The organism is Arthrobacter gandavensis (assembly GCF_039528575.1).
Taxonomy (GTDB): Bacteria; Actinomycetota; Actinomycetes; order Actinomycetales; family Micrococcaceae; genus Arthrobacter_B; species Arthrobacter_B citreus_B.
In genome coordinates this window covers 388,153-445,175 of sequence record NZ_BAAALV010000001.1, presented here as the reverse complement: position 1 = coordinate 445,175, position 57,023 = coordinate 388,153, and the positions used below count along the sequence as shown (strand labels likewise).

Sequence of the window (57,023 nt, the reverse complement as noted above, 5' to 3'; positions counted from 1 at the left end):
GCCATTGAATACGTCCGACCGCGGCCCACCAGTGAGAATCCCCGCGCTGAGCAGAGGTCCTGGCCCGCAGCCGTTGCGTTCACTACCAGGTGTTCGGCACCGGCAGCCTCCGCCGCCGCAGCTCCTGCACTGAGCAGCGCGGTGCCGAAGCCGCGGCGCCGGCTGGACGTGCCCACGGCCAGGGAGAAGATCCCGGCCACCTTGGACAGGCCGGCGACGCCGGTGGGATAGAAGGCGTAGGCCCGTCCGGTCATGCGCGCGGAATCCCGGGCAGCAATGTGCCAGGCCTGCCGGGGCTGCGAGTGCCCCACCCTCAGTTCCTCGGCGTCGGCCCCGGAAACCTCCCGCGGCTGCACCTCAACCGAGGCGCCCTCTGCGGACCAGGCCTGGGGAGCACGCACGGGTGCGGTCATCCAGCAGGTCTGTGGCCCCCGGCGGAAACCGAACGTCTCCAGCGGTGCGTTGTCCACTGAACCGCCCAGCCAGGCGGTGACCGAGGAGGCTCCCAGCCGGGACCCTTCGGCCAGCCCGGGCCGGATTCCCGCCGGCGATATTTCCTCCGGGAACATGAGCATCAGCTGGCGGCGCGCCGGGAGCCAGACCCACCGGGACTCATGGGTGCCGAAGGAACGGCCGCCGGTCGCTGACGCGAGGGCCGAGAACCAGGTGTGCTGCAGGCGCTGGCAGGAGGCAATGGTGGGCATCGTTTTCAGGACAGGCCCCGGCGTTCCAGCAGGGGAGCGAGGTCCGCATCCCGCCCGCGCAGGTTGCGGAAGGACTGCAGCGGATCCTGGGAGTAGCCCTTCGAAAGCAGCTTGCTTCGGAACGCATCACCGTTGGCGCGGGCCAGGCCGCCGTTCTCGGTGAACCACTGCACCGTGTCCGCGTCGAGCACCTCGCTCCAGATGTAGGAGTAGTAGCCGGCGGAGTAGCCTCCGGGGAAGATGTGCTTGAAGTAGCCGGTGCGGTACCGCGGCGGAACCAGTGCCGGATCGATCCCCGCGTCCAGGAGTGCCTTGTGTTCAAAGGCCTCCGGATCCGAAACAGGGTCCTGTCCGGGGGGAAGCACGTGCCAGGCCCAGTCCAGCAGCGTGGCACCAAGGTATTCGGTGGTCCGGAAACCTTCACCCCACAAGGATGCATCCCGGACCTTCTGCAGCAGGCCTGCGGGAAGCGGTTCTCCGGTCTGGTAGTGCCGGGCGAAGTTGGCGGCAACCTCATCCGTGAGCATCCACATTTCGTTCACCTGGGACGGGTACTCCACGAAGTCGCGCGGAACCGCCGTTCCGGCAAACAGGGGGAACCCGACGTCGGAAAACAGGCCGTGGAGGGCATGGCCGAATTCGTGGAAAGCCGTAACCACCTCGTCAAAGGTCAGCAGGGCGGGTTCACCGTTTGCCGGCTTGGAGATGTTCAGGTTGTTGACCACTACCGGCTGGTGGCCCAGCAGCCGGGACTGGGACACCAGTTCGTTCATCCAGGCGCCGCCGCTCTTGGTGTCCCGGGTGAAGTAGTCGCCCAGGAACAGGCCCAGACCCGTGCCGTCCTCGTCCTTGACCTCCCAGACCCGGACGTCGGGGTGGTAGCCGGTGAGGTCCGGCCGCTCGGTGAAGGTGATGCCGTAGAGCCGGTTGGCGGCGTAGAAGACGCCGTCGTGCAGAACGCTTTCAAGCTCGAACCAGGGGCGCAGCGCCTCCAGGTCCACGGCGTAATCCTCACGCCGAACCTGCTCGGAGTAGTACGCCCAGTCCCAGGGCTGGAAGTCCTCAATCCCGTCACGCGCCGCAGCGGCCTGCAGCTTCTCGGCCTCGGCAGCTGCGTTCCGGACAGCGGGCGGAACAAGCCTGCCGAGCATTTCCTCCACGGCTGCGGTGGTGGGCGCCGTCTGGTCCTCTACAGCATAGGCAGCGTGGTTTTCGTACCCGAGAAGGGCCGCCCGTTCAGCGCGCAGGGCCGCGATTTCCGCTGCAATGGACAGCGTGGAGTTCTCGTTGTCCCGGAACCCGCGGTGAACGGAGGCCTCAAAGAGCCGTCTCCGGACGTCCCTGTTCTTCAGCTTCGCCAGGGCCGGCTGCGGAGTGGGAAGGATCAGAGTCAGAAGGTAGTTCGCACTGGAACCGGCTGCCTTCGCGGCAGCGGCAGCCGCAGCGATGTCCTCCGGCGCCAGGCCTTGGAGTTCCGCTTCATCGTCCAGCTCCAGTGCTGAATCGTTCGTGTCCGCGAGCAGCCTTTGGGAGTAGGTGGTGCCCAGCTCGGACAACCGGCTGTTCAGCTCCCGCATCCGTGCCTTCCCGGCGTCGTCGAGGGCCGCCCCTGCACGCACGAACCGCCGCCGGTATTCCGCCAGGAGCCGGGCAGATTCATCGTCCAAGCCCTTCCCGGGCACGGCGTTCACACGCTCGAACAGCGCGGGGTCCTGGTAAATGCTGTCCTGGTGCGCCGACAGCAGGGGACTTACTTCCTGCTCAAGGGCCTGGACGTCCTCCGTCGCATGGGACATCACAGCGTTGGAGAACACGGACACCGTCCGGGCCAGAACCTGGCCGGAACGCTCCAGGGCAGCAATCGTATTCTCGAAATCCGCAGGCTCCGGGGTGGAAGTGATGGCACGGATCTCCTCCTGCTGTTCCTCCATCCCGGACGTGAAAGCCGGGAGAAGATCGGCGGTGGTGATGGCCGCGAAATCCGGCAGGCCATACGGCAGGGTGCTTGGTGAAAGTAGGGCATTGCTCATGGAAATAAACACTTTCACAGCGTGGCCTGCTCAACCAGCCGACGGGCCGCGTATGCTCATCCTCGGCCGCATTGGGCCGTGCAGGGCACAAGGACAACACATTCGGGGGAATGATGAACGGACACCGCCCACTTGCTTCCCATACCGGGAAGCTGCTGGCAGTGCTGGGGCTGGCATCAGTAGTGGCACTTGGCGCCTGCACGGCCGTACAGGAGGAAGGGCAGGCACCCGACGCACCGCCGTCGTCCTCTCCATCCGCGGAACCAACCCCCGAACCCTCCATGACCCCGGGTGCCGGGCCCGAATGCCCCGGGCTTCGCTGCACCTCAGTGATGCTGGCGGGGGATCTGCTGGTGCATCCCCAGCTCTGGGACCAGGCCCGCGCAGACGCCGGGACCACCGGAAACCAGCCGCTGGACTTCGAACCGCTGCTGGAGGGAATGCGGCCCTACATCTCCGGATCGGACCTTGCCGTCTGCCACATGGAAACCCCGGTAGCCGAAGCCGGGGGTCCGTACGCCGGCTACCCGATGTTCAACGTGCCGCCGCAGATACTCACCGCTGCCGCGGCCGTCGGCTACCAGGGGTGCACCACGGCGAGCAACCACACCGTCGACGCCGGCACCGAGGGCCTGAACCGCACCCTCGCCGTGCTGGATTCACTGGGGCTGGAGCATACGGGTTCCTACACGACCGAGGCGGAGTCCGAAATTCCGCTCATTATGGATACATCGGGTGCCCGGATCGGCATCATCGAGGCGACGTACGGCCTGAACGGCCTCGAGGCCGACTATCCGTGGCAGGTGGACATGCTCGACGCCGCGGACATGATTGCCAGGGCGCAGGCTGCCCGCGGACAGGGTGCGGACATTGTGATCGGCGCTGTCCACGCCGGCGACGAGTATGCCTCGATGCCCAACTCCCAACAGATCGAAACCGCCCACGCCCTGGCGGACAGCGGCCAGTTCGACCTGATCTACGGGCACCACACGCACTCCGTACTGCCGATCGAGAACTACAACGGCACCTGGATTGTCTACGGCCTGGGCAACGCGGTCACGGAGCTCTCACCCTGGTACGCGGTCAACAACGAAGGCTTGATAGTCCGGGCCCAGTTTGTCCAGGAGAACGACGGCGCGAAGTGGCGGGTGAGCGATCTCGCCTGGGCGCCGTCGGTCATTGTGCGCGATCCCTACCGGTGGTGCTCTGTTGCCGCGGACCTGCCGCAGGGGGCGTGTGCGTCGCAGGCGCAGCAGGCGGAGGTGCGGCAGCGGACGATCCCCGTGGTGGAGTCCATGGGGGCGGGGCAGGACGGGGCGCATGAGTGGCTGGTGTCGGAGGACGTTGCCGTGCGTTGAGTCTTGGGCCCGCTTGGCCTTCGCCGGGTTCGTAGCGCTTCGCCTCATTGCCCGCGCCCGTCAGGTCTTGTGCGAAGGGGGTGGACGCGGCGGCTGGCCGGACGGTAAAACGGCGAGCAAAGCCTAAGTCCGCCGGTGGTCCGGCATGCTGCAGGGAGTTCGTCATGGCAAAGGTTCTGATTCATGCGACAGTAACGCTGGACGGGTACATGGCCGATCCGGACGGCGGAGTGGACTGGATGTTCGACGTTGACGCGACCGACGAGGACACCGTGCTGGTGAACCGGGTCGTCGGTGAGATTGGCGCCGTCGTCGGTGGGGCTAACCGGGCCCGGACCGTCGAGGACGGCGAGGAGCCTTACGGCGGCCTGCCGGGAGTGCCGGTCTACCTGATGACGCACTCCGTGGCGGAGCCCGTGGTGAAGGACGGGGTGACCTACACGTTCGTCGTGGATGAGATTGGCAGTGCCCTGGAAATGGCGAAGGCTGACGCGGGGGAGAAGGCAGTCAGCCTGCTCGGCGGACGGATCTCACGGCAGTGCCTGCAGCTCGGGGTGGTGGACGAGATCCAGCTGCACGTGGTGCCCATTCTGCTCGGAGCGGGGATCACCCTGTTCGGCGGGCTGAACCAGCGGGTGAACCTGGAACTTATTGAGGACGCGGCGTACGGCAGCGGCGTGCATCTGCGGTACCGGGTGGTTCGTTAGCCGCCGGGTGCCGGTCTGTCTGGGCCCCGCCGGGCGGACCGGAACGGCGGCAACGAAACTCTTCGCTCGCAGAGCTCGCTTCGAGTATTAAAGCCGCCTAACCCGGCCCGTCCGGCGGTCTTGTAGCGTCACCTTCATCGGGACGTGTCCACGGTTCCCACGGGTCGTTGCGGATGGGGATGATGGGGCCACATCCGTCACACCGGTAACGTCGGCTGGGAATCTCAGACCTGGGGGGAGGTCGGATGGGTCGCCAGGCACGGAAACCTTCGGGGAGATGCTGCACTTTCGAGGGGGTATCCCAGAACGCTCGGGGAGGTAACGTCGCTTTGAGCGCCTCATAAGGACATCAGCTGAACGAGAGTTGACGGCGCAAGGCGCTAAAGGACCGGAACTCACCGAGGGTTGACGGCGCAGGGCGCTAAAGGACGGGGGCTCCCCGAAGGTTCCCGTCGGGCTCGAGCCCTGCCCGCGCTTCCGGCGTCGCCCAGGCGCGCAGCAGGCCCGGAATCTACCGGGGACGGTTCGCAGCGTGGGAACGGGCAAGCTCGGAAAGGCGGGCAAGCTCGGCAAGGTCCGCATCCGCAACAGGTACCGGCTCGTAGGAACCATAGCGCCGGGTGACGGCCTGCTCGATCAGGAAGTCCGCAATCGCAGGGTTTTTGGGAAGCAGCGAACCGTGCAGGTAGCTGGCTATCACGTTCTTGTACCGGGCGCCCTCGGTGTCGTCCTTGGAATTGTTGCCCTCGCCCTTGCGGACCCGTGCCAGCGGCTTCGCATCCGGACCCAGGAAGGTCTGGCCGCTGTGGTTCTCGTAGCCGTGGATCTCGCCGAATTCTTCGCTCACGGACAGCACGTTGCCGATCAGCCGGTCCGCGCCGCCGTGGGTTTCGATGTCCAGCACGCCGATGCCCGGGATAAGGACGCCGTCGTGCGTTTTGAAAAACCGGCCAAAGAGCTGGTAGAGGCCGCAGATCACCAGCATTGGCAGGCCGTCGTCCGCCATGGCCCGCAGAGAAGGCGCCAGGGCCTGCAGGTCCTGCTGGATCACCACCTGGCCGCTGTCCTGGCCGCCGCCGCCAACAATCAGGTCGGCATCGGCAGGGAACTCGTCGCCCGGGTTGTACTCGGTGACTACCGGGTTGTATCCCTGCCACTTCAGGCGCTGCTTCAGGACCAGGACGTTGCCCCAGTCACCGTAGATGTTCATGTCCCGCGGATAGAGCTGAACAATGTGGATGTCGCGGCTCATGAGACCACCTCAACCTTCGTGATCTTGGAGAGTTCGCGCCGCACGGCCAGCATGGCGGTATAGGTGCAGAAGATGCGCATGGGCTGTGTGCCGGCACCGGCGATGAACTTCGCCAAAGCATCGGGGATGTCCGGAATGACCTCGCGCACGGGAACATCGTCGTACCGCAGGCGCAGCGCCATGTCGTAGGCGCGGACCCCGGTAACCATGTCCACGCCTCCGGAAAGCGTTTCGAAGTCCACATCCCAGAGCCAGGACATGTCCCGGCCGTCAGCGTAGTTGTCGTTGATCGCGATCATGGTCGCGTAGCCGTGAGCAGCGAAGGACTTCAGGCCCAGGCGGAAGCCGGAGGGGTTCTTCACCAGCACCAGTTCCAGGGGTGCGCCGTTCACGGTGAGGGACTCGCCGCGGCCAAAGGCCGGCTCAACGTTGGACAGCGACTCGAACAGCGCGGTCCGGTCCGCCTTGGCGCCCAGGATCTGCCGGGCGAAAGTCAGCGCGGCTGCCGCGTTGAAGATGTTGTAGACACCGCGAAGCTTCAGCCCGGTGGTGGTGGGGGTGCCGTCAACCAGGAAGTCGGCCTCGGTTTCGGCAACCCGGGTAAGCACGACGTCGGCGGGCTGGGCGGCTGCGATCGCTTCGGAGCGCGAGCCGCGCATCTCGTCGTCGTTCGGGAAGGTGCTGCGCAGCGAGGCATCAAGGCCGAAGTAGGCGACCTTCGGGCCGGCCAGGGAGTCAGCGATGGACGCCACCCGCGGATCCTCGCGGTTGAGGACCACGGTTTCAGTGGTCGCCTTCGCGATCTGTTCCAGCAGCCGGGTGGTCTTGTCGATTTCGCCGAAGCGGTCCAGCTGGTCGCGCAGCACGTTCAGCAGCAGGGCATAGCGCGGCTGGATGAGCTTCACGAAGTGCACGGCGTGGGCTTCGTCCAGCTCCAGGACGGCGATGTCCGCGTCCAGGCGGCCGCGCAGGTTCACTTCGCCAAGCAGAGCAGCGGCCACGCCGCGGGTGAAGTTGCTCCCGGTCCGGTTGGTGAAAACCTTCAGGCCCTGGCCCTCCAGCAGCTCTACAACCATCTTGGTGGTGGTGGTCTTGCCGTTGGTACCGGAGACGACGGCGACGCCGAGGGGCAGGGTGGAGAGTGTGCGGCGGATGAAATTCGGGTCGATTTTCTCCACCACGAGGCCGGGAAGGGCGGAGCCTCCGCCGCGCAGCCGGGAGGCGCCGCGGACCAGTTTGCCGACCAAAATGGAGAAAGAACTCATGGATACCGAATATATCCCACCGTCACGGACCGGGCCGGGAAGCTGCAAGCAACCTAGAATGATCCAATGACCGAAATCACGCCGCGGGACGCCGCGGCACCCCTGGTGGGAGTGCTGGCACTTCAGGGCGGGGTCCGCGAACACGTACACGCGCTGGAAGCGGCGGGTGCACGCACAACGCTGGTCCGCCGCGCATCTGAACTCGATGCCCTGGACGGGCTGGTGCTGCCAGGCGGGGAATCCACCACGATCGACAAGCTGATGCGCCTCTACGGAATCGCCGAACCGCTGCGGGCAAAAATCGCTGCAGGCTTCCCGGTCTACGGCTCCTGCGCCGGCATGATCCTGCTGGCGGAACGAATCACCGACCCGGCACTGGATGCCGCGGGTGTTCCGCAGCAGACCCTGGGCGGGCTGGACATAGTGGTGCGCCGCAACGCATTCGGCCGGCAGCGTGAGTCCTTTGAAATCAGTCTTCCGTTTGCCGGGGTTCAATCCCTGCCGAGCCAGGACCCGGCGAAGGAAGCCGAAAATGTGCACGCAGTTTTTATCCGGGCACCGTGGGTGGAGAAGGTAGGCTCCTCCGTGCAGGTTCTTGCGCAGGTCCCGGCCGGAGACGGCGGATCGGGTGCTGGAAATGGTGCAGAAGATTCAGTCGCTAGAATTGTCGCAGTGCGTTCGGGAAAACTGCTGGCCACCTCGTTCCATCCTGAAGTAACGGGGGAGCGCCGCATCCACGAACTATTTATCCAGATGATCAGAGGAGACGCGTAAGCATGTCGGGCCACTCGAAATGGGCAACTACCAAGCACAAAAAGGCCGTTATTGATGCCAAGCGTGCCAAGTCCTTTGCCAAGCTGATCAAGAACATTGAAGTAGCAGCGCGTGCCGGCGGTGCGGACATGGCTGGCAACCCCGGCCTTGAACTCGCTGTACAGAAGGCAAAAAAGACTTCTGTACCCATCGACAACATCAACCGCGCCATCAAGCGCGGCGCCGGCCTGACCGGCGAAGTGGTTGACTACACCGAAATCATGTACGAGGCCCGCGGACCCCAGGGATCCGCCGTGCTGATCGAGTGCCTCACGGACAACAAGAACCGTGCCGCATCCGAAGTCCGCCTCGCCATCACCCGCAACGGGGGCTCCGTGGCGGACCCCGGGTCCGTTTCCTACATGTTCAACCGCAAGGGCGTTGTCTCCCTGCCCAAGAAGGACCTGACCGAAGACGACCTGCTGATGGTCGTGCTCGACGCCGGTGCTGACGAGGTCAAGGAGTCCGGCGACAACTTCGAGATCCACTGCGACCCCTCGGACCTGCGTGCCGTGGTGGCAGCCCTGGAAGAGGCCGGCATCGAGTACGAGACCGACGAAGTCGAGTTCATTTCCTCCATGCTGGTGGATCTGGAAGCCGACGCCGCCCGGAAGTTCATGAAGCTCGTGGACGCCCTGGAAGAACTGGACGACGTCCAGAACGTCTACTCCAACGCCGATATCTCCGCGGACGTTTTCGCGCAGCTCGAAGAAGACTGAGCACCGCGTGCCTCTCCGGGTTCTGGGTGTTGACCCGGGACTGACCCGCTGCGGACTGGGCGTAGTCGACGTCGAGGGCAACCGCCGCGCCACCATGGTGGCCGTGGGGGTTGCCGGCACGGAAGCCGGCACTGCCCTCGACGCCCGGCTGCTGGCCATTTCAGAGGCGATTGAGCTCTGGCTTGATACGCATACTCCGGATGTCCTTGCCGTGGAGCGGGTCTTCAGCCAGCTCAACGTCAGCACAGTCATGGGCACGGCCCAGGCTTCCGGCGTCGTTATTGCCGCCGCCGCCCGCCGGGGGATTCCGGTTGCGCTGCACACCCCCACGGAGGTCAAGGCCGCCGTTACCGGTTCAGGATCAGCCAACAAAGAAGCAGTGGGCCGGATGGTCACCAAGATCCTGCGGCTCACCGAAATGCCGCGCCCGGCCGACGCCGCCGATGCCCTCGCACTGGCCATCGCCCACGCCTGGCGACGCGGAGCGGTGGGACCCGGACAGGCAGCGACTCAGGGATCGGCGTCCTCCGGCGGTGGACCGGCGTCCTCCGGCCTCACTCCGGCACAGCGGCTGTGGGCCGAAGCGGAAGCCAAGGCGAAACGCGCACACCGCTAAAGTTCCGGCAATCCCGGGCCGGGACAGTAGGCTGTTCGTAGATATGTTCTATTTCGTTCCCGGATCAAAGCACGGAGTTTCCCTATGATCGCCTCCCTACGCGGCGTCGTAACCTACGTCGGCACCGCCTCCGCCGTCATTGACGTCAACGGCATCGGCATGGCCGTCCAGGCAACTCCGCAGACCCTCATGTCCCTGCGGACCGGCTCCGAAGCGCTGCTGCACACAGCCCTCATTGTCCGTGAGGATTCGATGACCCTGTTCGGCTTCGCCGAGCCGGGGGAGCGTGAAGTTTTTGAGACGCTGCTGGGCGTCAGCGGCGTTGGTCCCCGGATAGCGCTGGCGGTCCTGGCCGTCCACACGCCCGAAGCAGTGCGGATTGCCGCGTCCACGGGTGATGACAAGGCCTTTAGCAAGGTTCCCGGAATCGGCCCCAAGGGCGCCCGGCGGATTGTCCTGGAACTGGCGGACAAACTGGTTCCGCTCGGTACCGAGGAAGCGCCGGCCGGCGTGCCCGCCTGGAATGACCAGGTCCTGTCCGCAATGACCGGCCTGGGCTGGTCCGAAAAGGACGCCGCGGCTGCGGTTGAAGCGACGGCCGCCGAACACCCCGAAGCGGCGGCTGCGGGCAACGTGGCTGAAATCCTCCGGCTGACCCTGCGCCGCCTGGGCCAGGACGGCGCCCGCGCCCGGTCCCCGCAGCGGGCAGGCTAGCGTGGCAGCCTCCGAAGCACTCACGGCCGCGGCTCCCGATCCGGACGACAAGGCCATTGAAGCGGCCCTGCGGCCGAAGAACCTCGATGATTTCGTTGGCCAGAAGCGGGTCCGCGAACAGCTGTCCCTCGTCCTTGAAGCTTCCCGCCTGCGCGGCCGCAGCGCAGACCACGTGCTGCTCTCCGGCCCTCCCGGCTTGGGCAAGACCACGCTGTCCATGATCATCGCCGCCGAAATGAACGCCCCGCTGCGCATCAGCTCCGGCCCGGCGATCCAGCACGCCGGAGACCTGGCAGCCATCCTCTCCTCCCTCACGGAGGGCGAAGTGCTCTTCCTGGACGAAATTCACCGGATGTCCCGGCCCGCCGAGGAAATGCTCTACATGGCCATGGAGGACTTCCGGGTGGACATTGTGGTGGGCAAGGGCGCCGGCGCCACGGCCATTCCGCTGGACCTTCCGCCCTTCACCCTGGTGGGGGCGACTACCCGCGCCGGCCTGCTGCCGGGTCCGCTTCGCGACCGGTTCGGTTTCACCGGGCACCTTGAGTTCTACTCCACCGCTGAGCTCGAACTGGTGCTGCGCCGCTCCGCGATGCTGATGGATATGAAGGTCAATTCCGCCGGATTCGCCGAGGTTGCCGGCCGCTCCCGCGGGACCCCGCGTATCGCCAACCGCCTGCTGCGGCGGGTCCGGGACTGGGCGCTCGTCCACGGAATCGACCAGATCGATGCCCGCTCCGCAGGAGCCGCGCTGGATATGTACGAAGTGGACGAGCGTGGCCTGGACCGGTTGGACCGGGCCGTGCTGCACGCCCTGGTGACCAAGTTCGGCGGCGGGCCGGTGGGCCTGTCCACCCTGGCCATCGCCGTCGGCGAAGAGCCGGAGACCGTGGAGACTGTTGCCGAACCCTATCTGGTCCGTGAGGGGCTGCTGGGCCGTACGCCCCGCGGCCGCATTGCCACCCGGGCAGCCTGGGAGCACCTGGGACTGCGCATGCCCGACGCCGCCGCACAGCTTATCCCGGAGGCACTGTTCACCGGTGAAGCGGCACCCGTGCCGGGGGAGCCTGAACAGGACTGAAGCGGGCCCGGCCCCGGGATGCAATCGCGGGCAGATGATTGCACAATGAAAAGCGGGGGAAACTTAAGCGCCCGGCGGCGCGTTTTCCCCTTAGACTGTTTTGACGTCCGCTACGCCGGTGCGCTGATTCCGGCATACCGATACACACCGCAACAGAAACGGAACCCTTCGTGTTCTTGAATGTCTTGGCCCAGACGACCACCGATACAGGCGCTCAGGGCGGTTTTACGTTCTCCAGCCTCCTGCTGCCGATCCTGCTTGGCCTGTTCATCTTTATGATGTTCCGCAAGCAGAAGAAGACCCAGAAGACCGTCCAGGAGCAGCGCACCCAGATGGTTCCGGGAACTGAGGTCATGACCCAGTTCGGTCTCTTCGGCACCATTGTTTCCGTGGACCAGGAAGAGAACAAGGCTGTCCTGGAACTCTCTCCGGGCAACACCGCCACCATCCACCTGCAGGCCCTGACCAAGGTTGTCACCGCCCAGCCCGAGGAAACCGAAACCGAGGACGCCGTTGTCCCGGATGACGCTTCTTCCCTCACCGGCGAAATTGAGCAGGACCGCCGGGACGCGGCTGCCGAGGCACCGCAGGATGAGACTCCGGACGAAACGCTTAAGCGCCTCGACCGCGAGAACAAGAAAGACAACTAGACTCTCCGAGGACCTGCAGGCAGCACAGTTGATGCAGGTCCGCCGGATCCATCTGTCTCCGGCGATCACGCCCTAAAGGAAAACCCCTATGCCTCGAACCGGCTCCGGCCCGGCAGCAAAAAAGACGCTCATTTGGCTGGGCGTCCTTTTTGCTGCCCTGGCCCTTTTGCTCGGCGGCGGCTCCATGTGGAGCAACGCCAGCTGGACTCCCAAGCTTGCCCTTGACCTCGAGGGCGGCACCCAGATGATCCTTGCCCCAAAGGTGCAGGGCGGTGACTCCCAGATCAGCCAGGAACAGCTGGACCAGGCTGTGGAGATCATCCGCCAGCGCGTGGACGGCAGCGGTGTCTCCGAAGCGGAGATCACCACGCAGTCCGGCCGGAACGTCGTTGTGTCGCTTCCGGGCACGCCTACCGCGGAGACCCGGGCACTGATCCAGGCCTCCGCAGCCATGGAGTTCCGCTCCGTCATCATGGGTGGGCCGGGACAGGCACCCGCCGCGGAGACGCCGACGCCGGACGAGGCGCTGCCGCAGCCCACCGCGGAACCTGAAAACGGTTCGGACATGAACTGGGTTACTCCGGAGCTGTACAAGGAATTCGAATCCACGAACTGCCTGGATCCTGCGGCGCTTGAGGCATCCATTGAACCGGCACCGGCAGATGAGCCGATGGTGGCCTGCGAGCCGGGAACTGCCGGCAAGTACATCCTGGGTCCAGTGGAAGTCCCCGGTTCAATGCTGGAAGATGCCAGCTTCGGCATGGCCCAGGGCGGCCAGGGCCAGTCCCTGAACGAATGGGCCGTGAACCTGGACTTCAACGGCGAGGGAACCGAGAAGTTCCGTGCCGTCTCAGAGCGGCTGCTCGGCTTCGGTGACGGATCCCCGCAGAACCAGTTCGCGATTGTGCTGGACGGACAGGTCATTTCCGCTCCGTCCATGAACGTGCTGATCACTGACGGCAACGCACAAATCACCGGGCAGTTCACGCAGGAAACCGCCAAGGCGCTTTCTGAGCAGCTGAAGTACGGCGCCCTGCCGATCAGCTTCGACATCCAGAGCGAGCAGCAGGTCTCCGCCACCCTGGGTGCAGACCAGCTCCGCATGGGCCTGATCGCCGGCGTGATCGGCTTGATCCTGGTGGCGGTGTACTCGCTCTTCCAGTACCGGGCACTTGGCTTCGTGACCATCACGTCGCTGATCGTCGCCGGTGTGCTGACCTATCTGGCCATCGCGATCCTCGGCTGGTCGCACAACTACCGGCTCTCACTGGCAGGTGTTGCGGGCCTGATCGTGGCCATCGGCCTCACCGCGGACTCCTTCATTGTCTACTTCGAACGAATACGCGATGAGCTGCGCGACGGCAGGGGACTGGTCTCCGCCGTCGACAACGGCTGGAAGCGTGCCAAGCGCACGGTCCTGGCGTCGAAGGCAGTAAACCTGCTCGCCGCCGTCGTGCTTTACTTCGTTGCTGTTGGCAACGTCCGCGGCTTCGCCTTCACCCTGGGCCTGACCGCTATCGCCGACCTCATCGTCGTCTTTATGTTCACCCACCCGGTGATGGTCCTGCTGGCCAAGACCAAGTTCTTCGGCAAGGGCCACAAATGGTCCGGCCTGGATGCCACCCGCCTGGGTGCCGTTCCCGTTTACCGCGGCGCCGGACGCCTGCGCGAACCGGCAGCGGTTACCGCTGACGACGACGCCGCCCAGTCGCCGGCGCAGGCCGGCAAGCCCGCAGGGGCTTCGAAAGCGAAGAACAAGGGCGCGGCCCGCGAAGCCGAGCGGCGCATGACGATCGCCGAGCGCCGGGCAGCCGCTGAACGCAGCGGCAAGGATAAACCCGCCAAGCCGGACGAGGCCGCGGATAAACAGGATTCAATGGCAGGCTCCGGCCGCGACGCGGAGAAGGAGGGCAACTGATGGGTAAGCTTCCCGCGTTCGCCAGGTTTGGCAATGAGCTTTACACCGGCCAGCGGTCCTACAACTTTGTGGGCCGCTACCGGCTCTGGTTCCTCATCGCAGCAGCTGCAATCCTGCTTTCCATCCTCATCCCGGTAGCCAAGGGCGGATTCAACCTCGGCATCGATTTCCGCGGCGGCTCCGAATTCACCGTTTCCGGGGTGGAGGACACGCAGGTTTCCGTTGGAGAAGAAGCCGTCAGCGAAGTTGTCTCCGGTTCCGACCCGCGCGTGACCAACATTTCCCCGGGCACCATGCGGATCCAGACCGAAGAGCTCAGCGACGATCAGACCCTGGATGTGAAGACTGCCCTGGCTGAGGGATATGGAGTCAACGAGGACCAGGTGACTTCCACCTTCATTGGTCCGACGTGGGGCAATGACGTCAGCCGGCAGGCCCTGATCGGCCTTGTGGTGTTCGTTGCCCTGGCTGCCGTCCTCATGGCGCTGTACTTCCGGACCTGGAAGATGTCCCTCGCAGCGGTGAGCGGCCTGCTTGCCGTCATGATCGTCACGGCCGGCCTGTACTCTCTCAGCGGTTTCGAGGTGACGCCGTCGGCGATCATCGGTTTCCTGACCGTCCTGAGCTATTCGCTCTATGACACGGTGGTGGTCTTCGACAAGATCCGGGAAAACACAGCGAACCTGGAGAAACAGACCAAGCGAACTTTCGCCGAACAGGTGAACCTCGCCGTCAACCAGACGCTGGTCCGCTCGATCAACACCTCCGTGGTGGCCGTGCTGCCCGTCGCTTCGGTGCTGTTCATCGGCGCCTACCTGCTGGGTGCCGGCACCCTGAAGGACCTGTCGCTGGCCCTGTTCATCGGCATCATCCTTGGCACCCTTGGCACCCTGTTCGTCGCTGCCCCGCTTTACGCCTGGCTGCGCCGGCGTGAGCCGGAAATCGTCAAGCACACCAAGCGCGTCACCGAACGGCGTGAGCACGAGGCACCGGCGGCCCCGGCCGCCGCTGCCGCGACGTAACACCCAGACGGCTTTCCCGCCACCGGTTCCGTTACTCCCCCAGGGGGAAGAACGGAACCGGTGGTGTAAGAGGGGCAGTGCGGGGGCATAGACTGGGCAGATATCTGGAAAGAAAGGGCAGCAGTTGGCCGAGAGCGCGACGCCTGCCGAAAGTGCAGGAAAAGACCGGGAAGAGAACTCTGTCCCGGAAACGGTGAACTCCCCGGACAAGGGTTCGGGCAGTAAGACACCTGCCGCAGTCCAGGTGAAGCCTGGCCCCGGGCAGGCAATCACTCCTGCGCCCAAGCCCGCGGCCAAACCCGCTCCGGTACGCCGGCACGGCACACGTGCCCGGCTGGCCCGCCTGGCCGGCCGCGGAACGTCGTATTCGCCAATGCTCGAGCCCCTGCTGCGCACGGTCCGTGCCAATAACCCGCGCGAAGACCTGGAGCTGATCCAGCGCGCCTACCTGGTTGCCGAACGCTGCCATGAAGGCCAGAAGCGCAAGAGCGGTGATCCGTACATCACGCATCCGGTGGCAGTCGCAACCATCCTTGCCGAGCTCGGAATGACCGGGACCACCCTTGCGGCCGCCCTGCTGCATGACACGGTGGAAGACACCGCCTACTCCCTGGACGAGCTCCGCAGCGAATTTGGCCCCGAAGTGGCAATGCTGGTGGACGGCGTCACCAAGCTGGACAAGGTGACCTTCGGCGACGCGGCGCAGTCGGAAACCGTGCGCAAGATGGTCGTGGCCATGGCCAAGGACATCCGCGTGCTGGTCATCAAGCTGGCGGACCGTCTGCACAATGCCCGCACCTGGCGCTTCGTTTCTCCTGAATCCTCTGCACGGAAGGCCCGGGAAACGCTGGAAATCTTCGCCCCGCTGGCTCACCGGCTGGGCATGAACACCATCAAGTGGGAACTCGAGGACCTGTCCTTCGCGGCTCTGCACCCGAAGGTCTATGACGAGATTGTCCGCATGGTGGGGGACCGGACCCCGGAGCGGGAAAAGTACCTTTCCACCGTCCGCAGCCAGATCGCCGAAGACCTGCACAGCGTCAAGATCAAGGCCACCATCACCGGCCGCCCCAAGCACTACTACTCGATCTACCAGAAGATGATCGTGCGGGGCAAAGACTTCGACGACATCCATGACCTCATGGGCGTGCGCGTCCTCGTTGATTCGGTCCGTGACTGCTATGCCACCCTCGGTGCACTGCACGCACGCTGGAACCCCCTGCCCGGGCGGTTCAAGGACTACATCGCCATGCCGAAGTTCAACATGTACCAGTCACTGCACACCACGGTGATCGGTCCCGGCGGCAAACCGGTGGAAATCCAGATCCGCACCCACGACATGCACCGACGCGCCGAGTACGGCGTGGCCGCGCACTGGAAGTACAAGGACAGCGCCAAGAACGGCTCGGCTGCTCCGGACAATTCAGATATGGGCTGGCTGCGGTCCCTGGTGGACTGGCAGCAGGAGACCTCGGACCCGGATGAGTTCCTGGATTCGCTGCGGTTCGAGATCAACGCCCGCGAAGTGTTCGTGTTCACGCCCAAGGGCGAGGTCATGGCGCTCCCGGCCGGTTCAACTCCGGTGGACTTTGCCTACGCCGTCCATACGGAAGTGGGCCACCGGACCATCGGTGCGCGCGTCAACGGCAAACTGGTTCCGCTCAACAGCGAACTCCAGCACGGCGACTGGGTGGAGATCTTCACCTCCAAGGCCGAGGGTGCCGGACCAAGCCAGGACTGGCAGGGCTTCGTCAAGAGTCCCCGTGCGCGGAACAAGATCCGCCAGTGGTTCACCAAGGAACGCCGTGAAGAGGCGATTGAAAAGGGCAAGGACCTGCTCACCCGCGGCATGCGGAAGCAGAACCTGCCGCTGCAGCGCCTGATGACCCACGACGCGCTGATCGCCGTAGCCCAGGAACTCCACCACCAGGACATCTCCGCACTGTATGCCGCCGTCGGTGACGGCCATACCTCCGCGCAGAACGTGATTGAGCACCTGGTCTCGCTGATGGGCGGACACCAGGGCGCCGAGGAGGACCTCGCCGAGACGCCCGTTTCCTCGGCCAACGCCAAGCGGCCCAAGTTCTCCGACTCCGGCGTCACCGTGCGCGGTGTAGGGGACGTCTGGGTGAAGCTGGCCCGCTGCTGTACTCCCGTGCCGCCGGACCCGATCATTGGTTTCGTGACCCGCGGGTCAGGCGTTTCGGTGCACCGCACTGACTGCCGCAACGTCCAGGAGCTGCGCGACCAGCCGGACCGCATCGTCGCCGTTGACTGGGCACCCACCCAGTCCTCCGTGTTCCTGGTGGAAATCCAGGTAGAGGCGCTGGACCGCAAGTCCCTGCTCTCGGACGTCACCCGGGTCCTGTCGGAGAACCACGTAAACATCCTCTCCGCCAGCGTGAACACCTCCAGCGACCGCGTGGCGATGTCCAAGTTCGTGTTCGAGATGGGCGACCCCAAGTACCTCAGCCACATCCTCAGTGCTGTCCGCCGGATCGACGGCGTGTACGACGTCTACCGGACCACGGGGGACCAGCGCCGGGTCTAGCTCCCGGCTGACACCGGGAGAGGGGCCGATTAGCCGTCCAATGCCGCTGACACCTCTTCCACGGCCGCCAGGGCGCGCCGGGTTCCGGGGATCCGGTAGCCGCTGCGCAGCAGGGTCTTCAGGTACGACGGCGGGCAGTTCAGCTCCGGGACCCTGGCCATCGCCAGCAGGACAGGCACTGACTCCTGGGGCGGGAAGTGCAGTGCGACGTCGTAGGCGGTCCGCAGCGGCTGCGTCACCGCCACGGTGCCCAGCAGCATCCGGTCGGCGGGGCCAAGCGCCACCTCATGCAGCACCGCTCCGCTGAAGGGCGGCAGCGCGGTGCTCCTGCGCCGGGAGTCGGCGAGCAGCGAGAGCCTTGCCGGCGGTTCGGCGCAGCCGAATATCCAGGCTGCACTCATCCAGCCGAAGGCATAGCGCCCGCGTACCTGTTCCGGCAGGCTGTGCTGCGCCGCCAGCGCCCTGGCCAGCGACGACACCCGGACATCCCACCGCAGGAACGTGGAGCCGTACACCGGCTTCACCAGGCCGTCGCGGCACATTCCCTGCAGTTCGGGAAGCGAGAACACCTCACCGGCGTGAAAAACCGCACCGCCCGTGGACGTGACCTGGGGGATTTCACCGGGGTCCGGGCAGGGTAGAGGCATTCCCCCAGACTTCCTGCCCGCGAGTTAAAACGAAAGGCCCGGACGCCGCCTGTGGAAAAGCGGGATCCGGGCCTGTCCGGTCTTGCGGGGCGTGGCTAGGAGAAGTCCTGGGCTGAACGGCGCAGGGTTTCCAGCCACTGCTCGCGGGCCTCAAGGGCTTCGCGGGCGTTGGCGATCTTCTTGGCGTTGCCGTCCTTCTCGGCTGCGGCGAGTTCCTCGCGCAGGGTGGCGATGGCGGCTTCGAGCTGCGTCAGCGCGCTGTTGGTGCGGGCCTTCGTCTCGGGGTTGCTGCGCTGCCAGTGCTCGTCTTCAGCGGCCTTGACGGCTTCTTCGACCTTGCGGATGCCGGCTTCCATACGGCCCATGTCTGCGCGGGGAACCTTGCCGGCTTCCTCCCAGCGGTCACGGATGGACTGCAGGGCCTTGCGGGCCGCGTTCAGGTCAGTGACGGGAAGGATTTCCTGCGCTTCCTTCAGCAGGGCTTCCTTGACCACCAGGTTGGCGGCGAACTCCTCGTCGATAACCTCATTGGCGGCCTGCCGGGCTGCGAAGAACTTGTCCTGGGCGGCACGGAAACGTGCCCACAGGGCGTCGTCGTCCTTCCGGCTGGCACGCTTGGAAGCCTTCCACTCATCCATCAGGCGGCGGTATTCAGCAGCGGTGTTGCCCCAGTCAGTAGAGCTGGAGAGGGCTTCTGCCCGGGCAATGAGCTCTTCCTTTGCGCGCTTGGCCTCGGCGTTCTCGTTGTCCAGCTGGGAGAAGTATGCACGGCGGTGCCGGTCAAAGACGGTGCGGGCCGAACGGAAGCGCTTCCACAGTGCGTCCTCGTTGCTGCGCCCCAGCCGGGGTCCGTTCTTCTGCGCGGCCTTCCACGCTTCGAACAGCTCATTCATCCGGTTGCTGCTGGTCTTCCACTGGATGCTGGCCGGGTCCTTGGCAGCGATCTCTTCCGCTTCGGCAACGATCGCTTCGCGGGCGGCAAGCTCACGGGCACGGACGGCTTCGGCCTCGGCTCGTTCAGCGGCTTCGGCCGCCTTGATGCCGGCCTGCAGGTCCGCGATCCGGGCGTCCAGCGCCACGACGTCGCCCACCATCTTCCGTTCGGCAACCTGGGCAGCGAGGTGCTTGAGGGTCTTGTGCATGTCCGAGGCCGGTGCCTTTGCCGCCAGACGCTGTTCCAGCAGGATGACCTGACTGACGGCGTCGTCGTATTTGCGTACAAAGTAGCCCAGCGCCTCCTCGCGGGTGGCATCCGGGTACTGGCCAACGGGGAACTCTTCGCCTTCGACGATCAGGAAGACGTGGCCGTCCTCCTCAACGCGGGCAAACCGTGCGGCTTCCTCCAGCGGTGTGGTGTGGGCTGCCGGGGCGGCGACTACGGGTGCCGGGGCTGCCGCTCCGGGACGGGCGCCAGCTGGAGCAGGGACCGGGTGCCGGGCAGCGAAAGCTGCCGGACTGGGAGCTGAGGGCCGCTGCGTTTCCGGAACGTTCCCGGTGGTTTCGTCGGATTTCTGACTGTCTGTCACCGCTAAAAGTCTTTCACTCGATGGATGGCCGCTGAGCGAATCCCGCAGAGCCATTACTTCAGGGTAAACGAATCTATCGTCACCGGGGTTGAAGGCCTGCCGTCCCGGGTGCCGTCTGCCACGCCGTCGGCGGCAATTGCCTCCAGAACTTCAAGCCCTGACGTTACCTTACCCATTATCGTGTACCCGCCGGTCTCCTGCGTTATTACGGAGTCCTTGTAGGCGATGAAGAACTGCGTGCCGTGGGAATCGGCCGTGGCGCCGCGGGCTACGGCGATGGTGCCCGCGGGGTAGGAGCCGTCCGCCGGGGTGTTCTCCACCGGACCCCACTGGTAGGCCGGATCCCCGGCCCCGGTTCCATCCCGGGATCCGCACTGGAGAACGCCCATCGACTCGCCGGTGGTCAGCCGGTGGCAGTCCTTGCCGTCAAAGAAGGAGGAATCGGCCAGGGACTTGAACACCGCTGCAGCCTGCGGGGCAGCGCTGCCGTCCAGTTCCACCCCAATTTCCGCACCGTTGAGCACCAGTGTTCCGGTGAACGTTTTCCCGGCGGCCAGGGACGGATCAGGGATGGCGGAGGCGCTCTGCCCGGCCTGGGCTTCCAGCTTCAGCGCAGCCAGGTCATCGGCCGTGGGGTTGGAGGAGAACCAGAAGACCTGCAGTGCCACCGCCAGCGCCAGGACCAGCGCTCCGGCAGCCCCGGCGAAGGCGTTGTCGCGCAGCCGGCGTTTGTGCAGGGCCCGGGTGAACGCCTCTTTGGCTTCCTTGCGGGCCAGCCGCTGGCGGGCGGCCCGGTTGCTTTGACTGCCGGTTCTCACTGCCGTCCTCCTCGGGGTAGGGAATGCGGATCGGGCCCGGGACCCCCTCCGATGGCGGCCCGGAGCCCGGAAACAGCTAAAATGGGTGTCGCACACAGTTTAGGCACTTAACGTGTGTGCAATCCCAGTATTAGGCCCGCCGCGCGCTGCACTGCGCCGTGCAGCAGGCCGCCTGATCCCAAAGGAGTCTGCCCGCATGGCACGCAAGGCCTCACTGTCCGGTTTCCCCGAATGGCTGCCGCAGGAACGCCTCGTTGAACTCCATGTGCTGGACGTGCTGCGCCGCACCTTTGAACTGCACGGCTTCGCGAATATTGAGACCCGCGCCGTGGAGACTGTGGGCCAGCTGCTCCGCAAGGGCGAAATCGACAAGGAAGTCTACGCACTGAGCCGGCTGCAGGCCGAGGAGGGCGAAGGGCCGGCCAAGCAGGATCCCAACCAGCTGGCCCTGCACTTCGACCTCACCGTCCCGTTCGCCCGCTACGTGGTGGAAAATGCCGGGCACCTTGCCTTCCCCTTCCGCCGCTACCAAATCCAGAAGGTCTGGCGCGGGGAACGCCCGCAGGAAGGCCGCGCCCGCGAGTTCACGCAGGCGGACATCGACGTGGTGGGCGACGGCGACCTGCCGTTCCGGTACGACGTCGAGCTGGCGCTGGTTATTGCCGAGGCCCTCGGCGCGCTGCCCATCCCGGACTTCCGGATCCGGGTCAACAACCGCAAGCTGGCGGAGGGCTTCTACCGCGGCATTGGGCTTGAAGACACGGCCGGGGTGCTGCGCAGCATCGACAAGCTTGAAAAGGTCGGCGCTGACCGGGTTGCCGAACTGCTCCAGGAAGAGCTCGGTGCCACGCCGGAGCAGGCGTCGCTGGCGCTGAAGCTCGCTTCGATCCGGACCGAGGACGAGTCCTTCGTGGACCAGGTCCGCGCCCTGGGTGTCACCAACGAACTGCTGGACACCGGCCTGGACGAACTCCGGCAGGTCATCGCCGAAGCAGCCCGCCGGGCACCGGGCAAGGTCATTGCGGACCTTTCGATCGCCCGCGGCTTGGATTACTACACCGGCACGGTCTACGAAACCGTGCTGGTGGGCCACGAACAGCTCGGTTCCATCTGCTCCGGCGGCCGCTACGACTCCCTGGCGACCAAGGGCAACCGGTCCTTCCCCGGCGTCGGTCTCTCCATTGGCGTGACCCGCCTGGTGATGCGGATCCTCAGCCAGGAGTTCGCCGAAGCCAGCCGCTCGGTTCCCACCGCCGTCCTGGTTACCCTTGCCGACGATGACTCCTGGTCCGCCGCGCAGGACGTCGCCGCCGCCCTGCGCGGGCGCGGCATCGCCGTCGAGGTGGCTGCCAAGGCAGAGAAGTTCGGCAAGCAGATCAAGTATGCCGACCGCCGCGGCATCCCGTTTGTCTGGTTCACCGCCGAAGACGGCACCCATGAGGTGAAGGACATCCGTTCCGGAGATCAGGTGCAGGCTGATCCCGCCGTGTGGACCCCGCCCGCGGAGGACCTTCTTCCGCAGGTCAGCGCACGCGGCTGAATGTTGCACGGCTGAAACACGCCGTTCCCCGTTTGGGGCATGCTGCTGGCCTATAGTGGCTGCATGAAAACCCCGTTGCGGATTGGCTATGCGGCCATGCTTGAGCAGTTCCACCCCAGTGAAGCGGTCGCGCTGTCTGCGTATGCGGAGGAACGTGGCTTCTCCGGCGTCATGGCGGCGGACCACTTCCAGCCGTGGGTTCCGGCGCAGGGCCAGTCGGCCTTCGTCTGGAACGTGCTCTCGGCGCTGGGGGAACGGACCAAGGGTGACATCGGTCCGGGCGTGACCGCCCCGACCTTCCGCTGGCACCCTGCCATGGTGGCGCAGGCCTCCGCGACGCTGGCTGCCATGTACCCGGGCCGGCACTGGCTGGGTCTGGGCTCCGGCGAGGCATTGAACGAGCACGTCACGGCCCAGTACTGGCCGGAAGCCCCGGAGCGGATCAACCGCATGTTCGAGGCCATCGAGATCATTTCCAAGCTCTTTGCCGCGTCCCTGGCCGGCAAGGATGTCCGCCACAGCGGCACGTTCTACAAGATGGAATCCACCCGGCTGTGGACCATGCCGGAGGTTGCTCCGGAAATCCTCGTTGCCACGGCCGGCCCCGTAACCGCCAAGCGCGCCGGCAGGCACGCCGACGGGCTCATCACCGTGGGCGCGCCGCTGGAGAAAATCGAAGGACTGTTCGCCCGGTTCGACGCCGGTGCCCGCGAGGCAGGCAAGGACCCGGACACGATGCCCAAGGTCCTGCAGCTGCATATGAGCTGGGCGCCGACCTACGAGGAAGCCCTGGCCAACGCCATGACTGAATGGCCCAACGGCGGGATGAAGTTCCCCAAGGCGGATATCCGCTCGCCCTTCGAACTGGAGCAGATGGCACGGCTGGTCCGGCCCGAGGATTTCGAGGGCAGGCTGCTGATCTCCGAGGACCCGGACGTGCACCGCGCCTACATCCAGAAATTCCTCGACCTCGGATTCGACCGCGTGTATCTCCACAATGTGGGGCGCAACCAGCGCGAGTGGATCGACGTATTTGGCACCTCGGTGCTGCCGGAGCTGCACCGATGACACTGGACCACCTCGTGCCCGAATCCTCCGCCGGAACCACCGCGCCAACCAGCCGGCTGGTCATCACGCCCCTACAGGGAATCGGTGAAGTCCGTTCCGGGGACGACCTGGCTGACCTCATTGGACGGGCCTGCGGAAAGTACCTGCGCAGCGGAGACATCCTGGCAGTGACCTCCAAAGTGGTCTCCAAGGCGGAGGGCCGCACCATGCCTGCCTCTGCCCGTGACGCGGCGGTTGAGCAGGAGACGGTGCGCGTTGTTGCCAGCCGCGAACATCCCGGCGGCACCACCAGGATTGTTGAAAACCGCCTCGGCATCGTTGCGGCCGCGGCCGGAGTGGACTCCTCCAACACCGAGGACGGGACGGTGCTTCTGCTCCCGGAGGACCCGGATGCCTCAGCGCGTGCGATCTGCCGCCGGCTGAAGCAGGACTTTGGGGTGGACATCGGCGTCGTCATCACCGACACGCTGGGACGCCCTTGGCGGCAGGGACAGACCGACGCAGCGATCGGCGCGGCAGGGCTCACCGTCCTGCTGGACCTGCGCGGTACGCCGGACGCCTCCGGCCGGCCCATGGCCGCCACCGTTGCCGCGGTGGCCGATGAGATCGCTGCGGCGGCCGACCTGGTCAAGGGCAAGACCGCCGGGATCCCGGTGGCACTGGTCCGCGGCCTGGACACACTGGTCACGGTGGGGGGCATGGACAAGGACCCGGGGGCGAAGGCACTGCTCCGTCCCGCGGCGGAGGACATGTTCCGGCGCGGCAGCGCGGAAGCATTCGAGGACGGGCGCCGGTCGGGCACCAAGACGGGTTACAACGCAGGGTACGACGACGGCCACGCGGCAGGTTACGAGGACGGTTACGCCGCCGGTTATGCGGCTGCCGCGGCCGAAGCGCGCCGCCGTGCACGCAGCATGGGCAGCCGCTGATTCCAGGGGATGCCGACGCTGGGGACCCTACCGGCCCAGCGCAATGAGCGGGCGGCCCGTCAGCGGATGCTGCAGCAGCTCGGCCCTGACACCGTACACGCGGCGGATCAGTTCCGGCGTCAGCACGGACCCCACCGGGCCGGCGGCAACTACCGTGCCGCCGCTGAGCACGATCAGGTGTGAACACGCTGCCGCCGCATGGTTGATGTCGTGCAGCGCCGCGGCCACGGCCGTCCCGCCGGCGGCCAGGTTCTCCAGCAGTTCCAAAGTTTCAAGCTGGGCCGAGGCATCCAGATGGTTGGTGGGCTCATCCAGGAGCAGCACAGCCGGTTCCTGCGCCAGCGCCCGTGCCAGCTGCACCCGCTGTTGTTCGCCGCCGGACAGAGTTGAGTAGGTTCGCTCCGCGTGGCTAAGCACCCCTGCGGCTGCCAGGGACCGCTCCACCACGTCCAGGTCATGACGGCTTTCTCCGGCCAGCAGGCTGCGGTGCGGCGTGCGTCCCAGGGCCGTGACCTCGCGGACTGATTGGGACGTCTCGGCCGGCAGGGACTGTTCCACTAGCGCGATGCTCCGCGCCCGCTCCCGGGCGCGGGTCCTGGAAAGCGGCCGGTCCCGCAGCCTTACCGTTCCGTCGTCCGGGTCCAGGACGCCGGCCAGCAGATGAAGCAGTGTCGATTTCCCTGCACCGTTGGGACCAAGCAAGCCCGTAAAGGTGCCGGGCTCAAGGGTGCAGTCCACGCCGTCCACCAGCACCCGCCCGCTGCGGACTATCCGAACCCGCTCCGCTGACAGACTGGGGCGGGCGTCCACAGCGGCACCCGGGACGCGGGCGCTCATGCTCCGCTCCTGCGGCGGAGCAGCAGCAGGATGAAGAAGGGAGCCCCAATCAGGGCCGTCACGATTCCCACCGGAATCTCCCGGGGATCGAATACTGTCCGTGCCGCAGTGTCCGTCAGGACGAGGAACAGGGCTCCGGCCAGGGCGGACAGCGGCAGGAGTGAGCGGTGGGAAGCCCCCGCCAGCATCCGCACCGCATGTGGCAGGACCAGGCCTACGAACCCGATGGATCCGCTCACGGAGACCATGGCCCCGGTCAGGAGGGCGGTCGCCCCCAGCAGCGTCCAGCGGACAGCGGGCACCGGCACGCCAAGCGCGGAGGCGGCGGTGTCACCGAAGGAGAACGCGTCCAGGAGCCGCCCGCAGAACATCAGGGGAATACCGGCGACGGCGAGTACGGGAAGGGCGATCGCGGTGCTTGACCACGTAGCCCCGGCCAGGGACCCCATCAGCCAGCCGAGCACCTCACGGTAGGAATCTCCCTGGGCGGTCCAGAACACCACGAACGACGCCGCTGCTGCAGCCAGGGAGGACACCGCCAGTCCGGCAAGGACGGTACGCGTGGGCGTGATGGAGCCCAGCGCCCCAGCGAGTGCCAGTGTGGTTCCCATCGCCAGCATGGCTCCGGCGAACGCCGCAACGGGAAGCACGACGGCGGAGCCCAGCAGCAGCACGGTGACTGCCCCCAAGCTGGCACCGGAGCTCAGCCCCAGCAGGTACGGGTCTGCCAGCGGATTACGGGTGAGCGCCTGGATCACCGCCCCGCTGAGAGCCAGGCCTGCGCCAACCGCCGCGGCCGTCAGGACCCGGGGGAGCCTCAGGTCCCGCACGATCGCCTCCTGCAGGGGTGTCAGCGACCCGCTGCCCGGCGCCGTCAGCGCCAGCCACGCCTCCCTTACCCCCAGACCGGCAGGTCCCACGGTCAGAGCCCAGAGCCCGGCGGCCAGCAGCCCCAGGCCAAGGACAGCACCGACAAACCAGGCGCGGCGGGAGCGCGGCTGCCGGGCGGGCCGTTCAACGGCGGGTGCGCCGGGACGGGCGATGGTGTCAGCCAAGGGCAGCCAGCTGCTCGGTGAGGGAACGTACGGTTTCCACGTTGCGTACCCCGGCTTCAGAGGCAGCAAATGGAACCACCAGGTAGCGGCCTTCCTGAACTGCCCTGAGCTGGGAGATCACGGGGTGGGACTCCAGCACGGACTTCTTTTTCTCCACACTGCCCCAGGCCGAGTCGACCAGCACAATGACGTCCGGGTCCGCCTGGGCTACGGCTTCCCAGGAATACGGGCTCCAGCCCGCATCGATGCCGGCAGCGATGTTCTCCAGGCCCGCGGATTCCATCAGCAGCGCAGGTGCTCCGCTGCCGGCACCCACGAAAGGGGTGTCGGATCCGGAGCTGTACCAGAGTGCGCTGTAGCCCTTGCCATTCGGAGTGAGCGCCGCGAGCTCGGCCCGCTGTGCCTCAACCAGTTCCGATGCCGCTCCGGGTGCCCCGAACAGGTCTCCGGCTTCCTCGATAGAGGCGAAGACGTCGTCGAACGTCAGCGGGCTGGGCCGGTGTCCGTCCTCCATGCAGGCAGCGGGTGATACGTAGCTCGCTACGCCCAGTTCCCCGAGCTGGGCGCGTTCTCCGGCGCCGTCGGCGGAGAAGTTCGATTCCCAGCCGGCGAAAACCAGGTCCGGCGCGAGGCCCAGGACAGCCTCTTGGGAGGGCACCTTTTCGGCCAGGACCGGGGGAACCGGTGATCCTGCCCAGGCCTCGGGTACCGGGCCGTCGGCGAATGCGGTGCCCACGATCTTCCCCCCGAGGCCCAGGGCCAGGAGCAGCTCGGTAGAGGTGGACTTGATGGTCACCACGCGCTCCGGGGGAGCATCCAGGGAGACCGGTGTTCCGCAGTTATCCAGTTCCAGGGGGAACCCGGGTTCGAGGGTCCCTGACGCCTCTGTCTGAGGACGCTGGGCCTGCGCCGCATCCGGGGACGGGCCGGCGCAGCCGGTAAGCGCCAGTACGGTGAGTGCGGCCAACGCGGCAGGGCGCAGGAAACCGGGTGGGACATCAGACGGGGGAATCATAAAACCTCGCAGGTGGAAGTGATCCGGGCGGTGGTTCCGCTGGGCTGCCGTGCCCGCGGAAGAGGTGCGGCTGGGCCCAAATCAAGGCCTGCTGTTCCCCGGCCAATCGGGCCGGTGATCGGTTGCCGCCTGCCGGGATGAAAGCGTACCGGCGGCGATTTCTACACTCTTGCAGAACTCGCCCGCGTAGCCAAGGATGGCGGGCACGGAGAACCGGGCTGCACCGCAGCTTTAATGCCTCCGAAACGCAGGAGAAATGTTTAGCCCAAAAGATGATGAAAAGCCCATGCGGCCTTTTTGCGAAACGGGCGGCTAAGCCGCCGGATTGTGGAGGATGTTTTGACGATCGTTCGAACCGCACTGACGCAGACCACCTGGACCGGCGATGAGGAGTCCATGGTTGCCAAGCATGAGGACTTTGTCCGCCGGGCAGCAGCGGAAGGCGCGCAGGTTATCTGTTTCCAGGAACTCTTCCACGGGCCGTATTTCGGAATTGTCCAGGACAGCAAGTACTACGAATATGCCCAGGCCGTGCCGGGACCGCTGACGGAGCGGTTCTCCAAACTGGCAGCCGAGCACAACATGGTGATTATCCTTCCCGTCTACGAGGAAGAGCAGCCCGGCGTCTACTACAACACGGCTGCAGTAATCGACGCGGACGGAACGTACCTGGGTAAATACCGGAAGAACCATATTCCGCATGTGGAGAAGTTCTGGGAAAAGTTCTATTTCCGTCCGGGAAACCTTGGCTGGCCCGTTTTCGATACCGCGGTTGGAAAAGTCGGCGTCACCATCTGCTACGACCGGCATTTCCCAGAGGGCTGGCGGGTCCTGGGACTGAACGGCGCCCAGCTGGTCTTCAACCCCAACGCTTCCAAGCCCGGCCTTTCCAACCGGCTGTGGGAACTCGAGCAGCCGACTGCCGCTGCCGCCAACGGCTACTTCGTGGTGGTTCCCAACCGTGTGGGGGAAGAAACCAATGAATTCGGCGAGGAGGCAGTGGACTTCTACGGCACCTCCTACATCGCCGACCCGCAGGGCAACTACGTCGGTGAGGTGGGCGCCCGGGACGGGGAGGAACTGATGATCCGCGACCTCGATATGGAGCTGGTACGCACCGCAAGGAACAACTGGCAGTTCTACCGGGACCGCCGTCCGGATGCCTACGACCCCATCACCGCACCGTAAGCCCGGACAGCACAGAGGAAGGCAAGGAAACGCTTTATGGCAACAACACTGATCTCCGGTGGCACCGTCGTCACCGCCACCGGCCGCAGCGCAGCGGATGTCCTGGTGGACGGAGAGAAAATCGCCGCGGTCCTGGCACCCGGATCCACCCTGCTGGGACACGACCTTGCAGGTTCGGTGGACACTGTCCTGGACGCCACCGGCAAGTACGTGATTCCCGGCGGAATCGACGCGCACACCCATATGCAGATGCCCTTCGGCGGCACCGAAGCCTCCGACACCTTCGAAACCGGAACCCGTGCAGCAGCCTGGGGCGGAACCACCACCATTGTGGACTTCGCCATCCAGCGCTACGGCGAACGGGTCATGGACGGGCTTGCCGCCTGGCATGAGAAGGCCGCGGGGGAATGTGCCATCGACTACGGATTCCACCAGATCATCGGCGACGTCAATGACGACTCGCTGAAGGCGATGGAAACCCTCCCGGACGAAGGGGTCTCCAGCTACAAGCTCTTTATGGCCTACCCCGGGGTCTTCTACAGCGACGACGCGCAGATCTACAAGGCCATGCGGGTCGGAGCCGAGACCGGTCTGATGACCATGATGCACGCCGAAAACGGTCCGGCGATCGACGCGATGGTCACCGAACTGCTCGCCCAGGGCAAAACCGACCCCTACTACCACGGCGTCGCACGCGCCTGGCAGATGGAAGAGGAAGCCACCCACCGGGCCATCATGCTCGCCAACCTCACCGGGGCGCCGCTCTACGTCGTCCATGTGTCAGCCAAGCCGGCCGTGGAACAGCTCGCGGCGGCACGGGACAACGGACAGAACGTCTTCGGCGAAACCTGCCCGCAGTACCTCTACCTCTCGCTCGAGGACCAGCTCGGTGCCGAAGGATTCGAGGGCGCCAAATGGGTCTGCTCCACACCGCTGCGGTCCAGGCACGAACACCACCAGGACCACATGTGGCAGTCGCTGCGCACCAACGACATCCAGATGGTCGCCACGGACCACTGCCCGTTCTGCATGAAGGGACAGAAGGACATGGGGGTGGGTGATTTCTCGAAGATTCCCAACGGCATCGGCTCGGTGGAACACCGCATGGACCTGATGTACCAGGGCGTCGTGGACGGAAAAATCAGCCTGGAGCGCTGGGTGGAGATCACCAGCACGACGCCGGCGCGCATGTTTGGCATGTATGGCACCAAGGGCGTGATCGCCCCGGGAGCAGACGCCGACGTCGTTATTTACGACCCGAACGGGCACACCTCGATCGGGCTGGAGAAGACCCACCACATGAACATGGACTACTCGGCGTGGGAGGGCTACGAGATCGAAGGGCACGTGGACACGGTGATGTCCCGCGGCCGTGTGGTCGTCAACAACAACGAGTACCTGGGCAGCAAGGGCCACGGGCAGTATGTCCGCCGCGCAACCAGCCAGTACCTGGTCTAGGGGGAAACATGGAATTCGGTGCGGTACTGCAGTGCAATCCTCCCGCCCAGCGGACGGTGGCGCTTGCCAAGAAAGCGGAGGAACACGGGTTTGACTACGTGTGGACCTTCGATTCACACCTGCTCTGGCAGGAGCCATACGTGATCTACAGCCAGATCCTGGCCGAAACCCGGTCCATCAAGGTGGGGCCGATGGTCACCAACCCCGCCACCCGGGACTGGACCGTGACGGCGTCGACCTACGCCACGCTGAACCAGATGTACGGCAACCGGACCGTCTGCGGGATCGGCAGGGGAGACTCCGCGGTGCGGGTCACCAACGGGGCTCCCACCACGCTGAAGACGCTTCGCCAGGCAATCCATGTGATCCGGGAACTGGCCAACTCCCGGCCGGTTGAATACAACGGCGCCACCCTGCAGTTCCCGTGGAGCAAGGGCTCGGAACTGGAGGTCTGGGTGGCGGCCTACGGTCCGCTGGCACTGAAGCTCACCGGGGAGGTGGGGGATGGGTTCATCCTCCAGCTGGCGGACGTGGACATTGCCGAGTGGATGATTCGTACTGTCCGGCAGGCCGCGGCCGACGCCGGCCGGGACCCGGACAGCATCGAATTCTGCGTCGCAGCGCCGATGTACATCGGCACCAACCGGGAACACATGCGCAACCAGTGCCGCTGGTTCGGCGGCATGGTGGGCAACCACGTGGCGGATATCGTGTCCAAATACGGGTCCGATTCCTCCGTGCCGCAGGCGCTGACCGACTACATTGCAGGGCGCCAGGGCTACGACTACAACGAGCACGGCCGTGCCGGGAACACCCATGCCGACTTTGTGCCGGATGAAATCGTGGACCGGTTCTGCATCCTGGGCACCGCCGAAGAGCACATGGAAAAGCTCGAAAAGCTCAAAGCCCTCGGCGTCACGCAGTTTGCCGGTTACCTCCAGCACGACAACAAGGAGGAAACCCTGCGCGTCTACGGGGAGACGGTGATCCCTGCCCTGCGGGACCAGGTGGCTGCGAAGGCATGAAAACGGAAGTACGACGGCGGTGGCGCCCCTCCGCGATCGCGTGGGGGATTGGCGGGGTGCTGCTGCCGGTCCTTCTCTGGGAGGGGTACAAAGCTGTTGGCCCGGCGTCCGGGGTTAGCGTCGGCGGCATGCCGCTGCTGCCCCGGACCACGGACCTGGCCATGCCCCATTCCTGGACCATGCTTGAGCGGCTCCTGGCACCTGAATCCTCGGCCTCGGGCGCCGGACCCATGTGGGTGGCCGTGCTGCAGGCGGCCGGTTTTACCCTCGGCATCGCCGGTGCCGGCTGGCTGCTGGGCGTTGTGGTGGGGCTCGGGCTTGCCATGCTGATGCAGCGCTTCCGCAGCGCCAACTCGGCGATGCTGCCCTGGATCATCCTGAGCCAGACCGTGCCGCTGATCGCGATCGCTCCGCTGGTCCGCCGGTGGGGGTCACAGCTCGAGTTTGGCCCGTTCACGTGGGAGAACTGGATGTCCGTGGCCGTCATCTCCGCTTACCTGGCGTTCTTTCCGGTGGCCATTGGTGCGCTGCGCGGCTTCAACGCCCCGGAGAAGGCACACGAGGACCTCATGCGCACCTATGCCCTTGGCTGGTGGCAGACCTTCCTGCGGCTCAGGCTCCCGGCGAGCGTGCCGTACCTGCTCCCTGCACTGCGGCTCGCGGCCGCCAACGCGGTGATCGGGGCAGTGGTGGCGGAGGTTTCAATCGGGCTCCGCGGCGGTATTGGCCGCATGATCGTCGAATTCGCCGCCGCCGCGGGAGGTGACCCGGGCAAGCCCTGGGCGCCAATCTTCGGCGCCGTGGTGCTGGGCCTGGCCGCGGTGGGATTCGTTGCTTTGATCGGCGCACTGCTGCGCCGCTACCGCAGAGGAGAGCAGGCAGCATGAACAGCACTACGGATTCAATGGGCGGGACGGCGACGGCGGACGGGGGAGCGGTTCCGGTCCCCGCGGTTCACGCGGTCTCTGTTGGCCGCATCTTTGGCGCCGGACGCAGCCCGGTGCAGGCACTGCGGGACGTCAGCCTGAGCGTAGCTGCCGGTGAGTTTGTCTCCCTGATCGGTCCCTCCGGCTGTGGCAAAAGCACCCTGATGAGGCTGATCGCGGATCTGGATGCACCCAGTTCCGGAACGCTGAGCGTGTTCGGCAAGAGTGCGCGGCAGGCCCGGCTGGACCAGGATTACGGCATCGCTTTCCAGCAGGCAGGGCTGCTGCCCTGGCGGACCGTGCGCGGCAACATTGAGCTGCCTCTGCAGACCCACGGCGCCGCCCCGGCAGCCCGCCGGGCGCGCTCGGATGAACTGCTGGAGATGGTAGGCCTCTCCGACTTCGGCGAGCACTACCCGGACCAGCTCTCCGGCGGTATGCAGCAGAGGGTGGCCATCGCACGGTCGCTGGCTGAGTCACCCAAGCTGCTGCTGATGGATGAGCCTTTCGGAGCCCTGGATGAGATGACGCGGGAAAAGATGCAGAACGAACTGGTCCGCATCTGCGCGGAGACGGGCTGCGCCGTCGTTTTTGTCACCCATTCAATTCCGGAGGCCGTGTTCCTCTCTGACCGGGTGGTGGTGATGTCTCCACGGCCGGGTGAAATCCGGGAGATCGTGGACATCACGCTGGGCTCAGCCGGCGCCCGCGGTGCGGGACTTCGCGAGGAGGCTTCTTTTTACGAGGCGATCCGGACAGTGCGTGAGGCGCTGCACGGGGCCGAACCTGCTGCGGTCCGGGGAGCGGAAACCCGATGAGCGGGATCGTCCAGGACCCGCCGGCCGCACCGGCAGCGGGTGCGCCGGCGGAAACTCGTGGAACAGCCGGCATCGATCCCGGCCGTCTGTCCGGGCTTGGCAGCCACCTCGCTGCGCCGCTGCTGCTGGGGGCAGCGGCACTCCTGCTGTGGCAGGGCGCGGTTTGGGTGCTGCAGATTGAGCCGTTCATCGTCCCGGGGCCGCTGGCAATCGCCGAAGCCTTCGCCGGCAACCTGGCGAACGTGCTGGGTGCCGCCGTCGTCACCGGGGTGAACGCCGCCGTCGGGCTGGTGACTGGAGCGCTGCTGGGAGTTGCTGCCGCTGTGGCGGCCGCAGCCGTCCCTGCCCTGGACCGGCTGGCGGCACCGCTGGTGGTGGCGCTCTCCGTCATTCCGATCGTGGCGCTGGCTCCGGTGCTCTACACAATGTTCGGTGCCGATCAGCAGGCCACCCGGCAGATCGTGGCGGGAATCGCCGTCTTCATTCCCGTCTACGTCAACTCGCTGCGCGGATTCCGGCAGGTGAAGCCGGTGCACCGGGACCTGATGCGCTCGTACGCCGCTGGCAAGTGGCAGATCACCCGCAGCGTCACCCTGCCCAGCGCAGTGCCGTACATGTTCACCGGCCTGCGGATTGCGTCCTCACTGGCCGTCGTCTCGGCGCTGATTGCCGAGTACTTCGGCGGGCCGGTAGGCGGCCTCGGCAAGTCGGTGACGTCCGCGGCTTCGAGCAGCAACTACACGCTGGCCTGGGCCTACGTGCTTGGTGCCGTGCTGCTGGGGCTGCTGTTCTACGCGGTCACCGCCGCGCTGGAGAAGTACTTTTCCCGGCATTCCGGCGGGTCCTGAGTCCGGCGCCGCTCCATAGATGTTCCACCCGCACCACTCCGTCCGCACTAATCGCCCGTATGAGGGGAAGCACATGAACACACGAAGGAAACCGCTCACAATCCTGGCCTCCGGACTGGCCGTCACCGCCCTGGCGCTGGCAGGCTGCGGCGGGGAATCCGGGGACGGCCCGGCCGCCGCCGATGAACTTACCCCGGTGAAGCTGCAGCTGCAGTGGTTCGCGCAGGCCCAGTTCGCCGGCTACTACGCGGCACTGGACCAGGGCTTCTTCGAGGAGGAGGGCCTCGACGTCGAAATCCTGGAAGGCGGTGCCGATATTGTGCCGCAGGATGTCCTGGCCTCCGGCGACGCTGACTACGCCATCTCCTGGGTTCCCAAGGTCCTCGGCTCGATCGAGCAGGGCGCTGCCATCACCAACGTGGCGCAGATCTTCGAACGAAGCGCCACCCTGCAGGTCGCCATGGCGGACTCGGGCATTGACGGTCCCGAAGACCTCGCCGGCAAGAAGGTTGGCTCCTGGGGCTACGGCAATGAGTGGGAGCTGTTTGCCGGTATGCAGCAGGCCGGCGTGGAGATCGATGACATTGAACTGATCCAGCAGGCCTTCGACATGAACGGCTTCCTCGCCGGGGACATCGACGCCGCGCAGGCCATGACCTACAACGAATACGCGCAGGTCCTGGAGACGGAGAACCCGAACACGGGCGAGCTCTACCAGCCGGAGGACCTCACCGTCATCGACTGGAACGAAGAGGGCACCGCGATGCTTCAGGACGCCATTTGGGCGGACACACAGCGGCTCGAGGATGACGAGGAGTACCAGGAAACCACGGTTGCCTTCATCAAGGCCGCCATCAAAGGCTGGGCGTATGCGAAGGACAACCCTGAGGAAGCGGCGGAGATCGTGACCGGGGCCGGGTCCACGCTGGGCACGAGCCACCAGCTGTGGATGACCAATGAAACGTCCAAGCTGATCTGGCCGTCCACGAACGGCGTTGGCCTGATCGATGAGGCTGCGTGGGAACAGACGGTTGAGATCGCGCTGGGCACCAAGAACGAAACTGGTGCAACGATCATCAGTGAGGAGCCGCCGGCCACGGCCTGGACCAACGAGTACGTGGAGAAGGCATTGGCGGAGCTGGAGGAAGAAGGCGTAGACACCAAGGGTGCGGACTTTGCGCCCATTGAGGTTGAGCTTCAGCCCGGAGGGAACTGACCCGGTTTGAACCCGTGCCGGCCTGGCCGGCGCATCGCTGGTTCGGCTTCTTGTCCGCCCGCCGGGCGGCCGGGGCTGATGGTGGTGTGCCGGCCAGGCGTCTTTTCGTTGGAGTCCAGCCGGGGTAGTTGCCGGTCAAAAAGCTGTAGCGTTTGGGCTACCCTCACCGCGAATCAATGCGGGCGGGGTATATGCGACTCGGGAGTCCTGGGAGCGATCGGGGTGGCGCAGTCGGATTCTTCGAGGGAGTGCCGCTGCGGTTAGGGACCGGCTTACGGGCATGAGTCATGGGGCGCTGCGGCTCGCCGAGTACGCTTTAGTCCATGCAGATTCGTGAAGCCACCCTGGATGACCTGGAACATGTGGCTGCGGTTTGTGATGCCGGCGGTCGACCACGCTGGACCAGCGCAATGATCGTCCCCAGAGACCAACGAGTCGTGTTGGTGGCTGTCATGCAGGGCGCAGTTGTCGGGGTGGCCAAGACCCATCACTACCCGGGTCCCGAAGACAACGCGCCAGCAGGCCACTATCTCGGTGGAGTGGAAGTCGCTCCGGAGTTCCGTCGGCGAGGAATTGGTTCTGAACTCACCCGGGTGAGATTGGAATTGATCTGGGCATGGGCCTCAGCCGCTTACTACTTCACGAACGAACACAACACGGCGTCCATCCGGATGCACGAGACGCACGCGTTCCGGCCCGTCGCCCGACTCCGGGAGATCCGAGGAGTAACCGCGGACGACGGCCGGTCTGAGCTTATTCTGTTCGAGGCGTCCCGATAAACGATCCCCTGTGGGCTATTGATGTTAACCCCGTGGTTTGTAGTTTGCATGTCGCTACGGACCTGCTACGGACGAACTCGGAAACCCAAAACTGATCGATTGCGGCCGCTTGCTTCGCTATCCCATGGACCACGGGTGGACAGTGCTACGAGAGCAAGTCCGAGCAGTACAAACCAGATGTACCCCCACGAGGCCGCCGTCGCGATTCGGAGAATTCCAGCCATAGCAACGAAACTGCCGGTGGAGAAGAGGAAGCGTGTCATTTTCCAGCTGAACATTCCGTGTTTGGCTCGCATCCGTCAACAGTACGTGAGCGGATTTTTCAACGCAGTCCACCCTCGTGGCCCGCGCCTAATTGCAGACTGCCTCGGGTTAGGGTGACTCACTCTCCCGTTCAGCATTCCGCTTGCGGATCACTGAACGGAAGTCGCCTCGGCGTGCTGCCCATGCCGAGCGTCGCGGTGAAGGATCCCTAAATGGAACGTCTCTCCATGCGTTGGCTGCGATCGTCGCATTCAACTCGGCATTGCGCGCGAATAGTCCCTCTTGAGGTTCCCGTGCAAAGAGAGCCGCCCTACGTCTTCGAAAAATCTCTGAAGAGAATTCCTGATGCCCACAGAGCTAAGATTTCAGGATGAACAAGGGGAGCACAGGTCTGGAAGAGTCAGGCTCGGCCACTCGCGCGTGCGCTTTCATCCCGTCAACGCATCGTGGCCTACCGATGCTGCGCCTATTCCTTCCTTTTCGAGACCCCTCTCTCGATGAGAGCGAAAACATTGTGCGATGGTCCCGATACGTCTCCCTAGAAGATCATTCTGCTTCGCTGGATTGGTTTGAAGCGACCGCGGAGATAGCCGAGGACGAACCGTCCATTCGCGGACTCGTCTCCTGCATGGGCGAGCTGGATGAGGAAACTGCGACCGCCCTTCGGGATGCGATTGGCACTGTCAAGCTGCAATGCCTCCGGTGGATGGGCTACGCGGAAGCACCACGGACCAATTCGCCAAGGCGAGTATTCGGGGAGGAATACTTCGAGGCACACCTCAGTCCTGACGATGTGACGGCCGGACGAAGGGTCCCGGAGTTCGCGTGGGATGCCGACCAGCGTTTTGCATGGGGTGGCAGGCTGTACCCGGACTCTTTGATTGTGGCCGCCGAGCCATCCATCTTTCGGCAACTGATGAATGACTCCCGCGTCGACACTGTGTCGGTGAGGGCAGATCGAGATTTGCTGCCCTGGAGCGCCGGCGACTGACCTCTCGGCCGCTACCGGGTCTAATGGACACGGATGTCCCAGTGGAGGATCCTTCACCGCGATGCCAACCGGTGTCAGTGACATGATGAAGTGGTGACGTTCCTTCCCTGCAGTGACCAGACGCCCGCGGATTGGATCGCGACTAGCGACGTCAATTGGTGGAGCGTGGTCACGCTGGGCCCTCCAGGGTTCGGCACCTAGGCACGACTGCGGTTCATCCCAGATCCGGCCTATGAAGGCCAGACTGAAAACGAAGTTGCCGGCATGTACAACGTCCCGTCAGATACTGACCAACTTCGTCTCGCGGTCAAGACGTTACTCCAGCACGCCAGTCCGATCGTCGATGGGTATGTGCTTCTGTGGGACGGATGGGGTGAGGATGCGTTTCCGGAAGCCGTGCTGCGTACGCCCCGCGTGGTGCTCCCGAACCGTGAGTACTACCTGTGCAAGGTCTCGCTGGCAGGTTTTGTCTCAGGGATCGTTGAAAACGCCTGGCATGCGGAAACGAATCACCCCATGCCCCTTCCGTCCTTTATATGGCCCTCGGACCAGACCTGGTGCATCACCAAAGATGTCGATCCCCATTGGGCCGGCATCGGCGGTGATCAGGATCTAATGGAGCAACTACTGGCCGAACATAGTCTCGACGTTGTTCCCCTCGAGACGAACGAGATTCTGCCCTTTTACTCGTAGTGGAAAGAACCGATCCGCCGGTGACCGGGTAGTCCAGGAGGGCTGAAGCGGGGCCCGAGCGTCGCATTGAAGGATCCCTCACTGCAACGCCTGGCATGGGCAGCGCGGCGAGGGACGTTCAATCTGGGGCCTCTTGCCGGAAACCGTACCGCTTCGAGAATTAGAGCGAGGAACATCGTTTCAAATGGTCCCTTCAAAACCGGGGGGGATAGGGTGAGCCATGACTTCTGTGCGGCGTCGTCCGTCCCCCTTGATCGCAGTGATAGGCGGGGTGACAGCCCTGGCGCTTTTTCTCATTCCAGGATGGCTGCCGGCAGAGTTCCGATCGCGTTGGGAATGGGTCATCGCTATCAGTCAGTGCATTGCCGCAATAGCAGCGGTGGTCTATGTCGCATGGTTCGTTCTACGGCAGCGAGACGACTATTGGCGCGAACGTGGAAAGGGCCCCAAACATCCCGATCTGTGAGTGATAGCTCTGTGACGGAGAGTCCCGTTCACGGATGCCTATCGGTCACGTGACTATCCCGGGCTCGGTCAGGACCAGTAATGGATGTTAGCGTCCTCGAGGAGGACACAGGATGGCACAGAATAAAACCGTTAGCGGCAAGTCACTCCTTTATTTCCTCGGCTTCTCGATCGTTATCGGAATCGTTGTGGGTTTAACTCAGGGCTGGCAATACGCTTTACTCGGCCTGGGCGCTGGGTTGGGCCCAATAGTTGGTGTCTACCTCGGCAATAAGAAGGCAGCAGAGGTGGATGCGTACCGCGCCGAGTGGCTGGGGAAGCGAAAGGCACGCCGCGAGGGACGTTCGACCGAAAACTCCACCGAGTAGGTGTGTCCCGTTCAGGGATCGGCTTATGAGACAAAGCAGTCGCCGCAAGGCGCTTTCAAATAATCCGTTGGCCGCTGCGACGCACATTCCTTGCTAGGGGGATGGCGCCAGAGCGTCGCGGTAGGGGACCGGACGCGGCTAGCACTGGGCCTTAGGGTGTAGTGATGACGGTCCGTATAGACGAAGCCCAAACCATCTCCTCTATTCTCGATGGACTGGATGACGCGGGCGTTCGGACGCTTGTCAATGATGCTGATGAACTGGGCATCGGCATTGGGGGTACAACTAAAACAGCGCGCATTGGTGAATCCACTGTCTTCGTGAAACAGCTCCCACTGACAAGCATCGAAGAAACGGATCCAACCGCCACTACGAGTCGCCTCCAGATTTCTTTCGTTTCCCACTACGGGATAGGAAGCCCTACCCATGCGGTTGGGCGGGAGTTGGCAGCACATCAGGCGACGTCCGAGTGGGTTCAAGCGGGACTGGTGGATTTCTTTCCGCTCCTGCTCGGCTGGCGAGTCATTGATTCGAAGTGCGCGGCAGACCTAAGCGAGTTTGACGGCGATTCTGCTCCTCGCCAGTGGGGACCATATTGGCCTCAGGTCCAGAGCAAGCTGGCCGCGATGAAGAATGCGTCCAGAAGCCTGGTGTTGTTCCTTGAGTACGTGCCGGAGACTCTGGGCGCCTGGCTGCGCAGGAGCTTGGCCGAGGGCACTGGCGGGACCGTCTTTCCTGAAGTTGTCGACCAGCTTCTGAAAGCCACGGCATGGATGAATAGCCAGGGCTTCCAGCACTTTGACGTGCACCCGGGAAATATCCTCATCCGGGAGGGCAGGCTGCTCTTCACAGATTTCGGTCTGGCGCTTCACCGCGACTTCGACCTCACGGCGGAAGAAGAAGCATCCATGCCCACGCATAACGGCTTCGACCGTGATTCTGCCCTGATGCACCTATTCCATTGGACGTTATTTGAACTCGGCTACACTTCCGGTACGGCGCGTCTGGAGTTTTTGCGTGCTGTCGCCGCTGACCCCACCACGTCGGCACTGGTCCCGGTTCGAGCCGCACTCGGCAGAGGTGCTGACCTCATTACGCAGTATGCGAGGATCGCTGTCTGTATGACCGAGATGTTCGGTGCCCTCATGCAAAATGCTCTGGCAATGGGATACCGACAGCCGTAGGGCTTTGGCCCGAGAAGGCTAACCTGTCCCGCTCAAGGATCGGCTTGCGGGACAGCGCGCTGCGTCGCAGCGAGGGCCACCAAGGGAACGTCTCCCGCGCACTGCCCATGCCGCCCGTTCCAATGGGGGATTGCAAAACGGGGCGCGGCCAATTGGGTCGGCCGTCCGTTGCCCTGCGATGCCTGGGAAGCGATGCCTGGGAAGACCCACTCCCGGCTGTAGTCAATTCAGCACCGTCCAGAAAAGAAGAGTCCTTGATTAATGTTTCTTTATCAAGGACTCTTTAGGTATGACACGATCGGCGCAGCCCTCATCCGGCGATGCATCTAAGGGGGTCACCTACCGTGGCCCAGCGCAAGAGCAGGTAATCAGCGATCCTGTTCGCATTCGCGCTCTTGCCCATCCTGTGCGACTGGAGCTGTTGGATTTTCTTGACTCTGCGGAAAAGGCAACGGCAACCGAGTGCGCGGCGGCGATCGGTGAGTCCGTGGCCAGTTGCTCGTACCATCTGCGGATGCTTGCGAAGCACGGCTACATTGAACAGGTCGATCAGCCGGGACGTGAAAAGCCGTGGAAAGTCGTCTCGCACCGACGGTCGTCGGTTATTGATCGCGATGCCCCGGGATCTGTGCATGCTGTCTCTGCCATGGCCAGCATCTTCGTGCACCGGCAACTGGACCGTATCCAGTCATGGCTCCAGCGCGCTTCGCAGCTGCCGGTGGACGATGTCGACGTGTCTAGTGTCACCAGTGCTGCTTTTTATGCCACACATGAAGAGATCCGGCAGTTTCGGGCGGATCTCTGGGAGCTAGCCCGACGCTTCGACGATCGGCGGCAACATCCGGAACTGAGGCCCGATGACGCGGTGCCGGTGCAGCTCTTCTCGGTGTTGAATATCGATCCGGACCGCCCCGCGCATCGAGATAACGCCGAGGACATGTGAGCATGGCTGCGGACAAGTCATCTGCAAAGCAACCGGGACCCGCGGCTGTTCCGACGACCCTGGACGGTGACACGGTGTCACCGACTGGTGGCACCGGCACAAACCGCGATGCTCTTTCAGTTCCAGCGTTCCGCCGCCTCACCCTTGCGTGGGTATTCAGCAACTTCGGGGACTCAGCGCTCTTCCTGACGGCCGCGATCTGGGTGAAGCAACTCACCGGAAGCGACACGGCGGCGGGGCTGGTGTTTGTAGCTCTCGGCCTTCCAGCTCTCTTAGCCCCTCTCACCGGCCGACTCGCAGACCGGTTCAGGCGAAAGCCCCTGCTGGTCATCAATAATCTCGGCGCTGCCGCTGTGGTCCTGGTCCTGTTGGGTGCTCAATCTGCTGACCATCTGTGGCTGATATACCTCATCGTCTTCGTATACGCGACGTCCAACTACGTGACTTCTGCGGCGCAATCCGGCTTCCTGCGTGACATGCTGGCAGACCGTCTTCTCGCTCCAGCAAACGGGATATTGAGCAGCGTTGATCAGGGGCTGCGCATCATCTCACCCCTGATCGGAGCTGGTTTGCTTGGTCTCTGGGGAATGGGCGCAGTGGTGCTGGCAACAAGTATCTGTTTTACCCTGGCAGCCTTGGTGCTCATCACGATCAAAGTCTCCGAAACAGAGTTGGACAGGAGCAGCGAGAGTTTTTGGCACAGCACAACGGCCGGCTTGCGTTTCCTCACTCACCACCAAGTACTGGCACCCGCAATGCTAACGCTCAGCATTGCCGTGGGCGCTACCGGGATCTTCAACGTCACTATCTTTGCGGCCATCGAACGAGGCCTCGGCCTGCCGCCCGAGTTCCTTAGCGTACTGGTCAGCGTACAAGGCGCGATGGCTATCGTTGGCGGTCTCACTGCCAGTCTCCTCATCCGCAAACTCGGCACCCGTGCCGTCATCATCTTCGGCGTATTCACTCTGGGCATCGCCGTGCTCGCATCCGCTGTACCCTCAGTGCCCGTGGTCATGGCGGGCTCGGTCCTCACCGGGCTGAGCGTCACCTGGACCGTCGTCGCGTTCGTCACCCTGCGCCAAACCGAGAGCCCGGCAAGCCTGCAAGGGAGAACCTCAGCTGCCACCAGCATGCTCATCAATGTGCCTCAGGTTGCTGCGAACATGATCGCGGCGGCACTCATCACCACAATCGATTACCGGGCGCTCATCATCGCAACAAGCACGATCTGTCTACTAGGGACGCTACCTCTCCTGCGAAGCACAATGCAGCGAAAAAAGTAGGAAACTTGTCGCGGTGAAGGATCCCCCACCGCGACATCGGTTGAGGGGCCGAAGGTCCCCCTCCACGGAGGAGGCATTGATTGCCTACATCTATCACTCCTCGGATTCTGATTCTGATCGAACAATGGACCCGGGATGCAGTCACCCCGGGTCCATGAGCGGCACGTAGGACCGTGCGCTCAGACTGGTGCGGTTAGGGCGCCGAGTCCACCACGGAAGTCCTGACCGAGGTCCAGCTCGAGACGGTCCCGGCGGGAGAGCCTAGAGAGTCGTCCAGCAGCACGTCCTGTTCCCCGATCACCAGCCCCGAAACGGGATCAATGATGATATCGGCCCGCGATGTTCCTTCCAAAGAGGGGATACCGATGGCGATTCCCGTTCTGCCGTCTACCGTTGCCTGTAGGTCTCCCACAGTGACGCCGGGAATCATGGCAGCAGCTTTGTACATCGCGGCTCGCAGATCGGCAGGGACAGCCCCGGTGCGCAGACCGTCAGCGATGGTGACGAAGGCTGCTATTTCCGGGGATTTGTTGGCGCCCTTGGTCCGCTCATAGATGAGGTCCAGCAGAGCGCTGGGATCCCGGGGCAGGGTTCCGGCTTCGTTCAGGGTTGTGCCGATGATGACTATCGGTGCTTGCCCATAGAAGGCTCCGCCCAGGCCACGCTGAATTCCGACCGTCGGGTTCGGCTGGCCGTCCTTCCCAATCTGCGACAACTTGGCGATTTCAGCGGCTGCCGCCTTGGCTGCGTCGGACGAGGACTCCAGCGGTATCCGCTCTCCGCGGTTCCAGACCCATTCCCCGTTCTTATCTGCCGGTATGTAGAGCTGGTCGCTGGCGGTTGCCTGCCAGGAAAGGTCGCTGCCGTCAGGCATTTGCATACCACCCCATGTCAGCTCAGTTGTGTCGATCTTCAGGTATTGGCCGGGACCTACCACGGGGTCGGAGGTCCGGATGGTTGCTTCCGCAGCGTTGCTCAAGATCTCGGCGGCTTCAGCGGTAGCGCCGGGACCTCCTGGGCGCACCACGTCGGCCACCACAACCCCGCCCACCAGCAAAGCCGCAGCCACAGAGGCCAGCAGGACACGACGCCGAAGACGCGGCGGGGCACCCCGGCCATATTCAGGAAGCGGAGGAAGAGCATGCAGGCGGGAAACCGAGGCGCTCCGTACCGTGTGCGGAGAATCCATGACGGCTAGCGACCTCGCGCGGCTGCGAGCAAGGTCGTTTTCGCTGACGGAACGTGCGGGATCAACGGAGGAGAGCATGCTTTCAAGGTCTCCCGGCAGATTGGTATTGCTCATTGTTTCGCTCCTTCTGAAAGTGATTCCGTTTCGAGCAGGCGGCCGAGTGCCTTACGGGCCCGGTGCAGGCGCATCCTGACGGCGGTGGCACTGGTGTCGAGCAGGTCCGAGACTTCGCTGGAGGTAAAGCCGTCCCAATAGGTCAGTAGGAGGACTTCTCGTTCATCCGGGCCGAGCCGGGCGAGTGCCTCATGGAGACGGGAGTCTTCTTCGTTCCGCTCGTGGTCCCGTTCGAGCTGAAGGGCGCCCAGAAGACTCGCGGACCGGGATGCTGACCGGTCGTGGTTGCGGAGGACGTTTTTCGCGATCCCGAAGAGCACCATGACGGAAAGTGATTCGTCCGTCCCCGTCTTTTCCCAGGTGATCCGGAAGACTTCGGCGCACAGGTCTTCAGCGGTCGCGGCATTATCTGTCCGACGGCGGAAATAGCGGTAAATGCGGTCGTGACAGGCAGCGTGGGCAGCCAGGAAACGTTTCTCCCTGTCCATGTCCCGCTGTTCCTTCCGGAGGGTTTGTAGGCTCATGCCCTGTTAATGTCCGGCAGCCACCAAAGTGTAACCAGACGATCAAACCATTCCGTAGTGCTCTTCTTCTTGGCACGCGTCAGTTGAGATGACTCAGATAGTTCAGTCCCGTAAGCCAATCCTTGAGCGGGACTCGGCCTGCTGCCGTACTAGGGTGGCCGTATGCCAAAGAATACGTGGTTAGCAGCCATTGCCCTTCTCCTCATCAACGCTACAAGCGGTCTCGCTTTCTTCTTCCTTTCGCTGCCTGAGCGGTCGGAATGGGGGAGCCTGACAACCGGAATCATCTGCGGCATCGTGACGACGCTTCTCATCATCAATTACAGGAGAACCTACCCATCCCGAGCGAACACGCCGGTGTGACTCTCTCGTGTGGCGCTGGGCCGGAAGCTGACCATAAGGGTCTCCCTTCAGCGGGACGGCAGACGTCATGTCTCACCACGGCGGCGCTATTGGAGGATGCCGGCATGTCTCACAAGCCGATCCTTTTACGGGACAGTGCGTGTGTAGCCCCTTAGCCGGGTGTCCCATTGAAGGAGCGACACACGGAACATGAAAGGCAGCAACGATCCCGTACATAACCAAGCGTTCTGCGCTGCGGTTCACAGCTTCGGACCCAATGCGCTCGACCGGGTATAAACAGTGGGGTGCTGACTGGGATTCTCAGCCAGCACCCCACTCTACTAAGGCTGGACATCTCCCGGCGGTGCCGTGGCAGTCCGGCCGCTTCGCCAGATGATGGCCGCACCCGACGCGATGACCAAGCCGATACCGGCTGCCGCCGAAACTGACAGTTTCTGATTCAGCGCCAGAGCGCCGACTACGGCGGCTGCCGCTGGATCAACGGCAAACAACGTCCCAACTACACGCGGAGACGTGAGCTTTGTCGCCAGGAAGTCCAATGTGTAAGCCAGCGCGACCCCCAGCAGGGCAGATATCAGCACAGCCGCCCAATCTGCTGATTCCAGCTTTGGCACAGCAGGCAGCGAAAACGGCGAGAGCAAGAGGGCAGCAACCCCAACTGACAACGCCAGACCCTGTACACCGGCGCTGTCCTGACCAACCCGGCCGGCCATTAGCGTGTAGGTTCCAAACGCGACCGCCGCTCCCAGGCCGAATAGGACACCGGCTTCGTCGACCTCGGACTGGACACCCGCGGTGGCGGCGACCCCGGCCAGTGTCAGGAGGGGCAGGAACCTGTCGATAGGCCCCTTCGCTCCGAGGCTGGCCACGGCCAGCGGGCCGAGGAATTCCAGAGTGACTGCCAAACCAAGCGGAATGCGTTCAAGGGCGCTGTAAAGCAGTACGTTCATGGCAGCCATAGCTGCCCCGTATAGCAGGATTCCGGACCAGGCACGCGAGTCCAGCCTGTGCATCCGGGGACGGGCAATGGCAAGGAGAAGGAGGGCAGCCAGCCACAGCCGCAGCCCGCTGGTACCGAGGGTGCCGGCAACGGCAAATACGCCGCTAGCCAGCACGGAAGATATCTGGATGCTGATCGAACCGATGAGGACGCAAACTGCGCCCGTTAGGGCACGCGAACGCGAAGAGAGATTGTGGAACACGATAACCGTTTCTGGGCAGACCGGAAGACCGGTCGTTGACGGGGAAGTCAGACGACAGGCAGCCGCTCAGAAAGAATTAGGAGAATCCGCGATGCCTGTCAGCGGCGCGCGGACGGTCCTCGGCGGGCAGAACAGCCCAGGTTACTCATCGGGTCCATAGAAGAAGCGTATTGGCGGAACTGAACCAAGGCCAACTGTGACTATGCACCACGGGAGTAATGGACCGCTTCTTCATTTCCCGTAACGCTTGTTTGCTGGCTCCAGTCGTGCCGTCCGCCTAGCTAGGGGGTGCGTACGCTTCGCAGCGGGTCTGGAGTTCACTAGCAGCCGCGGTCCAGGTATCCACGTTCAAGTTCCACGACGCGTCTGGGTTCTCAGCCTTCCGGAGAACATTCTCAGTGGGGGAGGAGAACTGCTTCACCAGAAGGGACATGTCCTCAGGAGCAGCTTTGGCGATGGTTAGTATCTGATCAGATCCGGCTCGGCCCTAAGCCCGGTACTTGTCCGCCGAGCTGTACAGGAATTTTCAGGGAGGCTAGGAGAAGGAAATGAATCCCCAGGCAAAAAGATGCCGTATATCCTCTTGGCCACTACCGCCCTCATCCTTTTTGCTGTCGGTGACTTTGTTGGTTGGAACCAGTGGGTAACCGTGGTCATCGTAACGGTACCTCTCGTCGTCATGGCTGCGTTTGCCATGCTTTCTGGGCGCAGCCGAATCGCTGACGAGGGAGGATTTCATATTGAATCTCGGGGACCTTTGTTAGATGGACAGATGCTTGTTGACGTTCCGATGGTGTCCTTTCCACCGGTCATACAGCAGGCGCTTAAGGGGATGAGACGGTTTCGGATCCGCAACACCTCTGACGGGGGCGCAGAAATCCGCACGTCTTGGACGACGAATGCTTGGGGTGAGGACCTTTCTCTGACCTGCGAAAAGACTGACTCAGGCTAGACACTCATCAAGGTCGTCTGCACTCCCAGTAGTCCGTTCGACGGCCGTCGACTGGGTGCAGAGTGCTTGTGATCTTCGTTCTGTCTTCAAGGCCATCGCCAGCCAAGCGGAGTCGGTGATGAAGAGTGAAAGCTAACTGGGGTCATGCCGCGGTCAGGGATCACCTAACAGGACCCCTCCAGTGCTTACCTTCGGAGTGAATCCTGCACCGTCCGCTAGGCTGGGGCCGTTGCATCGATGGGTGTGGCAGCGGGTCAGGGGGACCACCATTAACAGAAAACCGTCAGTAAGAATGATCGTCGTACTAGCGATCTTGGGTGGCTTTGTCCTTGGAATAGGAACCACGCCCATATCTGCGCCTGATGAATCCGCTGGTGAGACCGGCCCAGTTGCAATGGCAACCATAGCGTCGATGGGGTCTTCGGGGCTGACGGATGATCCTGCGACAGCGGTCTACGAACCGTTCATCGCGTGTTCCGCTGATTATCCCAACGGTCCCGGCGCGGCCCTGGACCGGAGCAACCTGATCGGGCCGGAGAACAGCGTGATGGTTTCACCCGAGCAGATGAGAGCCATGGGCCTGCCGGAATCAGAGGTCACAGCCCAGGCACACGCATGGAATGACTTGAGCCCCGAAATGCGCGAAGAGCAGCTGTGTCGTGCTGCTCAGCAGGACGATGTCACCGACGAATCCCGTTGAGCGGCCATTCTGCTTTTGATGAGCTGGGTTGTCACTGGAGAGATCACGGCCTTTCGAATAACCCTGCAAGCTTGCAGAACCAAGGAACTCGCTGATGATGGATCACGGGGCCCGGCTTAGAACTCGTCAACGACGAAGGCGCGCCGTGAAGCTCGCTATCGTTCTCTTTCTCGCTGCCTGGGTGGGATCTGTTGCCTTCAGCGCTGTAAACGAAGGTGCCGTTCCTCCCGTCTCGGAGTTCGGGACCATTCCAGCGCCCAGCACGGCAGGAGAAATTTCACAATTCTGTGGCTCTGGAGGCTGCTGGTGGGAAATGGACGTTGACATCGAATCCCCGCAGACTGCAAGGTCTTTAGTTGCCGATCTGGGGCTGGCATCGGAGCGTTGCGAGCCGCTGAACGTGTGGACGTTGCGCAAGACATGCACCGGCCGTGCTGAAGGTGTTGGGGGTCTTAGGATCTACCTGCGGTCTGACTTCTTGCTGTCCAAGTATTAGACGCGTCCCGCTTTAGCTGGCGAAAAGCGGAGTGTCGCGGTGGGGATACCTCGAGCGGGACACCTGCCGTTCCCGGCGATCAGGATCAGGTCATTGCCCGTCTGCGTCTGTTTGGCGAACTGACTTACTCAACACCTTGAGCACAACGAGAATTGTGACGAACAAAGCAAAAATCAATGCATTTCGGGGGTGGAGACAATCTAGCCTTTGAGCGCTTGTCCGGCCAGCAACTATGTGTCGTGTTTTGCACGAGACGACCTCATCCGGCTGGCCGGAAGGAGCCCCAACGCTGAGGCAGCGGTCCACATCACGACGTTCCTCTCCAGCTAGGACAGGCTGCAGTCAACCCTTCTCCTTGCCCAATCGCGCGCGCTGAGGAATCCTTATCCGGACGTTGCAATGGGAGGGATGACGGTGTGGAGCGGAACGTGGTCTGGCAGAGCATCGACGTCGAACGGGAAGCTCTCGCGGACCAGCTTCAGCACATAGACGAGGCGCAGTGGTCAACTCCTTCGCTCTGCGCTGGCTTGACAGTACGTGAGGTGCTCGCGCATCTGACTGTCAGCGGAGCGGTCTCGGGGCCCCGTTGGTTCGCGGGCGTCGTGCGTGCCCGGTTCGACTTCGACAAACAGGTGGACGACCGCCTACGCGAGCAGCTGGGTACCTCCTCCTCAGAGACCCTGAACCGATTCCGCTCGACCATCGGCAGCCGCACATCTCCGCCGCTTCCGAGGCTCGCGCTGCTAGGCGAGATGATCGTTCACGGCGAGGACATCCGTCGGCCGCTTGGCCTGGTGCGCGATTACCCGGCCGCGGCCCTCGTCGCGTTGCTGCGTTACTACGCGGGTACCGATCAAGTGGTCATCGCCAAGAAACGGGTTCGCGGCCTGCGACTGGAGGCGGTGGACACGGGCATCAGCATTGGGGAGGGCGACGTCGTGCGCGGTAGTAACCTTGCGCTCATCATGGCGATGACGGGCCGCAGCCCCTACTGTGCCGAGCTTGCCGGCCCGGGCGTAGCCGAACTTGTCGCCCGCTCAGGCTGATAACCCGCGGTCGGTCATGTGGACGGAGCAACATCCATCCTTTTCAGCTTCGGGTCGTAAACCGGACCTGGATCCGTTTGAGTTCCGCGCGTGGCAGTACCGCGGTCACGACGCCGCCACCAGCGAGGCGGGCTCCGATCCCGTACACGAACGGGTCGGTATCGACCTCTGCGCCCGGTACGCTGACGCCGTTCACGACGGTTCTGGCCTGGCCGTTGACCATCCGGCCGGTTACCAGGGGCGCTTGCTGCTCGAAGGGATTACTGCCGGGCCAGAGCTCCTGACGGTACTGGTTCATCAGGATGTGGTTCACGTGGTCCGCCAGGAGGTATTGAAGCGAAGAGTGCGGCTCACGCTGCCACGTGGTTCGAACCGCCTCCCACAATTGCGGATAGCGCAATCGCTCCATTTGTTCGATCAGCCAAGGGGGCCGCGGCCATGGCGGAACTTCCTCCATCGCCCTGCCGGTCTCCTCATCGAGGTCCACGACGTTAACCGGGTCTGAGCGGTCATCCGGATTTCGCCAGAGTGTGTAGGTGATGCTCGCTGTCATCTCGCAGTACCCCCGGTCATCCAGCACGGAGTTCACGCTCACGGAGTCCGTGTCCTCCAACGACGGCTGGGGCGCGAGCCCCAATACCGGGATAGGCATGCGCTTGAGGTCCTCGACCCATTCAGCACGGGGGTCGGGCGCGTCTTCGGGAAGAATTCCAACCCAATCCATGCCTCGACTATGAATCACACGAGGGTGCCTGTAAACGGGAATGAAGTGAGGGGCCCCAATATGAACAACGCCTGTTAGAAGGTCATGCCCGTCCGGACTCGGGGACACCATCGATGCCTTCAACACGTTGACGAACGTAGCTGCCATCTCGAAGCCACACACACCGCGGGCCCATCTACTACGTGGAGAAAAAGGAGTCTTACCGCCGGTGCATCGTCTTGCCGCCGCCGGAGATGCCAGTGCATGTTTTCCGCAACGTGCAAAGGTTCACCGACCCGCAACGTTTCGATGCAGGGCTTGCGTGACGGTCGGAGCGTCAGCTTTGTTCCAGCTGAAAAGCGTCAGATGCCACAGATGCGGCTGCTTGCGTGAAGGGTCGATCAATCCCTGGGCACCAAAGCCCTCCAGCACCTCGCGGACCTTCCACGAGGCGGGCGAACCGCCGGCGGCAACAAGTTCCTGCCAGTCCGCTGCGGCGTCCGCTGGATCCACGCCCATTCTTTTCAAGGCTTGATGATCACGCAGATCCACGATGCGCTCGGCCTGAACCCCGAACTCCAGCACTTCGAGCCGGGGAGCCCGATGATCCGTATGGGCGATCATGGCAACAGCGACCCCCTCCCGCGAGGAGCTGAGGTACAGGGTTGGTGTATTCGGCGGTGAATACCGGCCCGCGGATCTGGAACCTTCCAGGGCTGCGCTACGGTACTCGGGATCGACGGCCCGAAAGAAGGAGCCGGTTACCGTGCACATCAAATCGCCGTCCCGGCTCACCTTCGGTTCATTGCCCTGCACTTTGACGGCCTCCGCGTTTTTGGAAGTTCAACCTGGACTGCCAGCTTGCCATGACCGTGGTGTAGACGGGCCTCGGGACATAGCTCACCGGGGACACGAGTGTGCGGCCTCGCCCGGCAGCGAGCACTGACTAAGCTGAATCAGTGCCATAAGGACCCCGTGTCGGACAGCCCTTGCATTTGCGAGGCCGCGCGTAGAACAGTTGGGCGAATGCGCTCCCATGTCCTTTTCATCAGCGGCCGCGGGGCGCGGGGTGGGCCAGATCCAGGTAGTCGCCCTCCTTATCGAGCAGGTTCGCCATGGAGGCACTCTGGCCGAGCAATACCGACCAGCTCCATCCGTCAGAGGTGGCGGCCCAACTGCTTTCACTCACTAATTGGGCCGAGCCTCGGATCTCGCCGCGGCCGCATCCAGGTTTCGTCACGACGTCAGCAGACGTCCCGGTCAGGAAACTCGCAACCGACTGAAGGACTCGGTGGCAGACGGCGGCTGCCCTCTTGAAACTGGCGTTACCACCCGTTCCTGTAGCCGGAGGCCTGTGTAAGACTTCGCGCATGAATGGTCCCCAACGGGATGTGGGAATAAAGAATTGGATACGGCTGCATCCGTACCAGGCACTTGCACTGGGCTATGTGGTCTTTCTGGCATTCATAACTGCAGTGAGCCTCGTGAGGGACTCTGCGGACTTGGCTAATGCCCTGTTCAGCGCCTTGCTCTACTCCCTGGTTTACTGGCTTGGCGCATTGTTCCAGGTACGAACTGTCCGCAAGACCAAAAAGCGGCTCGATGAGCACGGGCAGTCCAAGGCGTATATCCGCTACCCGAATTCCCGTCCGGGTTCACTCAGCGGGATCTGGAACCAGGGAATTGCGGCTCCCGAGTCCGGGTTTATCCGCTTCCAGCCTGCTGTGTACAACAATTTGGAGCCTTCAGGGCGAGCAACTGATTTCATGGTGCAGGAAGTGCTCCCTGATCGCCGCAAGGTAAGCCGCAAAGAGCGAAAATTCCTCTGGGACTCCGGATACGAAGTCATCACCCTGATTACCGACGCGGGCACAGTCGAACTCGCTTCCAGTCCGGAATCACTGGACAAGCTCGTCAAGGTCCTGGCGTCGGACCCTGGGGTGCAGCCCTGAACGTCGCCGGTTCCCTGTGGTCAAGGCGGTATCCACGGAAGCAGGGTCAAGCCTGTTTAGCCCATCGGCACGTGTCGCAGACAGCCGACACGCAGGGTCAAACAAGCTTTACGTACAACTTGCTTGACAGTACAGTTTCCTTGACAGGCGGGTTGCTAGCTGGAGGAAGACTGACTGATGACTGTACAAAATGCCCGGAGTAAATGGGGCAGAGCGAAGTTTGGCGGCAGTACCGCACAGCTGCTGTGCGCCTCGCTGGCAGCCGGAGTGCTCCTGTCTGCCGCGCTGGGCTGGCTCTTTATGGTGCTGCGGAATGGAGACCGTCCGCTGCTGTCCTTCGCTGTTATGGCAGTCTTCACCCTGCCCGTTGCAGCTGTGCTCGCCTGGGCAGTGCTCGTTGACCGCTCTACCCTGGCCGGGGCCCTCGAAAAACCCGAGGACTCCGTCGAATCCGCCTGGTACGAAAAAGCGGCCAGCGGAGCGTTTACGGACATTCTCCTGGTGGGGGGACTGGGCTGCGCCGCCCTCACGTTCCTGGGAACCGAGGGCACTGCCGGGCTGGTCCTGGGAGGCGTGGTCGCGTTCGCCATGCTTGACTTCGGCGCGCGCTACCTGTGGCTGAAGAAAACCGCTGCCTGATGGAGAACACCCTGACCCGCCGCCGCTCAGAACTCGGCTGGTCGCAGCAGCGCCTCGCCGACGAACTGGGGGTGTCGCGGCAGACCGTCATCTCGATCGAAAAAGGCCGCTACGATCCGTCGCTGCCGCTGGCCTTCCGGCTGGCCGCCGTTTTCGAGTGCCGGATTGAAGACCTGTTTACCCCCGGTCACGCGCCCGGCAAATGACCGGACAGAAAGACAGAAAGGCGCCGCGATGACAAACTCTCTGCTTCCCTCCCGCCTGCCGATAGCCGCAGCGCCCATGGCCGGCGGACCAACGACGACGGCGCTGGCCGCCGCAGTTGCCGCAGCCGGCGGATTCCCGTTCCTGGCAGGCGGCTACAAAACGCCGGAAGCCCTGGCGCAGGAAATCAGCGTGCTGCGCGCCGCCGGGCTGCCCTTCGGTGTGAACCTTTTTGTTCCCGCCCCTGAAACCGTCGATGAAGCAGCCTTCCGAACCTACGCCCGCGCGCTGCAGCCTGAGGCGGACCGCTATGGGCTGATCCTCAGCGAGCATCCCGTGGACGATGACGATTCCTGGGCGCAAAAGCTGGCGCTGCTGATTCAGTATCCGGTCGACGTCGTGTCGCTGACCTTCGCCCTCCCGGCGGCGTCGGATATCGCCGCGCTGCAGGCTGCTGGAAGCAAAGTCCTCGCTTCGGTAACCACACCCGCGGAAGCACGCCAGGCACAGGCCGCCGGCGTCGACGGCCTGGTGGTTCAGGGACCGCGGGCCGGCGGGCACAGCGCCACGTTCGACCCCGCCCGCCGGATCGATGAGGTGTCCACCGCAGACCTGGTCAGGGCCGTCCGGGCAGCAGCAAGCCTGCCGGTCATCGCTGCCGGCGGCGTCGACGGCCCGGCAGCATTCGAGGCCCTGCTGGCAGCCGGCGCTGAAGCCGCAGCGGTCGGCACCCTGTTGCTCCTCGCCGACGAAGCAGGGACTTCGCCAACGCACCGGGCGGCACTGACCGCCGGTGCTTTCTCCGAGACCGTGCTTACCAAAGCCTTCACCGGCCGCCCGGCGCGGGCGCTGCGCAACGGATTCGCCGTCCGGCACGGCTCCCACGCACCCGCCGCCTATCCCGCCGTCCATCACCTCACCCGGGAGCTGCGCCAGGCCGCCGGCAAAGCGGGCGACGCCGATACCCTCCACCTGTGGGCGGGCACCGGCTGGCGGAGCGCGCCCCGGCGTCCGGCAGCGGACATCATCGCTTGGCTGTCCGGGCCGGAACACACCCTGCAGTAGCCAATCTCACGCGGCAGCAGAGCCGTTCCGGAACGCTCGAAGCTCTTCGGGCATCCTAGGCTGGAAGCAAGGCCGCGGCTCACCGCCGCCACCCGAAACCTTTGAGAGGACCGTCTTGAGCAAGCTGCCCTGCGCCGAACTCCACCTGCACATTGAAGGAACCCTGGAGCCGGAGCTGATCTTTGAACTGGCTGCCCGCAACGGCATCGAGCTGCCCTACGCGAACCTGGACGAGCTCCGTGCCCGCTACGAGTTCACGGACCTGCAGTCCTTCCTGGACCTCTACTACGCCAACATGGACGTGCTGCGCACCGAAGCCGACTTCGCCGCCATGACCCGCGCCTACCTTGCCCGCGCAGCTGCCGCCGGGGTGCGTCACGTTGAAATGATGGTGGATCCCCAGGCCCACCTGGCCCGCGGTGTCGCACTTGAAACCTGCATTGGGGGAGTGGCGTCCGTGCTGGAGACCTCTGAGGCGGAGTTCGGTATCTCTACGGCGCTGATCGCGGCATTCCTGCGTGACCGACCGCAGGAGGAAGCGTCACGGGTCCTGGCCGACCTGGTGGCCATGGACGCGCCCATCATCGGCATAGGCCTGGACTCAGCGGAGCTGGGCAACCCGCCGGAGGACTTTGTACCGCTCTACGAGCAGGCCCGTGCCGCCGGCCTGAAGCTCGTGGCGCACGCGGGGGAGGAAGGGCCGTCCCACTACATCGAACAAGCACTGGACCTGCTGCTGGTAGACCGGATTGACCACGGTATCCGCTGCATGGATGACCCGGAACTGATAGCACGGCTTGAACGCGAGCAGGTTCCACTGACCATCTGCCCGCTGTCCAACGTCCGCCTGCAGGCGGTCGATTCGCTGGAGAGCCACCCGCTGCCGCTGCTGCTGGAACAGGGGCTGAACGTTTCGGTGAACTCCGACGACCCGGCATACTTCGGCGGCTACGTTGATGACAATTTTGCCGTCCTGCGCGAAACGTTCGATCTCAATCCCGCCCAGCTGGCCAGGCTCGCGGAGAACTCCATTACGGCGTCGTTCGCGTCCCCGGAACGCAAGGCTGAGCTGCTCGCGGAGATCGAGGCATGGCTCCTGGTGGAGGGAATCGACTAAACCTCGTGGTGCTTCCGGGCTAGCCGGAACGAGATGAGAGTCAGAAGAACCGCGGCCGCCAGAAGGGCTGACGCGGTCCACACCAGGGCGCTCTTTTCCGGAAGGGAAAGATTCAGGACCAGAGCCAGTGCCAGCAGCAGGAGCTGCGTGACCAGCAGTTTCCGGCCCGGAACCTTGTTGGACTTCTGCATGTAAACCCCCATGTCATAGCCGTGTTGCTGGCTCCCACGATACAAGTTACCTGTGACCCAGGGGAGTCAGCGTCCGCGGCGGAAGGTCAGTCTCACCACGGCACCGGCAACAACCGCCATCAGCCCCAGCGAAATATCCAGCAGCGGAAGAGACAGCGCCAGCAGGAGCGATCCGGCGATTCCGACCACATTCAGCACCCGCGGTGTGTACCAGCGCCGTTTATGCAGCGTAAAGGCAATGACGGCGGTGCCGCCGGCGTACAGCAGCCCGGTGAACGCAGCGACGCCCAGCAGGGTGGACAAAGGGAATGCAAGGACCAGGGCGATGACGACGACGGCGCCGGCCGCCACGCCAACCCACGCGATCTCGGGCCGGCCGCGCAGCAGGGAGCGTTTCCGGCCGAACAGCGGCGGCAGCTCACCCTCGGCTGCCATCGCCGCGCCGATCCGCGCGCAGCCGGCATTCAGGGCTGAAAGTGCCCCCAGCCCGGCAGCGGCCGCAGCGATCAGCACCACGCCGGTGCCCACCCCTCCGCTGAGCTCGGCCGCCGGGACCAGCAGGGGAGCAGGCTCTGCAGCGAGCGACGCCGGCCCGAAGAAGTTCAGCAGCGACTGGCCCAGCACCAGATACAGGCCCAGCACGACGGCGATGGCCGCCGGCAGCGCCAATGGAATGTTGCGTGCAGGGGAGCGTACGTGCGGTCCGAGTGAGGCCAGGTACCCGTAGCCGATGAAGGCAAAGTAGAGCAGCGCAGAGGATTCCAGTAGTCCGGCAAACCCCGGCTCGGGCAGGGTTGCCAGCTTGGGGTTGCCGCCGGGCAGATCGGAGTTGAATGCCACCACGGCCACAAAGGCAAGCACCGCAATAACGAAGGCCACGATGAAGCGGGACACCCAGTCGCTGCGGGTCGCCCCAAACAGGTTGAGCACCGCGGTCAGGGCGACGGCCGCGACGGCCACCGCCACCGCGTAGTCCGGGGCCAGATAGGTGCCCAGCATCAGTGCCGCCACCCCGGCGGCCGCCAGCCGCGAGCACAGGAAGACCCAGCCGGTAACGAACGCCGCTGTGGGACCGAGGATCACCCGCGCGGCCCGGGTGCCGCCGTCGTCGTAATTGGCCTGTCCCTCGTTCAACGCCGCACTGATCTGGAAAATCGCGACGCCGCAGGCATAGGCAACGACGGCGGCAATCAGCAGCGGGATGGCAAGCGGGCCGCCGTCGGCACTCACCGCAGCGGGGAAGACAATAAACACGCCCGCGCCGACAATGGAACCGATGCCGGCAGTCGTCGCGTCGAAGCCGCCCAGCGGGCGGGCAGTGGCAGCGTTGCCGGACAAACGGGCCTCCAATCGGTCAGCCCTTGGCCGGGAAGCGCGGGGAACACCGGTAAACTCAAAGAAGATCTCTACTCACAATGGGCGGAAACAGGTGGTTTCCGCAACCAATCGAAGTTGAAAGGACTGCTGTGCTGCGCACACATGCCCTTGGTTCCCTGAGGGCCGAGCATATTGGACAGACTGTCACCCTGGCCGGCTGGGTTGCCCGCCGCCGGGACCACGGAGGCGTTGCTTTCCTCGACCTGCGTGATGCCTCCGGCGTTGCCCAGGTTGTTGTCCGCGAAGAGGACGTCTTCCACGGCCTGCGCAACGAGTACGTCCTGCAGATCACCGGCAAGGTGGAGCGCCGCCCCGAGGGCAACGAGAACCCTGCCCTGGCCACGGGCGAGGTGGAGGTCATTGCCGACGACGTCGTCATCCTCAACACTTCCGATCCGCTGCCGTTCCAGATCGACGAGCACGTGGAGGTCGGCGAGGAAGCCCGCCTGAAGCACCGCTACCTGGATCTGCGCCGTCCGGCACCCGCCGCCGCCATGCGCCTGCGCTCCGAGGCCAACCGCGTAGCCCGCGAACTGCTCCACGACGAGGGTTTCGTTGAAATCGAAACCCCGACCCTGACGCGCTCCACCCCCGAAGGCGCCCGCGACTTCGTGGTCCCGGCCCGCCTGGCACCCGGCTCCTGGTACGCGCTGCCGCAGTCCCCGCAGCTGTTCAAGCAGCTGCTGCAGGTAGGCGGCTTCGAGAAGTACTACCAGATTGCCCGCTGCTACCGCGACGAAGACTTCCGTGCCGACCGCCAGCCGGAGTTCACCCAGCTGGACATCGAAGCGAGCTTCGTTGAAGAGGACGACATCATTGCCCTCGGCGAGCAGATCGTCAAGGCACTCTGGAAGCTGATCGGCGTCGAGATCCAGACTCCGATCGCCCGCATGACCTACGCAGACGCGATGGCCCGCTACGGTTCGGACAAGCCGGACCTGCGCTTCGGCCTGGAGTTGACCGAGCTCACCGAGTTCTTCAAGGACACCACCTTCCGCGTCTTCCAGGCACCGTACGTCGGCGCCGTCGTCATGCCCGGCGGTGCCTCGCAGGCCCGCCGCACCCTGGACGCCTGGCAGGAATGGGCCAAGCAGCGCGGTGCCAAGGGCCTGGCCTACGTGCTGGTCCAGGAAGACGGCGCCCTCACCGGCCCGGTCGCCAAGAACCTCACCGACTTCGAGCGCGAAAACCTGGCCGGGAAGGTCGGCGCCAAGCCCGGCGACTGCATCTTCTTCGCCGCCGGCCAGGCCAACGAGGCCCGCGCCCTGCTCGGCGCTGCCCGCGTTGAAATCGGCCACCGCACCGGCCTGATCGACCCGAAGGACTGGGCTTTCGTCTGGGTTGTTGACGCCCCGATGTTCGAGCCCGCCGCCGCAGCCGTGGCAGCCGGTGACGTGGCTGCAGGTGAAGGCGAATGGACCGCGGTGCACCACGCGTTCACTTCCCCGAAGCCGGAGTTCCTGGACACCTTCGACAAGGATCCGGGCTCGGCCCTGGCTTACGCCTACGACATTGTCTGCAACGGCAACGAGATTGGCGGCGGTTCAATCCGTATCCACCGCCGCGACGTCCAGGAGCGCGTCTTCAAGGTTATGGGTATCTCCGAGGAGACGGCCCAGGAGCAGTTCGGCTTCCTGCTTGAAGGTTTCAAGTACGGCGCTCCGCCGCACGGCGGCATCGCCTTCGGCTGGGACCGCGTGGTGGCCCTGCTGGCCGGCGCCGACTCGATCCGCGACGTCATCGCGTTCCCGAAGTCCGGCGGCGGTTACGATCCGCTGACCTCCGCTCCGGCTCCGATCAGCGCCCAGCAGCGCAAGGAAGCCGGCGTTGACTTCAAGCCGGAGAAGAAGCAGGAAAAGCCGGCTGAGACGCCCGCTTCCTAGGCATATCCAGCCCGCATAGCGA

53 protein-coding genes (1 of these 53 running past the window's edge) are annotated in these 57,023 nt (G+C 64.2%); 35 read left to right on the top strand and 18 right to left on the bottom strand.

The features are described 5' to 3' along the window. A protein-coding gene (locus tag ABFX29_RS02070) for a GNAT family N-acetyltransferase (RefSeq protein ID WP_152227677.1) crosses the window boundary here: on the bottom strand, window positions 1–704 show its 5' portion. It extends 10 nt beyond the left edge of the window; only the first 704 of its 714 coding nucleotides appear in the window; it begins with the start codon at window positions 702–704; the stop codon falls past the left edge of the window. A 5-nt stretch (window positions 705–709) separates the two neighbouring features. Then, window positions 710–2,734, bottom strand: coding sequence for a M3 family metallopeptidase (locus ABFX29_RS02065; protein ID WP_152227679.1), 2,025 nt, complete (start codon window positions 2,732–2,734; stop codon window positions 710–712). Between the two features lie 110 nt (window positions 2,735–2,844). Between ABFX29_RS02065 and ABFX29_RS02060 the strand changes: the two genes are divergently transcribed. Further along, window positions 2,845–4,092, top strand: a complete 1,248-nt coding sequence (locus tag ABFX29_RS02060) for a CapA family protein (RefSeq protein ID WP_246167438.1) — start codon at window positions 2,845–2,847, stop codon at window positions 4,090–4,092. A gap of 164 nt (window positions 4,093–4,256) precedes the next feature. Continuing rightward, window positions 4,257–4,799 (top strand): dihydrofolate reductase family protein, encoded by a 543-nt coding sequence (locus ABFX29_RS02055; protein ID WP_152227682.1) that lies wholly within the window; start codon window positions 4,257–4,259, stop codon window positions 4,797–4,799. 511 nt (window positions 4,800–5,310) lie between these two features. On the opposite strand, the gene ABFX29_RS02050 is transcribed toward ABFX29_RS02055, so the two are convergent. Together ABFX29_RS02050 and ABFX29_RS02045 are read right to left on the bottom strand one after the other, a co-directional pair. Beyond that, on the bottom strand, window positions 5,311–6,051 hold the full coding sequence (locus tag ABFX29_RS02050) for a type 1 glutamine amidotransferase (protein WP_152227684.1): 741 nt from the start codon (window positions 6,049–6,051) through the stop codon (window positions 5,311–5,313). Next, a complete protein-coding gene (locus ABFX29_RS02045) occupies window positions 6,048–7,316 on the bottom strand; it encodes a Mur ligase family protein (protein ID WP_152227686.1) in 1,269 nt (422 codons plus the stop codon). The genes ABFX29_RS02050 and ABFX29_RS02045 overlap by 4 nt, the downstream gene beginning before the upstream one ends. Before the next feature lie 66 nt (window positions 7,317–7,382). Between ABFX29_RS02045 and pdxT the strand changes: the two genes are divergently transcribed. From pdxT to ABFX29_RS02000, 9 genes are all read left to right on the top strand, one after another. Next, entirely contained in the window at window positions 7,383–8,090 is a 708-nt protein-coding gene (pdxT, locus tag ABFX29_RS02040) for a pyridoxal 5'-phosphate synthase glutaminase subunit PdxT (protein ID WP_152227688.1), read from the top strand. Window positions 8,091–8,092: 2 nt separating this feature from the next. After that, the gene (locus tag ABFX29_RS02035; RefSeq protein WP_152227690.1) at window positions 8,093–8,848 is read left to right on the top strand and encodes a YebC/PmpR family DNA-binding transcriptional regulator; all 756 of its coding nucleotides are present in this window, start codon (window positions 8,093–8,095) and stop codon (window positions 8,846–8,848) included. A 7-nt stretch (window positions 8,849–8,855) separates the two neighbouring features. After that, complete coding sequence (ruvC, locus tag ABFX29_RS02030) at window positions 8,856–9,464, top strand: crossover junction endodeoxyribonuclease RuvC (RefSeq protein ID WP_152227692.1); 609 nt, start codon at window positions 8,856–8,858, stop codon at window positions 9,462–9,464. Window positions 9,465–9,548: 84 nt separating this feature from the next. Beyond that, complete coding sequence (gene ruvA / locus ABFX29_RS02025; RefSeq protein WP_152227694.1) at window positions 9,549–10,178, top strand: Holliday junction branch migration protein RuvA; 630 nt, start codon at window positions 9,549–9,551, stop codon at window positions 10,176–10,178. A 1-nt stretch (window position 10,179) separates the two neighbouring features. After that, a complete protein-coding gene (gene ruvB / locus ABFX29_RS02020; protein WP_246167441.1) occupies window positions 10,180–11,259 on the top strand; it encodes a Holliday junction branch migration DNA helicase RuvB in 1,080 nt (359 codons plus the stop codon). A 176-nt stretch (window positions 11,260–11,435) separates the two neighbouring features. Next, window positions 11,436–11,909, top strand: coding sequence for a preprotein translocase subunit YajC (gene yajC, locus ABFX29_RS02015; protein ID WP_346038475.1), 474 nt, complete (start codon window positions 11,436–11,438; stop codon window positions 11,907–11,909). Window positions 11,910–11,997: 88 nt separating this feature from the next. Beyond that, window positions 11,998–13,827: a protein translocase subunit SecD gene (gene secD / locus ABFX29_RS02010; RefSeq protein WP_152227698.1), complete on the top strand. Its 1,830-nt coding sequence runs from the start codon at window positions 11,998–12,000 to the stop codon at window positions 13,825–13,827. Further along, window positions 13,827–14,849, top strand: a complete 1,023-nt coding sequence (secF, locus tag ABFX29_RS02005; protein WP_152227700.1) for a protein translocase subunit SecF — start codon at window positions 13,827–13,829, stop codon at window positions 14,847–14,849. The genes secD and secF overlap by 1 nt, the downstream gene beginning before the upstream one ends. Window positions 14,850–14,973: 124 nt before the next feature. Further along, the gene (locus ABFX29_RS02000) at window positions 14,974–17,400 is read left to right on the top strand and encodes a RelA/SpoT family protein (protein WP_152227702.1); all 2,427 of its coding nucleotides are present in this window, start codon (window positions 14,974–14,976) and stop codon (window positions 17,398–17,400) included. 29 nt (window positions 17,401–17,429) lie between these two features. Here ABFX29_RS02000 and ABFX29_RS01995 read toward each other — a convergent pair whose 3' ends face one another. The 3 genes from ABFX29_RS01995 to ABFX29_RS01985 all read right to left on the bottom strand — a co-directional run bounded on the left by ABFX29_RS01995 (window position 17,430) and on the right by ABFX29_RS01985 (window position 20,391). Next, window positions 17,430–18,047 (bottom strand): hypothetical protein, encoded by a 618-nt coding sequence (locus tag ABFX29_RS01995; RefSeq protein ID WP_152227704.1) that lies wholly within the window; start codon window positions 18,045–18,047, stop codon window positions 17,430–17,432. Window positions 18,048–18,142: 95 nt separating this feature from the next. Further along, window positions 18,143–19,627: a DUF349 domain-containing protein gene (locus ABFX29_RS01990; RefSeq protein WP_152227706.1), complete on the bottom strand. Its 1,485-nt coding sequence runs from the start codon at window positions 19,625–19,627 to the stop codon at window positions 18,143–18,145. Continuing rightward, the gene (locus ABFX29_RS01985) at window positions 19,627–20,391 is read right to left on the bottom strand and encodes a peptidylprolyl isomerase (protein WP_152227708.1); all 765 of its coding nucleotides are present in this window, start codon (window positions 20,389–20,391) and stop codon (window positions 19,627–19,629) included. Before ABFX29_RS01985 ends, ABFX29_RS01990 begins: the two co-directional genes overlap by 1 nt. Before the next feature lie 196 nt (window positions 20,392–20,587). Between ABFX29_RS01985 and hisS the strand changes: the two genes are divergently transcribed. From hisS to ABFX29_RS01970, 3 genes are all read left to right on the top strand, one after another. Next, window positions 20,588–21,931: a histidine--tRNA ligase gene (gene hisS / locus ABFX29_RS01980; RefSeq protein ID WP_152227710.1), complete on the top strand. Its 1,344-nt coding sequence runs from the start codon at window positions 20,588–20,590 to the stop codon at window positions 21,929–21,931. A 63-nt stretch (window positions 21,932–21,994) separates the two neighbouring features. Beyond that, a complete protein-coding gene (locus ABFX29_RS01975; protein ID WP_152227713.1) occupies window positions 21,995–22,999 on the top strand; it encodes a TIGR03557 family F420-dependent LLM class oxidoreductase in 1,005 nt (334 codons plus the stop codon). After that, window positions 22,996–23,928 carry a coenzyme F420-0:L-glutamate ligase gene (locus ABFX29_RS01970; RefSeq protein ID WP_152228375.1) on the top strand — a complete coding sequence of 311 codons (933 nt, stop codon included), beginning with the start codon at window positions 22,996–22,998 and terminating at the stop codon, window positions 23,926–23,928. Before ABFX29_RS01975 ends, ABFX29_RS01970 begins: the two co-directional genes overlap by 4 nt. 27 nt (window positions 23,929–23,955) lie before the next feature. On the opposite strand, the gene ABFX29_RS01965 is transcribed toward ABFX29_RS01970, so the two are convergent. From ABFX29_RS01965 to ABFX29_RS01955, 3 genes are read right to left on the bottom strand one after another with little or no spacing between them, the layout of a single operon-like run. After that, the gene (locus tag ABFX29_RS01965) at window positions 23,956–24,765 is read right to left on the bottom strand and encodes an ABC transporter ATP-binding protein (RefSeq protein ID WP_152227715.1); all 810 of its coding nucleotides are present in this window, start codon (window positions 24,763–24,765) and stop codon (window positions 23,956–23,958) included. Beyond that, window positions 24,762–25,820 (bottom strand): putative F420-0 ABC transporter permease subunit, encoded by a 1,059-nt coding sequence (locus ABFX29_RS01960; protein WP_420831112.1) that lies wholly within the window; start codon window positions 25,818–25,820, stop codon window positions 24,762–24,764. The genes ABFX29_RS01965 and ABFX29_RS01960 overlap by 4 nt, the downstream gene beginning before the upstream one ends. Next, window positions 25,813–26,835, bottom strand: coding sequence for a putative F420-0 ABC transporter substrate-binding protein (locus ABFX29_RS01955; RefSeq protein ID WP_152227717.1), 1,023 nt, complete (start codon window positions 26,833–26,835; stop codon window positions 25,813–25,815). The genes ABFX29_RS01960 and ABFX29_RS01955 overlap by 8 nt, the downstream gene beginning before the upstream one ends. A 339-nt stretch (window positions 26,836–27,174) precedes the next feature. On the opposite strand from ABFX29_RS01955, the gene ABFX29_RS01950 reads away from it, so the two are divergent. The 13 genes from ABFX29_RS01950 to ABFX29_RS01890 all read left to right on the top strand — a co-directional run bounded on the left by ABFX29_RS01950 (window position 27,175) and on the right by ABFX29_RS01890 (window position 41,284). Further along, on the top strand, window positions 27,175–28,023 hold the full coding sequence (locus tag ABFX29_RS01950; RefSeq protein ID WP_152227719.1) for a nitrilase-related carbon-nitrogen hydrolase: 849 nt from the start codon (window positions 27,175–27,177) through the stop codon (window positions 28,021–28,023). A 36-nt stretch (window positions 28,024–28,059) separates the two neighbouring features. Beyond that, window positions 28,060–29,481: a dihydropyrimidinase gene (gene hydA, locus ABFX29_RS01945; RefSeq protein WP_152227721.1), complete on the top strand. Its 1,422-nt coding sequence runs from the start codon at window positions 28,060–28,062 to the stop codon at window positions 29,479–29,481. 8 nt (window positions 29,482–29,489) lie between these two features. Further along, on the top strand, window positions 29,490–30,506 hold the full coding sequence (locus ABFX29_RS01940) for a TIGR03842 family LLM class F420-dependent oxidoreductase (protein ID WP_152227723.1): 1,017 nt from the start codon (window positions 29,490–29,492) through the stop codon (window positions 30,504–30,506). After that, entirely contained in the window at window positions 30,503–31,393 is an 891-nt protein-coding gene (locus ABFX29_RS01935) for an ABC transporter permease (RefSeq protein ID WP_152227725.1), read from the top strand. Before ABFX29_RS01940 ends, ABFX29_RS01935 begins: the two co-directional genes overlap by 4 nt. Further along, on the top strand, window positions 31,390–32,250 hold the full coding sequence (locus tag ABFX29_RS01930) for an ABC transporter ATP-binding protein (protein WP_152227728.1): 861 nt from the start codon (window positions 31,390–31,392) through the stop codon (window positions 32,248–32,250). The genes ABFX29_RS01935 and ABFX29_RS01930 overlap by 4 nt, the downstream gene beginning before the upstream one ends. After that, the gene (locus tag ABFX29_RS01925) at window positions 32,247–33,098 is read left to right on the top strand and encodes an ABC transporter permease (RefSeq protein ID WP_152227730.1); all 852 of its coding nucleotides are present in this window, start codon (window positions 32,247–32,249) and stop codon (window positions 33,096–33,098) included. The genes ABFX29_RS01930 and ABFX29_RS01925 overlap by 4 nt, the downstream gene beginning before the upstream one ends. 73 nt (window positions 33,099–33,171) lie before the next feature. Continuing rightward, a complete protein-coding gene (locus ABFX29_RS01920) occupies window positions 33,172–34,314 on the top strand; it encodes an ABC transporter substrate-binding protein (protein WP_152227732.1) in 1,143 nt (380 codons plus the stop codon). A 323-nt stretch (window positions 34,315–34,637) separates the two neighbouring features. Further along, on the top strand, window positions 34,638–35,093 hold the full coding sequence (locus tag ABFX29_RS01915) for a GNAT family N-acetyltransferase (protein ID WP_152227735.1): 456 nt from the start codon (window positions 34,638–34,640) through the stop codon (window positions 35,091–35,093). A gap of 1,519 nt (window positions 35,094–36,612) precedes the next feature. Beyond that, window positions 36,613–37,041, top strand: a complete 429-nt coding sequence (locus ABFX29_RS01910; RefSeq protein WP_211372377.1) for a hypothetical protein — start codon at window positions 36,613–36,615, stop codon at window positions 37,039–37,041. Between the two features lie 578 nt (window positions 37,042–37,619). Continuing rightward, window positions 37,620–37,874, top strand: coding sequence for a hypothetical protein (locus ABFX29_RS01905; RefSeq protein WP_152227737.1), 255 nt, complete (start codon window positions 37,620–37,622; stop codon window positions 37,872–37,874). 164 nt (window positions 37,875–38,038) lie between these two features. Continuing rightward, a complete protein-coding gene (locus tag ABFX29_RS01900; RefSeq protein WP_152227739.1) occupies window positions 38,039–39,058 on the top strand; it encodes a protein kinase family protein in 1,020 nt (339 codons plus the stop codon). Window positions 39,059–39,347: 289 nt separating this feature from the next. Continuing rightward, window positions 39,348–40,001, top strand: a complete 654-nt coding sequence (locus tag ABFX29_RS01895; protein ID WP_152227741.1) for a winged helix-turn-helix domain-containing protein — start codon at window positions 39,348–39,350, stop codon at window positions 39,999–40,001. A 2-nt stretch (window positions 40,002–40,003) separates the two neighbouring features. Then, window positions 40,004–41,284 (top strand): MFS transporter, encoded by a 1,281-nt coding sequence (locus ABFX29_RS01890; RefSeq protein WP_152227743.1) that lies wholly within the window; start codon window positions 40,004–40,006, stop codon window positions 41,282–41,284. A gap of 193 nt (window positions 41,285–41,477) precedes the next feature. On the opposite strand, the gene ABFX29_RS01885 is transcribed toward ABFX29_RS01890, so the two are convergent. From ABFX29_RS01885 to ABFX29_RS01875, 3 genes are all read right to left on the bottom strand, one after another. After that, complete coding sequence (locus ABFX29_RS01885) at window positions 41,478–42,587, bottom strand: CU044_5270 family protein (protein ID WP_152227745.1); 1,110 nt, start codon at window positions 42,585–42,587, stop codon at window positions 41,478–41,480. Beyond that, window positions 42,584–43,111 (bottom strand): RNA polymerase sigma factor, encoded by a 528-nt coding sequence (locus ABFX29_RS01880; RefSeq protein ID WP_152227747.1) that lies wholly within the window; start codon window positions 43,109–43,111, stop codon window positions 42,584–42,586. The genes ABFX29_RS01885 and ABFX29_RS01880 overlap by 4 nt, the downstream gene beginning before the upstream one ends. A gap of 683 nt (window positions 43,112–43,794) precedes the next feature. Continuing rightward, complete coding sequence (locus ABFX29_RS01875) at window positions 43,795–44,589, bottom strand: EamA family transporter (RefSeq protein ID WP_246167444.1); 795 nt, start codon at window positions 44,587–44,589, stop codon at window positions 43,795–43,797. Window positions 44,590–46,022: 1,433 nt separating this feature from the next. On the opposite strand from ABFX29_RS01875, the gene ABFX29_RS01870 reads away from it, so the two are divergent. Beyond that, window positions 46,023–46,328: a hypothetical protein gene (locus ABFX29_RS01870; protein WP_152227751.1), complete on the top strand. Its 306-nt coding sequence runs from the start codon at window positions 46,023–46,025 to the stop codon at window positions 46,326–46,328. 924 nt (window positions 46,329–47,252) lie between these two features. Then, entirely contained in the window at window positions 47,253–47,870 is a 618-nt protein-coding gene (locus ABFX29_RS01865) for a maleylpyruvate isomerase family mycothiol-dependent enzyme (RefSeq protein ID WP_211372378.1), read from the top strand. 43 nt (window positions 47,871–47,913) lie between these two features. On the opposite strand, the gene ABFX29_RS01860 is transcribed toward ABFX29_RS01865, so the two are convergent. From ABFX29_RS01860 to ABFX29_RS01850, 3 genes are all read right to left on the bottom strand, one after another. After that, entirely contained in the window at window positions 47,914–48,594 is a 681-nt protein-coding gene (locus ABFX29_RS01860) for a hypothetical protein (RefSeq protein ID WP_152227755.1), read from the bottom strand. 267 nt (window positions 48,595–48,861) lie between these two features. Then, entirely contained in the window at window positions 48,862–49,389 is a 528-nt protein-coding gene (locus ABFX29_RS01855) for an RES domain-containing protein (RefSeq protein WP_246167446.1), read from the bottom strand. A gap of 232 nt (window positions 49,390–49,621) precedes the next feature. After that, complete coding sequence (locus tag ABFX29_RS01850) at window positions 49,622–49,762, bottom strand: hypothetical protein (protein ID WP_170287750.1); 141 nt, start codon at window positions 49,760–49,762, stop codon at window positions 49,622–49,624. Window positions 49,763–50,075: 313 nt separating this feature from the next. Here ABFX29_RS01850 and ABFX29_RS01845 point away from each other — a divergent pair, with 313 nt between their 5' ends. The 5 genes from ABFX29_RS01845 (at window position 50,076) to ABFX29_RS01825 (ending at window position 53,550) form a co-directional block, all read left to right on the top strand. After that, window positions 50,076–50,525: a hypothetical protein gene (locus ABFX29_RS01845; protein ID WP_152227757.1), complete on the top strand. Its 450-nt coding sequence runs from the start codon at window positions 50,076–50,078 to the stop codon at window positions 50,523–50,525. Window positions 50,526–50,702: 177 nt separating this feature from the next. After that, window positions 50,703–51,164: a hypothetical protein gene (locus tag ABFX29_RS01840; RefSeq protein WP_152227759.1), complete on the top strand. Its 462-nt coding sequence runs from the start codon at window positions 50,703–50,705 to the stop codon at window positions 51,162–51,164. Then, window positions 51,164–51,370, top strand: coding sequence for a helix-turn-helix transcriptional regulator (locus ABFX29_RS01835; protein WP_152227761.1), 207 nt, complete (start codon window positions 51,164–51,166; stop codon window positions 51,368–51,370). Before ABFX29_RS01840 ends, ABFX29_RS01835 begins: the two co-directional genes overlap by 1 nt. Window positions 51,371–51,398: 28 nt before the next feature. Beyond that, on the top strand, window positions 51,399–52,433 hold the full coding sequence (locus ABFX29_RS01830; RefSeq protein ID WP_152227763.1) for a nitronate monooxygenase: 1,035 nt from the start codon (window positions 51,399–51,401) through the stop codon (window positions 52,431–52,433). 115 nt (window positions 52,434–52,548) lie between these two features. Then, window positions 52,549–53,550 (top strand): adenosine deaminase, encoded by a 1,002-nt coding sequence (locus tag ABFX29_RS01825; protein ID WP_152227765.1) that lies wholly within the window; start codon window positions 52,549–52,551, stop codon window positions 53,548–53,550. On the opposite strand, the gene ABFX29_RS01820 is transcribed toward ABFX29_RS01825, so the two are convergent. Next, a complete protein-coding gene (locus ABFX29_RS01820; protein WP_152227768.1) occupies window positions 53,547–53,741 on the bottom strand; it encodes a hypothetical protein in 195 nt (64 codons plus the stop codon). The two genes, ABFX29_RS01825 and ABFX29_RS01820, sit on opposite strands and share 4 nt — an antisense overlap. A 66-nt stretch (window positions 53,742–53,807) precedes the next feature. Beyond that, entirely contained in the window at window positions 53,808–55,079 is a 1,272-nt protein-coding gene (locus ABFX29_RS01815) for an APC family permease (RefSeq protein WP_170287751.1), read from the bottom strand. Window positions 55,080–55,207: 128 nt separating this feature from the next. On the opposite strand from ABFX29_RS01815, the gene aspS reads away from it, so the two are divergent. Continuing rightward, a complete protein-coding gene (gene aspS, locus ABFX29_RS01810) occupies window positions 55,208–57,001 on the top strand; it encodes an aspartate--tRNA ligase (RefSeq protein WP_211372379.1) in 1,794 nt (597 codons plus the stop codon). Window positions 57,002–57,023 lie beyond the last annotated feature (22 nt).

Bases quoted from the DNA above. Each gene is read 5' to 3' on its own strand.
- ABFX29_RS02065 (WP_152227679.1), bottom strand. From the start codon at position 2,734: ATGAGCAATGCCCTACTTTCACCAAGCACCCTGCCGTATGGCCTGCCG.
- ABFX29_RS02060 (WP_246167438.1), top strand. From the start codon at position 2,845: ATGATGAACGGACACCGCCCACTTGCTTCCCATACCGGGAAGCTGCTG.
- ABFX29_RS02055 (WP_152227682.1), top strand. From the start codon at position 4,257: ATGGCAAAGGTTCTGATTCATGCGACAGTAACGCTGGACGGGTACATG.
- ABFX29_RS02050 (WP_152227684.1), bottom strand. From the start codon at position 6,051: ATGAGCCGCGACATCCACATTGTTCAGCTCTATCCGCGGGACATGAAC.
- ABFX29_RS02045 (WP_152227686.1), bottom strand. From the start codon at position 7,316: ATGAGTTCTTTCTCCATTTTGGTCGGCAAACTGGTCCGCGGCGCCTCC.
- pdxT (WP_152227688.1), top strand. From the start codon at position 7,383: ATGACCGAAATCACGCCGCGGGACGCCGCGGCACCCCTGGTGGGAGTG.
- ABFX29_RS02035 (WP_152227690.1), top strand. From the start codon at position 8,093: ATGTCGGGCCACTCGAAATGGGCAACTACCAAGCACAAAAAGGCCGTT.
- ruvA (WP_152227694.1), top strand. From the start codon at position 9,549: ATGATCGCCTCCCTACGCGGCGTCGTAACCTACGTCGGCACCGCCTCC.
- secD (WP_152227698.1), top strand. From the start codon at position 11,998: ATGCCTCGAACCGGCTCCGGCCCGGCAGCAAAAAAGACGCTCATTTGG.
- secF (WP_152227700.1), top strand. From the start codon at position 13,827: ATGGGTAAGCTTCCCGCGTTCGCCAGGTTTGGCAATGAGCTTTACACC.
- ABFX29_RS01995 (WP_152227704.1), bottom strand. From the start codon at position 18,047: ATGCCTCTACCCTGCCCGGACCCCGGTGAAATCCCCCAGGTCACGTCC.
- ABFX29_RS01990 (WP_152227706.1), bottom strand. From the start codon at position 19,627: ATGGCTCTGCGGGATTCGCTCAGCGGCCATCCATCGAGTGAAAGACTT.
- hisS (WP_152227710.1), top strand. From the start codon at position 20,588: ATGGCACGCAAGGCCTCACTGTCCGGTTTCCCCGAATGGCTGCCGCAG.
- ABFX29_RS01975 (WP_152227713.1), top strand. From the start codon at position 21,995: ATGAAAACCCCGTTGCGGATTGGCTATGCGGCCATGCTTGAGCAGTTC.
- ABFX29_RS01970 (WP_152228375.1), top strand. From the start codon at position 22,996: ATGACACTGGACCACCTCGTGCCCGAATCCTCCGCCGGAACCACCGCG.
- ABFX29_RS01965 (WP_152227715.1), bottom strand. From the start codon at position 24,765: ATGAGCGCCCGCGTCCCGGGTGCCGCTGTGGACGCCCGCCCCAGTCTG.
- ABFX29_RS01955 (WP_152227717.1), bottom strand. From the start codon at position 26,835: ATGATTCCCCCGTCTGATGTCCCACCCGGTTTCCTGCGCCCTGCCGCG.
- hydA (WP_152227721.1), top strand. From the start codon at position 28,060: ATGGCAACAACACTGATCTCCGGTGGCACCGTCGTCACCGCCACCGGC.
- ABFX29_RS01940 (WP_152227723.1), top strand. From the start codon at position 29,490: ATGGAATTCGGTGCGGTACTGCAGTGCAATCCTCCCGCCCAGCGGACG.
- ABFX29_RS01935 (WP_152227725.1), top strand. From the start codon at position 30,503: ATGAAAACGGAAGTACGACGGCGGTGGCGCCCCTCCGCGATCGCGTGG.
- ABFX29_RS01930 (WP_152227728.1), top strand. From the start codon at position 31,390: ATGAACAGCACTACGGATTCAATGGGCGGGACGGCGACGGCGGACGGG.
- ABFX29_RS01925 (WP_152227730.1), top strand. From the start codon at position 32,247: ATGAGCGGGATCGTCCAGGACCCGCCGGCCGCACCGGCAGCGGGTGCG.
- ABFX29_RS01920 (WP_152227732.1), top strand. From the start codon at position 33,172: ATGAACACACGAAGGAAACCGCTCACAATCCTGGCCTCCGGACTGGCC.
- ABFX29_RS01915 (WP_152227735.1), top strand. From the start codon at position 34,638: ATGCAGATTCGTGAAGCCACCCTGGATGACCTGGAACATGTGGCTGCG.
- ABFX29_RS01910 (WP_211372377.1), top strand. From the start codon at position 36,613: ATGTACAACGTCCCGTCAGATACTGACCAACTTCGTCTCGCGGTCAAG.
- ABFX29_RS01905 (WP_152227737.1), top strand. From the start codon at position 37,620: ATGGCACAGAATAAAACCGTTAGCGGCAAGTCACTCCTTTATTTCCTC.
- ABFX29_RS01900 (WP_152227739.1), top strand. From the start codon at position 38,039: ATGACGGTCCGTATAGACGAAGCCCAAACCATCTCCTCTATTCTCGAT.
- ABFX29_RS01895 (WP_152227741.1), top strand. From the start codon at position 39,348: ATGACACGATCGGCGCAGCCCTCATCCGGCGATGCATCTAAGGGGGTC.
- ABFX29_RS01890 (WP_152227743.1), top strand. From the start codon at position 40,004: ATGGCTGCGGACAAGTCATCTGCAAAGCAACCGGGACCCGCGGCTGTT.
- ABFX29_RS01885 (WP_152227745.1), bottom strand. From the start codon at position 42,587: ATGAGCAATACCAATCTGCCGGGAGACCTTGAAAGCATGCTCTCCTCC.
- ABFX29_RS01880 (WP_152227747.1), bottom strand. From the start codon at position 43,111: ATGAGCCTACAAACCCTCCGGAAGGAACAGCGGGACATGGACAGGGAG.
- ABFX29_RS01870 (WP_152227751.1), top strand. From the start codon at position 46,023: ATGGCAACCATAGCGTCGATGGGGTCTTCGGGGCTGACGGATGATCCT.
- ABFX29_RS01860 (WP_152227755.1), bottom strand. From the start codon at position 48,594: ATGGATTGGGTTGGAATTCTTCCCGAAGACGCGCCCGACCCCCGTGCT.
- ABFX29_RS01840 (WP_152227759.1), top strand. From the start codon at position 50,703: ATGACTGTACAAAATGCCCGGAGTAAATGGGGCAGAGCGAAGTTTGGC.
- ABFX29_RS01835 (WP_152227761.1), top strand. From the start codon at position 51,164: ATGGAGAACACCCTGACCCGCCGCCGCTCAGAACTCGGCTGGTCGCAG.
- ABFX29_RS01830 (WP_152227763.1), top strand. From the start codon at position 51,399: ATGACAAACTCTCTGCTTCCCTCCCGCCTGCCGATAGCCGCAGCGCCC.
- ABFX29_RS01820 (WP_152227768.1), bottom strand. From the start codon at position 53,741: ATGCAGAAGTCCAACAAGGTTCCGGGCCGGAAACTGCTGGTCACGCAG.